The 48671-nt window shown below is 68.3% G+C and carries 39 protein-coding genes and 2 pseudogenes; 17 read left to right on the forward strand and 24 right to left on the reverse strand.

What is annotated here, in order from left to right; translation table 11 throughout:
* Positions 1–276: 276 nt before the first annotated feature.
* The 7 genes from ACFVS6_RS28505 to ACFVS6_RS28535 form a co-directional block, all read right to left on the reverse strand.
* Positions 277–1122 (reverse strand): hypothetical protein, encoded by an 846-nt coding sequence (locus tag ACFVS6_RS28505; protein ID WP_389708191.1) that lies wholly within the window; start codon positions 1120–1122, stop codon positions 277–279.
* A complete protein-coding gene (locus ACFVS6_RS28510; protein WP_389708193.1) occupies positions 1103–2002 on the reverse strand; it encodes an aldo/keto reductase in 900 nt (299 codons plus the stop codon). Before ACFVS6_RS28510 ends, ACFVS6_RS28505 begins: the two co-directional genes overlap by 20 nt.
* On the reverse strand, positions 1999–3189 hold the full coding sequence (locus ACFVS6_RS28515; protein WP_389708195.1) for a cupin domain-containing protein: 1191 nt from the start codon (positions 3187–3189) through the stop codon (positions 1999–2001). Before ACFVS6_RS28515 ends, ACFVS6_RS28510 begins: the two co-directional genes overlap by 4 nt.
* A gap of 20 nt (positions 3190–3209) precedes the next feature.
* The gene (locus ACFVS6_RS28520) at positions 3210–3347 is read right to left on the reverse strand and encodes a hypothetical protein (RefSeq protein WP_332758719.1); all 138 of its coding nucleotides are present in this window, start codon (positions 3345–3347) and stop codon (positions 3210–3212) included.
* A 249-nt stretch (positions 3348–3596) separates the two neighbouring features.
* A complete protein-coding gene (locus ACFVS6_RS28525; RefSeq protein WP_389708197.1) occupies positions 3597–3863 on the reverse strand; it encodes a hypothetical protein in 267 nt (88 codons plus the stop codon).
* A 5-nt stretch (positions 3864–3868) separates the two neighbouring features.
* Positions 3869–4498: a hypothetical protein gene (locus tag ACFVS6_RS28530; RefSeq protein WP_389708199.1), complete on the reverse strand. Its 630-nt coding sequence runs from the start codon at positions 4496–4498 to the stop codon at positions 3869–3871.
* An 80-nt stretch (positions 4499–4578) separates the two neighbouring features.
* Positions 4579–5820 carry a helix-turn-helix domain-containing protein gene (locus ACFVS6_RS28535; protein ID WP_389708201.1) on the reverse strand — a complete coding sequence of 414 codons (1242 nt, stop codon included), beginning with the start codon at positions 5818–5820 and terminating at the stop codon, positions 4579–4581.
* 788 nt (positions 5821–6608) lie between these two features.
* Here ACFVS6_RS28535 and ACFVS6_RS28540 point away from each other — a divergent pair.
* Entirely contained in the window at positions 6609–8423 is a 1815-nt protein-coding gene (locus tag ACFVS6_RS28540) for an Hsp70 family protein (protein WP_389708203.1), read from the forward strand.
* A 10-nt stretch (positions 8424–8433) separates the two neighbouring features.
* Complete coding sequence (locus tag ACFVS6_RS28545) at positions 8434–9159, forward strand: hypothetical protein (RefSeq protein ID WP_389708205.1); 726 nt, start codon at positions 8434–8436, stop codon at positions 9157–9159.
* Positions 9160–9651: 492 nt separating this feature from the next.
* Here the strand turns inward: ACFVS6_RS28545 and ACFVS6_RS28550 are convergent, their stop codons facing one another.
* Complete coding sequence (locus ACFVS6_RS28550; protein WP_281208430.1) at positions 9652–9825, reverse strand: hypothetical protein; 174 nt, start codon at positions 9823–9825, stop codon at positions 9652–9654.
* A 738-nt stretch (positions 9826–10563) separates the two neighbouring features.
* Positions 10564–10833: a hypothetical protein gene (locus ACFVS6_RS28555; protein ID WP_389708207.1), complete on the reverse strand. Its 270-nt coding sequence runs from the start codon at positions 10831–10833 to the stop codon at positions 10564–10566.
* Between the two features lie 178 nt (positions 10834–11011).
* Here ACFVS6_RS28555 and ACFVS6_RS28560 point away from each other — a divergent pair, with 178 nt between their 5' ends.
* From ACFVS6_RS28560 to ACFVS6_RS28570, 3 genes are all read left to right on the forward strand, one after another.
* Positions 11012–11257: a hypothetical protein gene (locus tag ACFVS6_RS28560; protein ID WP_389708209.1), complete on the forward strand. Its 246-nt coding sequence runs from the start codon at positions 11012–11014 to the stop codon at positions 11255–11257.
* Positions 11258–11317: 60 nt separating this feature from the next.
* Positions 11318–11677 carry a fructosamine kinase family protein gene (locus ACFVS6_RS28565; protein ID WP_389708267.1) on the forward strand — a complete coding sequence of 120 codons (360 nt, stop codon included), beginning with the start codon at positions 11318–11320 and terminating at the stop codon, positions 11675–11677.
* Positions 11678–11773: 96 nt separating this feature from the next.
* Positions 11774–12049, forward strand: coding sequence for a hypothetical protein (locus ACFVS6_RS28570; RefSeq protein ID WP_389708211.1), 276 nt, complete (start codon positions 11774–11776; stop codon positions 12047–12049).
* 12 nt (positions 12050–12061) lie between these two features.
* Here the strand turns inward: ACFVS6_RS28570 and ACFVS6_RS28575 are convergent, their stop codons facing one another.
* Positions 12062–13936 (reverse strand): hypothetical protein, encoded by a 1875-nt coding sequence (locus tag ACFVS6_RS28575; protein WP_389708213.1) that lies wholly within the window; start codon positions 13934–13936, stop codon positions 12062–12064.
* On the opposite strand from ACFVS6_RS28575, the gene ACFVS6_RS28580 reads away from it, so the two are divergent.
* The gene (locus tag ACFVS6_RS28580; RefSeq protein WP_389708215.1) at positions 13935–14330 is read left to right on the forward strand and encodes a hypothetical protein; all 396 of its coding nucleotides are present in this window, start codon (positions 13935–13937) and stop codon (positions 14328–14330) included. The genes ACFVS6_RS28575 and ACFVS6_RS28580 overlap by 2 nt on opposite strands.
* Positions 14331–15016: 686 nt before the next feature.
* Here the strand turns inward: ACFVS6_RS28580 and ACFVS6_RS28585 are convergent.
* From ACFVS6_RS28585 to ACFVS6_RS28605, 5 genes are all read right to left on the reverse strand, one after another.
* Positions 15017–16333, reverse strand: a complete 1317-nt coding sequence (locus ACFVS6_RS28585) for a hypothetical protein (RefSeq protein ID WP_389708217.1) — start codon at positions 16331–16333, stop codon at positions 15017–15019.
* Complete coding sequence (locus ACFVS6_RS28590; protein WP_389708219.1) at positions 16330–18321, reverse strand: polymorphic toxin-type HINT domain-containing protein; 1992 nt, start codon at positions 18319–18321, stop codon at positions 16330–16332. The genes ACFVS6_RS28585 and ACFVS6_RS28590 overlap by 4 nt, the downstream gene beginning before the upstream one ends.
* Positions 18322–18434: 113 nt before the next feature.
* Entirely contained in the window at positions 18435–19895 is a 1461-nt protein-coding gene (locus ACFVS6_RS28595; RefSeq protein ID WP_389708221.1) for a radical SAM protein, read from the reverse strand.
* A gap of 711 nt (positions 19896–20606) precedes the next feature.
* Positions 20607–21002 carry a hypothetical protein gene (locus ACFVS6_RS28600; protein WP_389708223.1) on the reverse strand — a complete coding sequence of 132 codons (396 nt, stop codon included), beginning with the start codon at positions 21000–21002 and terminating at the stop codon, positions 20607–20609.
* 274 nt (positions 21003–21276) lie between these two features.
* Positions 21277–21423 carry a hypothetical protein gene (locus ACFVS6_RS28605; RefSeq protein ID WP_389708225.1) on the reverse strand — a complete coding sequence of 49 codons (147 nt, stop codon included), beginning with the start codon at positions 21421–21423 and terminating at the stop codon, positions 21277–21279.
* Between the two features lie 227 nt (positions 21424–21650).
* On the opposite strand from ACFVS6_RS28605, the gene ACFVS6_RS28610 reads away from it, so the two are divergent.
* Together ACFVS6_RS28610 and ACFVS6_RS28615 are read left to right on the forward strand one after the other, a co-directional pair.
* Complete coding sequence (locus ACFVS6_RS28610) at positions 21651–22916, forward strand: XRE family transcriptional regulator (protein WP_389708227.1); 1266 nt, start codon at positions 21651–21653, stop codon at positions 22914–22916.
* Positions 22913–23446: a GNAT family N-acetyltransferase gene (locus ACFVS6_RS28615; RefSeq protein ID WP_389708229.1), complete on the forward strand. Its 534-nt coding sequence runs from the start codon at positions 22913–22915 to the stop codon at positions 23444–23446. The genes ACFVS6_RS28610 and ACFVS6_RS28615 overlap by 4 nt, the downstream gene beginning before the upstream one ends.
* Positions 23447–24250: 804 nt before the next feature.
* Here ACFVS6_RS28615 and ACFVS6_RS28620 read toward each other — a convergent pair.
* Complete coding sequence (locus ACFVS6_RS28620; protein ID WP_389708231.1) at positions 24251–25201, reverse strand: RNA-binding protein; 951 nt, start codon at positions 25199–25201, stop codon at positions 24251–24253.
* A 382-nt stretch (positions 25202–25583) separates the two neighbouring features.
* Positions 25584–26960, reverse strand: a complete 1377-nt coding sequence (locus ACFVS6_RS28625; protein ID WP_389708233.1) for a tetratricopeptide repeat protein — start codon at positions 26958–26960, stop codon at positions 25584–25586.
* A gap of 128 nt (positions 26961–27088) precedes the next feature.
* On the opposite strand from ACFVS6_RS28625, the gene ACFVS6_RS28630 reads away from it, so the two are divergent.
* On the forward strand, positions 27089–27556 hold the full coding sequence (locus ACFVS6_RS28630; RefSeq protein ID WP_389708235.1) for a hypothetical protein: 468 nt from the start codon (positions 27089–27091) through the stop codon (positions 27554–27556).
* A gap of 4 nt (positions 27557–27560) precedes the next feature.
* Here the strand turns inward: ACFVS6_RS28630 and ACFVS6_RS28635 are convergent.
* Positions 27561–28684, reverse strand: a pseudogene (locus tag ACFVS6_RS28635) (IS630 family transposase).
* 574 nt (positions 28685–29258) lie between these two features.
* Between ACFVS6_RS28635 and ACFVS6_RS28640 the strand changes: the two are divergent.
* Complete coding sequence (locus ACFVS6_RS28640) at positions 29259–30059, forward strand: alpha/beta fold hydrolase (RefSeq protein WP_389708237.1); 801 nt, start codon at positions 29259–29261, stop codon at positions 30057–30059.
* 308 nt (positions 30060–30367) lie between these two features.
* Here the strand turns inward: ACFVS6_RS28640 and ACFVS6_RS28645 are convergent, their stop codons facing one another.
* Positions 30368–32365 carry a hypothetical protein gene (locus tag ACFVS6_RS28645; protein ID WP_389708239.1) on the reverse strand — a complete coding sequence of 666 codons (1998 nt, stop codon included), beginning with the start codon at positions 32363–32365 and terminating at the stop codon, positions 30368–30370.
* Between the two features lie 239 nt (positions 32366–32604).
* Positions 32605–34614, reverse strand: coding sequence for a hypothetical protein (locus tag ACFVS6_RS28650; protein ID WP_389708241.1), 2010 nt, complete (start codon positions 34612–34614; stop codon positions 32605–32607).
* A gap of 509 nt (positions 34615–35123) precedes the next feature.
* Between ACFVS6_RS28650 and ACFVS6_RS28655 the strand changes: the two genes are divergently transcribed.
* The 7 genes from ACFVS6_RS28655 (at position 35124) to ACFVS6_RS28685 (ending at position 44475) form a co-directional block, all read left to right on the forward strand.
* Positions 35124–35738 (forward strand): YidB family protein, encoded by a 615-nt coding sequence (locus tag ACFVS6_RS28655; protein WP_389708243.1) that lies wholly within the window; start codon positions 35124–35126, stop codon positions 35736–35738.
* Between the two features lie 41 nt (positions 35739–35779).
* Positions 35780–36691 carry a flagellin gene (locus ACFVS6_RS28660; RefSeq protein WP_389708245.1) on the forward strand — a complete coding sequence of 304 codons (912 nt, stop codon included), beginning with the start codon at positions 35780–35782 and terminating at the stop codon, positions 36689–36691.
* Positions 36692–36856: 165 nt separating this feature from the next.
* Positions 36857–37219, forward strand: a complete 363-nt coding sequence (locus ACFVS6_RS28665; protein ID WP_389708247.1) for an STAS domain-containing protein — start codon at positions 36857–36859, stop codon at positions 37217–37219.
* Between the two features lie 981 nt (positions 37220–38200).
* Positions 38201–39505 carry an FG-GAP-like repeat-containing protein gene (locus ACFVS6_RS28670; RefSeq protein ID WP_389708249.1) on the forward strand — a complete coding sequence of 435 codons (1305 nt, stop codon included), beginning with the start codon at positions 38201–38203 and terminating at the stop codon, positions 39503–39505.
* A gap of 126 nt (positions 39506–39631) precedes the next feature.
* Complete coding sequence (locus ACFVS6_RS28675; RefSeq protein ID WP_389708251.1) at positions 39632–40804, forward strand: FG-GAP-like repeat-containing protein; 1173 nt, start codon at positions 39632–39634, stop codon at positions 40802–40804.
* A gap of 101 nt (positions 40805–40905) precedes the next feature.
* Entirely contained in the window at positions 40906–42267 is a 1362-nt protein-coding gene (locus ACFVS6_RS28680; RefSeq protein ID WP_389708253.1) for an FG-GAP-like repeat-containing protein, read from the forward strand.
* Positions 42268–42378: 111 nt separating this feature from the next.
* The gene (locus ACFVS6_RS28685; protein ID WP_389708255.1) at positions 42379–44475 is read left to right on the forward strand and encodes an FG-GAP repeat domain-containing protein; all 2097 of its coding nucleotides are present in this window, start codon (positions 42379–42381) and stop codon (positions 44473–44475) included.
* A gap of 312 nt (positions 44476–44787) precedes the next feature.
* Here the strand turns inward: ACFVS6_RS28685 and ACFVS6_RS28690 are convergent, their stop codons facing one another.
* The 4 genes and pseudogenes from ACFVS6_RS28690 to ACFVS6_RS28705 all read right to left on the reverse strand — a co-directional run.
* Complete coding sequence (locus ACFVS6_RS28690; protein ID WP_389708257.1) at positions 44788–45570, reverse strand: hypothetical protein; 783 nt, start codon at positions 45568–45570, stop codon at positions 44788–44790.
* Positions 45513–46043 carry a hypothetical protein gene (locus ACFVS6_RS28695; RefSeq protein ID WP_389708259.1) on the reverse strand — a complete coding sequence of 177 codons (531 nt, stop codon included), beginning with the start codon at positions 46041–46043 and terminating at the stop codon, positions 45513–45515. Before ACFVS6_RS28695 ends, ACFVS6_RS28690 begins: the two co-directional genes overlap by 58 nt.
* Positions 46044–47228: 1185 nt before the next feature.
* Positions 47229–48443 carry a HEAT repeat domain-containing protein gene (locus ACFVS6_RS28700; protein ID WP_389708261.1) on the reverse strand — a complete coding sequence of 405 codons (1215 nt, stop codon included), beginning with the start codon at positions 48441–48443 and terminating at the stop codon, positions 47229–47231.
* Positions 48444–48518: 75 nt separating this feature from the next.
* A pseudogene (locus ACFVS6_RS28705) lies at positions 48519–48671 on the reverse strand (AraC family transcriptional regulator); the annotation flags it as partial.

Raw genomic sequence — 48671 nt, forward strand, 5'->3', positions numbered from 1 at the left:
AAGACCGTACGGATCTGGGACCTCACCACCAGCCAAACCGTCGCAACGATCCTCGCCGATGCCCCACAAAGCATCGCGCTCACCACCACCGGCGACCTCGCCATCAGCTTCCACCACGACATCGCCCACTACCGCCGCCAGCCGCACAACTCCGCACGCAACTGACCAGAACCTCCTTTGGTGCTTGTACACCCGATCCACAGGCGTCCTCGGCACCGAAGGCGACGCAGGCCGCGCCGGATTTTCCGGTGCGGCCTGCGTGCGCGTGAGCTGGTGTCAGCGCTGTGGTGGAACGGGTGGTCGTCTCCCCGTCAGCACCTCCGCACGGTCCATCAGGGCATCGGCGATGTCGTCGTACTCACCGCGGGCGACGGACTGGAGCATCTCGCACAGCGCAGCCAGCTCACCGATTCGGCCCTCGGGAGTGTCGAGAACGTGGGTGAACTCGGCTCGGACCAGGGCCGCGACCGCGGGGACGCGCAGGCTGTAGGCGTGGAGGAGGCCGGCGTCGAAGCCGACGGGGACGCTGCCCCAGCGTTCCCAGTCCATGATCGTGAGCGGGGTGCCGGTGAGGTTGGCCCAGTGCAGGTCGCCGTGCCCGGTCACCCGCTCGACGCGGTCCGGGGCGTCGATGCCGAGGAAGAGCGGGAAGGAGCGGCGCATCCACAGTGTCCGGACCGCCTCCCGTTCCGTCGGCACCTCGGCGAGCACGTCCAGGGCCTGGTGCAACTCGTCCCACCACCCGTCGGTCAGGTCTGGGTCGGTGAGGAGTTCGGGTGTGTTCGGGGAGATGGCGGGCTGGGGGATGTAGGAGATCAGGTCGGCGTCGTAGGTCCAGCCGTCCTTGGTCCAGCCGACCGTGGCGTGCAGGCGAGGGCGCGGTACGGCGTCCGGGAGGTTCTCGGCACCGGTGATGCCCTCATGCGGTAAGCGGGTGGCAACGCGGTCGTCGGAGGTGGCTTCGACGCGGAGCCAGTGGTCAGTGCCCGCGCGGGAGCTGATGGTGCGGCCGTTCCAGCCCCACGCGTACGGCGGGCTGGTAGCGGTGGAGAGACGGTTCCCCGCTTCGGTATGCGCGGCCTCCATTCGCGTACGGGTGGCGTCATCGGGGGGCGAGTACATCGAGCACCTTCCTGAGTTCCCTGTCGGTCAGCGGGTCGTCCAGCGCCGATACGGCGGTGTCCCAGTGGTCGCGTGTGCTGGCCGAGACCAGTAGGACGTCCAGGCTCGGGCAGGAGCCGGCGGCGAGCAGGCACGCGGTAGCAGGGTGTGCGCCGGGCCGGATCAACTCAACCAGTTCGGGTGTGATCAGGTCCAGGAGTTCCCCGCCGTGCAGGGGAGCGGAGGCGAAGGTGAGCAGGCCTGCGGAGCGGGCTTGGACCAGGGGGCCGCGGCCGTCGAGAGCGCGGGTGATCGGCTGGGCCATGACCAGGCTGACCGGTTGCTGGACCGCGGTTAGGTGGTGGCCGTGGCCGCCTGCTTCGCTGGCAAGGGCGAGGAGTTCGGGGACGGTGAAGGCGTCCTCGGTGAACCCGGACCAGGTGGCGATCCCGTACCCGCCGATCAGGCCGGAGCCGACAAGGTCTTCGAGAGCCTCGAAGGCGCCACGGAGTTCCGCGTGCAGGCGGGCGCGGTCGCCGTGGCCGGTGGTCTCGGGGTTGTGGACGAAGACGATGTCGGCGCGGCCGAGAGCGGCGGCGGAGCGGCGTGTCTGCCAGTCGATGAAGTCCGGGTCGAGGCTGTGCCGGCCGCCGGCCTGCCCGGCGGACAGGACCCCGGCCTCGGCCGCCGCCTGGCCTTGGGCGCGGGTGTAGAAGCCGGTCTTCGTCGCCACCCTCACCGCCGGGAACGCGTCCAGCACCGGGCGGAGCTCCGCGTGGACGGCGCCTACGCCGTAGTTGGGGGCGGTGTCGATCCAGCCGGTCCCGCCCTCGCACGCGGTCCGCGCCGCCGTGGCGGCGGCGCGGACGCGGTGGGTACCGAGGGCTGCTTCGGCCGTCACCGGTCGGCCTCGGTGACGACGGCGGCCTGGCCCTCGACGAGGACGGTGAGCACTGCGGCGACGTCGACGACGGGCAGGCCCGCCTGCTCGGTGAGTTCGCCGATCGTGGCCGGCTGCCCGGTCGACAGCCGCGTGAGGAGGGGGCCCGCCGGAGCGGCGAAGTCCCATGCGGTCCCGGCCGCCGCGAGCGTCCACTCCCCCGTGTCGGGGCTCTGGTCGAGTCGGGCGCGAGCGCAGGTCAGCCGGACGGTCAGGTCGGGATCGGCGGGGACCTGGCCCAGGTGGGGCAGCGAGGCGTACGGGCGGCCGTGGTGGGTGGCGTCGAGGGAGCGGCCCCACCGGTCGGTGAACGCCGGGTCGTCCAGAACGGCGGCCATCGCCTCGCGGAGCGCGGTGACGTACGCGTTCTGGGCGGCCGGGGTATCGAAGCGGGGCACGTCGGTGCGGAAGCGGACGTCGCCCCGGAGCTGGTCAACAACCCAGGTCATGAAGTCGGCGCCGGTCTGGGTGGTGAGGCCGAAGGTCAGGTGGAGGGAGGGGGCGCCTTGGTCTGCGGTGACGGCGTGCCACCAGCCGCGGGGCAGGTAGAGGGTGTCCCCCTGGTTGAGAACGATGTCGGCGAGCGGCTCCCCTTCGGGGATCTGCGGAGTGTCGGTGTCGCGCCAGGTGGGGGCCTGTCGGGTGGGGCCATAGATCCGCCACCGCTTCGCGCCCTCGACCTGGCAGACCACGACGTCGTGGTCGTCCCAGTGGGTGCCGAAGCCCTCGGTCGCGGTCCACGACGCGTACGCGTTCACCTGCACCGGGGTGCGCAGGAATCGCTCAAGGCCTTCGGCGGCCGCCGTAATGGGCGGATGAAGTTCGTCGATCGAGTCGACGACGAGGGAGGCACCCTCGCGGATGCGCGTGTGGAGTTCGGCGGGCTGGATGCGGTGCCACACCGCGGCCCGGCGGGTGGTGACAGGTACCGCGTAGCGGTGCAGCGGAACCATCTCGCCGCCCTGCGAGAGCCGCAGGCGGGGCGGCTCCAGCCGGTGGGTGGCGATCACATGGTTGAGGGTGGACCAGGACACGAGTCCTGCGAAGTCGTCGGGCTTGCCCCGGACGACGAGGTGGGAGCGGAAATACGACTGGGCGAGGAAAAGGTCCCCGCCCAGCCGCTCCGCCCACGAAGGGGCGTCGAACATCAGAAGGTCAGCTCCTGCCGTTAGTCGTTGCCGTCCGAGCGGCCGGTGCCGCCTCCGTCGCCCTCGTGCTCGGCGCGGGTGCGAGCGGCGTTGATCCGCCGGGATGCGAGGAGCAGGCCGCTCCCCGGCTTCGGGTCGGGCGTGGGGCTGTGGGGCATGGATTCCTCCTGCTGCCGTGAGGCGGGCCGATTGCCTGCCTCGGGTGTGCGTCGGACAAGGCCCGGCGCGGTTCCGCCCGGAAGGGCGGACGTGGTGACCGCCGCCGCGAGCGGGTCGCGGGGCGGAAGTTCGGGTGGGCCGAGCCGGTGCTCCCGAAGGGGTGGGGCACCGGCCCGGCACGGGCCGCAGCAGTCCTGAGCGGCCGGTGGCTGCTGCGGGGGATCAGTTCGCCCGGCTCGGGCGGGGGCTCACAGGACGGACCGCTCGGCTGGTGGGACCAGGGCGCAGCCTCTTATGGCAAGGCGGCGCTCGGAGCGGTCCGCGAGGCGCACCCAGAGGTAGGCGTTGTCCGCGTCAACGCCGTTCCAGCCGCTGCCGACCTGGACGACTTCCCCCTCGTGGACGGCGGGGGTGCGGTAGTCGCCCGGAGGAAGGGATTCGGGTCCGCGCACCACGTCGCCCACCTGGTACGGCGCGGACACCGCGTCGGGGCGGCGTCCGGTTCGGTCGGCCACCGCGGTCATCCCTGTGCGCGGGCGGCGAGGGTGAGCTTGAGTACCTGCGCCAGATGTGGGCGTACGGCGCGGGCGGGCGGGACGGGGAGTTCGTCGTCCGGGGCGGTATCCCAGCGAATGCCGTACGAAGGGGGCATTGCCACCCAGTCCTGCGGTCCGGAGCGGACGTCGACCTGGGGGCAGTCGGCGAGGAGGGTGCCGGTGCCGGCTTCCACGAGCAGGGTCGCCGTGGTGTGCCCGGCCGTCAGGCAGGGGATGTGCAGGTTCGTCGCGTCGGCGCGGAGCATGACGCCCATGCCGATGGCGTGGCCGACGATCCGGGCGTCGAACTGCGTGCACGGGACGATGACTCCGGCGCCGGGCGCGGCCTCGAACGCCGCAGTGAGGTCACCGCTCTCCAGCGGCTCCACGGCCCCTGCGAGGGGGTGGGCGCCCGGGGTGACGCAGGGCCTCGCCGTGGGGTCGTCCTGACAGGTGCAGCCGGAGCCGGTGCGCTGGCGGTGGCCGATCGCGACGGGCCAGCCGAGCCGCCGGTAGGCGGCGGCGCTCTCGATGGTGTCGCGGCCGTGCAAGACGTGCAGGATGTCGCCCATGTCGCCCCCCGTGCCCGGTTGGGAACCGTAGGTGATGGTCACGGCATGAGGGTCCCGCTCAACCGGAAGGGCGACCCACAGGATTCCTGTAGGCCGCCCAACTGGCATATGCGTAACCGAGGTCAGGACACGAGTTCCATCCCCCGCACCAGCCCGGACAGGGCGGCGGCCTGCGACGGGACGCCCCGGCGGACCATGTCGCCGACCAGCTCCCGGGCCATCGGATGGGCGTGCACGTAGTGCGGGGCGCGCTGCGCCGCCGAGCGCAGGGTCACCACGGCTTCCCCGGAGCGGCCCATGCGGTGCATCGCCCGCGCCTCGTCGATCCGGTAGTGCGTGATGCGCTCCCGGCTCGGCATCGCCGTCACGTCGACGTCGCGGACGAACGAGAGCCCGGTGTCGGGGGCGTCGACTTCGACGCCGGCCTCGGTGGTGTGCACCAAGACGTTCGCCCGGGAGAACACGGTCTGCCACCGCAGATCGTGATGGCCCTCCGGAAGGCGCCCGGAGACCTCCAGAGCACGACCGGCCTGGCTCCAGGCCCCCTCCGCGTCGCCGGCGCGGGCGCAGGCGACGACCTGACGCAGCACCAGAGCGCCTTCCAGCACCAGGGCGTCGGTGTCCCCCGTCGCCGAGATCGCCTCCAGATCGCGCAGGGCGGCATCGGCGACCGCCTGGGTCTCGCGGGCCGAGCCCTGGTGGAGCAGGGCACCGCACCGGTCCCAGGCGACGGCGGCCTTCACGATCGGGTCATCCAGCTGGGTCGCGGCCCCGGCCGCGACCTCCGCCGCCACCCACGCCAGATCGGGCAGACCCGTCTGGTTCAGGGTCTGGCGGGCGTTGCGGGCCGCGTCGACCAGCAGGCGCAGGGCCTCGTCCCACTCGGCGGTGCCGCGCTCGTGCATCAGGATCGTGGTGTTCAGGTCCTCCAGCAGGGCAGGCAGGAGTCCGGCGACCGCGGGGAGGTTCGCGCCCTGGCGGTGCCGGTTGGTGGCGGCGGCCTGGTCCCGCACCCGTTGAACGTCGGCGGCCGGCGCGGACGGCACGAGACCGGGGTGGCCGGAGAGGATCAGTGAGGAGCGGCGCAGCGCGGCGCGGAGGGCGGGCACGTGTGGGACGGCGGAGCCCTGTTCGCGGCGGAGCCGGTAGGGCTGTCCCAGGAGCCAGACGACGTCGACCTCGCAGACCGTGGCCACGGCCGTGATCAGCGAGTAGCGGTCCAGTGGGAGGCGGCCGGCCTCGACGTCCTCGGCCCAGCGCTCCGAGCGGCCCACCAGACCGGCCATCTCCGCCTGCGTCAGGCCTGCCGCGATCCGGGCCACACGCACGCGCGCACCGATGCCGGTGTCGGGGGAATGGGTCATGACGGGCACCTCTCCGTTCTGGACTCCTCACCCGGACGGTACTCCCCGCAAGCGACCTGCGGATACGCCAACTGCCAAACCGGAGAGGCATCTACGGCCTTAGCGACGCGCGCCGCGGCCACCGGGCCGATTGCCCCGCACGCTAACCGTGTCGACTGAGCCCCCTCGCACCGAGCGCCCTGGTGCAACGCCTCGGCGGCTTACTGCTCGGACGACAGCGCTGCCCTCACTGTGGTGCGGGAATGCCCCATAAGTTTAGCGATACGGGCTTCGCTTATTCCTGAAGTTCGAGCCTCCAAAATCAGAGGATCCCGGGAGCGCATAATTTCCGCGTACCGAATAAGACGCTGTTCAATGCTTTCCCTGCCCTCATCATCGGCATCTTCGCCTGGTTCGACCGTTTCGCCTACTGGCGCCACTGCACACAGGAGGCCATCATCCGGCAAGGGCACAGAGCTATCGACCGCTTCGATATATTCCATTACTTCATACCGTCCGAATCTCAAGCCCCTGTACAGATCTGAACTGTACAGATCTGTACAGAGATACGGCTTCCGACAGGGTAACCCCTTCTCCCGTTAGGCTGTTTGGGTGACTTTTCGTCTGGGGCAAGGCGCCGAGATTCCCATTTTGGGCTGGCATCCGAGAGCGTACACGCCACGAGGCACCCCATGCGCGCTCAGGAAACCTCACCTTCAGGAGAAGAGTTGCACGTCCCGCGAGTGGTTGTAGGAATCGATTTCGGAACTTATGGATCTGGGCTCGCCATCCTTATCGGGAAAAACTCGATGGGGGTCGATGACGTGAAGCCGACACTAGTGACGGCGTGGCCGGGTCAGACTGTCGAATCGCCAAAGAATCTGACGGCTCTGCTCATTGATGGGGAGCAAGAAGTCGCGGGGTGGGGGTACGAGGCCAGGTTTCAGGCCCTCACCCGGAGACCCTCGGCCGGTGGGTTGCGGTACTTCACCGGATTCAAGATGGATCTGATGCACCGCCCTGCGCCCGCGGCCGAGCTGGAGGGGGAGAGGGCGCCGGACGAGGACGAAGGCGATGGGAGCAGGGAGCAGTACGCAAGCGAGCCCGTGGGCACAGAGCCTCAACGGGACCCTGGCGCAACCTCGCTCGCTGGATCTGAAGAAGGTCCGTACGAGGAGGAGGTGCGGTCGGAGGTCTCCGTCGACCTCAAGGATCTGCCCCCGCGGGAGCGGTCCGAGGCCCTGATCACCCTCTACCTCCAGCACCTCTACCGCAGGGCACTGGAGGAAGCACAGCGCTGGGGCTACGGTCCTGACGACATCCGGTGGTGCCTGACGGTGCCTGCCATCTGGACGGACGAGCAGAAGCAGGTCATGAGGGACTGCGCGATCCGTGCCGGACTGCCGGCCGAGGACGGCCGGCTGGTCCTGGCGATCGAGCCCGAGGCCGCTGCCCACTACGCCCGGACGAGCGGAGTCAACGTGCCCGGAGAACAGGGGATGGAGGACAGTGACCTCCAGACCCCGGGCTGCCGGTTCGTCGTCGTGGACTGCGGCGGCGGCACCATCGACCTGACCCAGTACGAGATCGACGCCGAGGGACGGATGGTGGAGACGGGCGTCCCCACCGGGGGGCCTTATGGGGCGGAAGAGATCAACCGGGCCTTCCGCGAGCGGCTCCTGGTCGACCGCTTCGGCAAGGCAGAGACCGTCGACAGCCTTGAAGCGAAATGTCCCGAGGCCTTCCTGGACCTCTGCGAGCAGTGGGAGCGGTCGAAGCTCGACTTCACGGCGGACCGGACGAGTCCCTTCTACTTGAACATCCCCACCGCGATCGACCGCACGCTGGGCACTACCGTGCGCAAGCGTCTGACTCGCAAGCAGGACGGCGTCAATGACCAGATCGTCGTCACCGTGAAGGAGGCGGTGGAACTCTTCGACACCGTGGTCCCTGAGATCTTGGACTTGATCGACGGCCAGCTCAAGGACGCGGAGAACCTGGCATCAGCGGGCAGCCCTCGTCCGCTCATCTTGCTCGTCGGTGGGTTCGCCGCCTCCAGGTTTCTCCAGAACGCAGTGACCAGCCACGTCGGTGGACGCGCCCGTGTCCTCGTTCCACCGGACCCGGCGGCCGCGGTCCTGCACGGGGCAGCGCTCTTCGCCTACGAACCGCGCATCCGCGCCCGGCGAAGCCGCCTCACCTACGGAGTCGCGATCAGCGCGGTCTTCGAGGAGGGCGTAGACCCGGAGGAGCTCGCATACGTCGACAGCTTCGGAACGAAGCGCTGCAGGAACCGGTTCTCGAAGGTCGTCACGCGCGGAGACCTCGTGGACACCGAGGAGGAGAGCCACCACACCTTCTGTCCTGTCGAACCGACAAATACAGGCCTCACCCTCGACCTGTACTCCTCCACCGCGAACAGCCCGCGCTACATCACCGATGGGGACTGTACGAAGATCGGCCGCATTCGGGTTGACCTGCGCAAGGTCATGGAGTTCGCCCACAAGGAACGTGACGTCAGCCTCTATCTCCGCTTCGGCGAGACACAGATCAAGGCGCGCGCCGTCGTCAAGAAGAGCGGCGAAGAGGTCTCCAGCACGCTCCGCTTCCTCTCCGACTACTGAGGCGTAGATCATGAACGAACGCTCACCTCGACTGCCGTTCGCGGCCGGCTTCAGCGACACCCCGGCCCAGGCTGAACCAGCCGAAGCCTTCTACTCCTCGGGGGATCCTCGCTACAGCGACATCGCCAGGCGGGTCACGCTCCTTGAGCGGGACAACCGCGCCCTCCTGAGCACCCTCAACGGGCTACAGCAGCGCCTTCTTGACCTCGAAGAGCATCTCCGTGCACGTGAGGTCAGCCGGCCCCAGGATACGTGGTCGCCCTCCGCCGCCAACGATCACCTCGCCATCGCCCGCGAGTACCTGACCTGCGTCGAACAGCACATTCACCCCTTCGCACGAGAGGCCACCATCAGGCTCGGAGCACAGCTGCGGCGCGAACCGCTCCATCGCAGGATCGCCGCGCTGACGCTCGCCCTGTTCGACGCCCAGACACCGACCCCCGGCAGTGTCCTGGTCGCAGCAGGTTTGCCACCTCACGACGCCCTCAACACCACCGCAACCCAGCTGTGCGAGAAAGCCAAGAAACTACGCCGGCGGGCAGAAGACACTGGTATGCCCTTCACATTCGACTTCGAGTACGTGCCCGGTGCACCGCTTGATGAGACCTGGCAGAAGCCCTGGGCGTCCTGCGAGGCCGACTTGCCCGTCCAGTTCGTTGTGGCGCCCGCCTATCTCGTAGCAGAGCGGGTGTACGCCCAGCAGCTCGTCCACACCGGTGTGCCCTACCTCGCATGACCCCCATACGCCAAGCCATTGCCCCATTGCTGGCCGCGGTAGAGCCTCTCATCGTTTCCCTCTGGCACCGATTTTGGCGGCGCGCAGCGGCCAGCCGCAGGGCGAACCGTGGGAGCCCGGTGGCCCGGGTGCGCCACAGTGGTCGGATGCGCCGCCGGACCCTGCCCTTGCTGATTGCCGTCCTGTTGGCTTCGTCGGGGTGCGTCTCCTCACCGGCACCCGCGAACTCTTCACCCTCACCCACCCCGCCCACGCCCTCGGCGAGCGCCAGACAGCCATGTAGAGGGCGGGCACCCTGAGCACACGGCGAACGCCCCCTGACGACAGGTGGGCAAGCCCGTGCGCGAGAGGCTTGCCCAGGCAGGCCTAAGGCTTGCCCACCCGGCATTCGCAAGGTGGGCAAGCCCTGGACCACCTTCGGGTCGAGGGCGGTCAAGGGGTTGACCGCCCTCGGGTCGCCGGAGCGTCGGCCGCGCGTGGAGGCCGGGCGGTTCAACGGGCCGCGATGAGGCCGAGGCACGCGACGACCAGGGCCACGGCCATCCCGGCCGCCGTGATCGGCGCGACGAGCGCCGGATGCCGGTGGGCGACGTACCCGACACCGCCCGCCAGGAGCAACGTGACGAGGACCAGGAGCAGCAGAACGGCCAGGGCGAGCGAGGACACGGGTGTTCCCTTCGTCGGGCATGCCGGGGCCCGGCATGCGGTGGGGAAGAGCGGGGACCAGCCGGACGGGTCGTCGCGGGTTGGTCGGACAGCAGAGTGCGACGGGCGGGGGTAAGCCCCGCAAGTCGCCGCGGCACGTCGGCACCTGATCACCCGGCGGGGGCTCATTCAATAGTTGGCGGACCCGGCTGCAGAACGCAGCGCGGCCCCGGCACACGTGGTGTGCCGGGGCTGTGGCGCGGTCCGGTCGTACTGCCCCAGAGCGCTCTGGGCACCGGTCCTGACCCGCACACCCATGTCGGCACGGACTGAACCCGACCCTACCCAGGCACAACCGTCCAGAGACCCGTCACACGACCACCTACGGACAACCGACAGGGACTCAGGGACTCAAGGACAGCCAAGAGATCACCCACGGGCCGCGACAGCAGGGACTCCAACACAGCCGGCAGGAAGGACCGAACACCAACCCCGAGAACCAGAGAACCCACCAACACCCACGAGCAGACCCAACACCCAGAAACCAACAACCAATCAACTACCCAAAAGAACCCAGAAAGAGAAAGTCCGGAATGTCACCACCCACAGAACGGCACCTGACCAGCCACAACGCGGAACATCACCGGAACCACCTTCCCCCCATGCTTCCCCCACTAGGTTCCCCCTCCATTTCCCCCTCTAGGTTCCCCCCATGTTTCCCCCCTTGCTTCCCCCTCCGCTCAGGAACAGGCCCGGGGTTCAAGCCGTGTCGCCACGCCACCTGAACAGACCGCCGGCGGCGTCATCGTCGTCGGGCGCGTAGTCGGCGCGGCCGCCCGGCCCGTACAGACCGAGATCAGCGATCAGGAGCACGCCTCCCGCCCGATCCGCCGCCGTCCAGCCGGTCACGTCGAGGAGCTGACCATCGAGGAGGCCTCCCACCAGTTCGGCGTACTCGCGCCCGACCGTCCGTCCCGCCTGCTCCCCCGGCTCCCACCCGTACACCCGCGACTCCGTCTCACGTTCCATCCCGCCACGCTCCCACCTCGGCCCGTACCCGTGGGGCCCGTTGAGAACAACGGGACCAGGACCGGTTCCTGAGCGACTCCTGGCGGACGCGGGGGATGCGGACGGGTCCGCCGCCGGGCAGGCCGCCCCGGCCGGTCCCACCGGATCAACCTCTTCGGGAGTCATCGGCCGGGACTGAATGATCCAGTCCTTCCTGCCCGGCACCCCGGCACCCGGGCACCCCGGCACCCCGGCACCCGAGATGCTCGGGTCGTACCCGAAGGAGACGCACGGGGCGTTCTTCCGCCAGATGGGGGAGATCACGGCGGCCGTCCACGCCGTCGCCGGGCCCTGGTTCGGCCCGGTCACCAGCCCGGGGCACAGGCGTTGGAGCGAGGCCGTCGTCACGTCCCTGCACCTGATCGCCCAGGACGTCGAGAGCTGAGGCCTGGACGCGGCCGACCTGCGCAAGGGCGCCGACGTCGCCCAGGCCGGCGCGCAGGTTCTGGACGAGGTCGCGGTGCCGCGGCTGCTGACCGGGGACCTGTGGACGGGGAACACGATGCTCGAGGCTGCCCCAGTGCCCACGATTTCCGGTGTCCTGGACATGGACCGTACCTGGTGGGGGGATCCGGAGGCGGACTGGACGATGCGGATGGCCCGGGCCAAGCAGGATGCCCGTCTGGCGTTCTTCGACTCCTACGGCCGCCCGGCCGAGACCGAGGCCGGCATGTGGCGGCGGCACGTGTACGCGGTGCGCCACCTTGGGGCGCTGCGTCTGGAGCGGCACCGGCTCGGCAACGACGCGGGCGTCCGGGATTCCTATCCGCTGGTGGCCGAGGAGTTGTCGGCGCTCACGTCCTGACGGCGACGGGCGCCTCCCTGCCCGGAAGGCGCCCGTCAGGTGGTTCGGTCACGAAGTTGTTAGGGCGCGGCCGAGGGCGGAGGCGACGGCCCGCGGGTGGACGAGGCCGGCGCGGACGAGGTGGGTCTGGTCGTCGGCGCAGTCGACGATGGTGAGGTGGTTGGCGGCGGGGCAGACACCGCCGTCCCTGACGACGGCGTCGAGGCCGGCTTCGGTGAGGAACTCTTCGACCTCGGCGAGGGCGATGGCCGGGCCGCGGTCGTCGGGCCCGACGTCGCCGGAGACGTTGACGGTCGTTGCGGCGAGGAGTCCGGGGACGGCTTGGGCGAGGTCGCCCAGGGGGCCGGGGGCGTGGGTGGTCAGGGCGGGTGAGAGGGCTCCTGTCTATTGCATCAGCTCGATATGAGGGTGCTCAGGCGCTGTCGGGCAGATGTAGAGCTGCTGCTCGACACAGTCGCCGATCTGCACCCTGGTCGGTTTCCGCCCGTCGCGCTGGCGGGCGTCGGTCGAGAACGCGGCGGCTTGGTCTTCGAGCGGTATCCAGCTTCGTCCTGCGCCCTCCCATTCCGAGCTGGCGATGGTCAACAACGGCTCCCTCTCGGTGCCACAGACCGAGCAGGGTCGCGGAGCCGGATCGGTGTAGCCCCACGATGGCCACCCACCGACCTTCCAACCCGGAGCAACCGACAGATGACTCGCGTAGTCCGCCTCCGAGTAAGGGCCCTGAGCCCCGTCCACCGCGGTATCGGCCGCCTGACGGGAAGTCCAATCCTGGATTCGCTCTCGTAGTTCCTTACTCAAGTCCGCTGGGCTCGGGTACTCCGTGACCTGCTCCGGAGCAACCACACACGGCTCCGGGACATATTCCTCGACCACCACCGGCGGTGCGGGAGGCGAGACAAGGATCTCCGTGACAGCGGCCGCGGACCGCCAGACCACCATGCTCTTGGGCATGTAGTGCTCCGGGGGATGGTCAAAGGGACACCACAGCACCTGAAGCAGATCAGCTCCGGCCCGGCCTGGTGGACGCAGCGCGGGAACGTCCCGCAGATACAACTGGGCCAAGGGCACCATGGCGACAGGTCCGTCCAGCCACGCGTCATCGAGCCATGTCTCCTCCGAGTGGAGCCGGTCCAGGACCGCCCGCTCCTCGGCCGTGTGCTGGGGAGACTGGGGATCCCCGTCGGGGAACGCCGCCGCGCTCGCTCGGACGCGCTGTTGCAGTCGTAGATCGGCCAATGCGACATCGCTCGTACTGTCGTGTGCGAGATCGCAGTACGGCCATGGCTCATCAGCAGGCCACAGCAGTGGACCACCGATCGAACTGTCCTGCCACGTGGGCATTCCGGGCCGGGGGTGCAGCCTGGTCGCGGTGCGGGCCAACGCACCCAGTTCAGGGAAAGCCGCCGCAATATCAAACGGTCGCGGCGGAGTAGTACGAACCATGCTCATGGAAACGATGCTGCCGGCAACCTCTGACAGCAACGCCCGCGACCACGACCTGCCAGGAACGGTCGGCAACAGATCGACGTACGACATACGCCCGGGGTGGCGGGCCGGGCACGGCAGATCCGAGTCCCAGGCCGCGACGAGGTGGGGGTCGACAGGCTCGTCGCGCTCGCCCGGACCGAAGAGGCCAGCCAGGGCGCCCAGGACGAGGAGGATCGGCATGATGAGGAGGGCGTGGCCGTAGTCGGTGAGGTTGGGGCTGTCGGGGAGGAGTTTGCCGGGGATGGCTTGGAGGAGTCCGCCGATGATGAAGCAGACGCCGTTGACGATGGCGGCGGAGCTGCCGACGAGGCGGCCGGGGACGGTGAAGCCGAGCATGTGGGCGCCGGCGAAGAGGCCGACGCAGAACACGGTCACCACGGAGACGCTGTTGGTCTCCTTGGGGAGGTAGATCAGCAGGGCGACGGCGGCCGCTTGGAGGAGGACGCCGATGACGGCGGGGATCCGGAGGTTGTTCCAGTGGTCGGAGAGCAAGTTGAACAGAGGTGCTCCGACGGCGAGGCCTAGCCCGGACATGGCTGTGAGGACGGCTGCGAGGGAGGTTTCGGCGCCGCGGGCTTCCATGATCCTGGGACCCCACAGCACGCCATGGCGAGCATGGATCCGAGGGGCGAACCTGGCATCGCCGGCTTCGAAGGCGCCCAGGTTCTCGCAGAGGCCCTCGGTCGACCAGTCCCCCGGGTTACGGTAGACGTGCTGCTCGATGTCGCGCTTGAGGCTCGGCCCCCAGGTACCGAAGAACGCGTCCATGAGCGGGCTCATCTCGTCGGCGAGCACCCAGAAGCGGCTGAGCATCCCCATGAACCCGGGCCTCGTTGCGAATGGGGTCGGCGAGATCGAGAGAACGGGCAAGTTCGGCGTACAGCCCGACCCGGCGCTCCCTACCGCACCCGCGAACAGCCGCGGGAAGGGGCCGAGCAAGGCACTGAGGACTTTCAACGCGGCCTGGCAGCGCTCACGCAATGGGTGGAGCGAGAAGGCGCCCACCGGCCGCGCCCACAGCGAGGAGATCAGGGTCGAAGGTGAGGTGGAGCCGGTGCTCGTGAAGCTGACCGTGTGGGTCTCCAGCACCAAGACCCGCCGCGACAAGCTCAACCAGGTCCAACTGGACGCGCTGCAGAAGCTCGGCGTGGACTGGGCCTGACCCGAATGCGATACCACTACATCCGGGGACTCGCGGGCCTCCTGCCATGCGGCACCGGCGACGGCACACTTGCGCAGCAGCGGCTTCACGCCGATCAGGTCCGTCGCCGTGGTCGTTTCCTTTCCTCTCCGGGTCGGGAGGCGTCGCCTCGGTGATCATGGCGGGCGTGGTGGCCCGTCCGGGTCGGCCGCGCTCGGGGTGTTCACGATGAGGGGACGTGCCATGGCAGTCGCTGCGTCCGGTACGTACGAGTCGACCGGCAGCGTGGGCTATGAGGCCTACCTCGAAACGGCGGGAGCGGCTGGCCCCGGAACAGCTGGCCGCCCTCGCCGAGCTGGGCGTCGAGTGGGCGGCAACCGGCCCCTGACACCGGAGTGGGCAAGCCCGCCCACAGGCATCCTGCATCGGGAACATCACGGTCCGCCACCACCGGCTTGACCGGGCGCAGCACACAGCCCTGGCCGAGCTCGGAGTGGACCGGGCGCGGCCGTCGTCGGCCTTCGCGTGACCGGAGCTCCGTGAACCGGTTCACGCGGCGCTCCGAGGTCACATCCAGTGGTGCGGTGGTGTTGCTCGTCCCGATTACGACGGGTGCGGGCAGGGGTTGCGGGGGCCCGCACCCGAGATGCCGCGCGCGCCCCTCCGGAGGGAGGGGCGCGCTGGGTATGGGGCTTGTGACTTGATGGTCAGGTCTTCTGTACCAGGGGTTCGATGGAGTGGATGAAGTGGTCCTCGCTGTAGTGGAACTGGCGGCCGAGAACCTGGTAGCGCGCGTATTGTTCTTCGGTGATCGGCAATCGCATCTCCTGTACGGTCCGCAGCAGCAGACGGAACGCGAGGTCAGGATCGACTCGACTGGTCGTTTGTTCCAATGCGTCCGTCACAACGTCAGCGGCCACGGGACGCCAGACAGGACTGATCTGCATGTCCACGGCGACGCTTGCCATTTCCCGGATCTCGCGAAGGACCGATCCAGCCAGGTCGGTGCGGACGGCTGCAGGAGTAAGGACAAACGTTGGCGCGACATTGGCAAGGCGTTGCTCACACACCCCCAAGATCTCTTCCAACCAATCGCGGCCTGTGAGGCCCATCTCGTCGATGTTGTGGCCCCGGTTCGTGGCTGCCAGCCACAATACGGTGATCACTTCGTCAGGCAGGTCGGATTCTGCGAGACGCCGAACGTCCTCCGTAACAAGGGCTGCCTCCGAGCCGGGAGGCCGATCGTAGCCCTCTTCCATCAATGCCCGCAGAACCGTTTCCTGAGGCGTGCGATGTTGCCAACCCGAGGTGAAGTACCTGGACAGTTGGGATAGTCCGAAGTCCTGGTAGAGGGCGTCCCTTGAGGTGTCGATCGCTCTCCATCTGATGGCGAGGCCGTCGTGGACAACTCCCGAGTGGAACCCAAGATTCAGGCCAAGGGCGAGCAGACTCAAATAGTCATCGTGGGCAACGGACACGGAATGCGTCTTGAGTACGCGCAGGAACAGTCGAAAGCCCACGTTGCTGTCCGCCTCTGTCACTACCCGTTCCAAGCCGTCGACGAGTTCCGGTGACGCAGAGGCGCGGAGAAGTGCAGGAGTCGCAGTGCGGAGTTCTTTCAATACAGCCTGATGCAGGCGCTCGTCCCGAACCGGATGAGTGAGGGGCGGTGAATACGTGGGCTCGTCCTGCTGGAGCCGCGCCACGGACACCTCCGAAAGCCGTTCCAACCAAACACGAGTTTCCATACCGTGGGTGACGGGATCGAAGGCGTGGCCGGCCGCCGCTGACCACACCATGCGTAGGACGCGTTCCGGCAGTCCTGACGCGAGCAACCGGCGGGCGTCCTCGCCCAATGCGATGGCGTTTTCCCCCTCAGATCCGTCCGCGAACTCCTCCGCCCATCTGAGCGCGGTTGCCAAGGTGGTGGCGGAGCCTGTGTGAGCGAGGCTCAGGCGCTCGGTCAGCCCGGTCAGCCCGAAGTCTTCGATGTACGTGAATTCCTCAGTTCCTTCTTTCATCATGGCGACCCCGTGGGAAACGCGGTCATGACAGCGTAACCGCCTCGACCCTTACCTGTGTGTTCCGGTATTCTCATCAACTTCACCGTGAATGTATTTCCAGCGTCCGTCACTGTCCTACCATCCGGATGGTAGGTCTTACCCAAAGATCGAACTCCGTGCCATGTGCCGCTAAACTCCAAGAGGAGTCCACCGGGCCGCGTTCTGGTTTGGCGCGTTACCATATAGTCTCTGACTGCCTTTTTGTCCAGAACCATCTGACCGTTCTCCAGAACGGTTCCGAATTTCTGCTTCATGGCCATGTCGACGGCCTGCTGGGCAACGTCTTGATTGGTCCATACCGAATTAGGGCCACGCTTCCTAATCGCATGAGCGAATGCCTCGGCCGGAGTCGGGTTCACATGCTCCTTAAGCGTGTGCATCTCGGCGCTGTAGTCTCTCAAAGCAGGGAGAAGCTCATCGTCCAGGTTCGTGCAATTGTGCACGAGAACGTCTGTGGTTCGTGGACCCCCCGTGCCCACGTAGAACGTGTGCAAGTTGTTGACAGTCAGGTCGTAGACCTGTCGCGCAGCGGTGTCGGGATGGTCCCGCACATACGTCACGGCAAGACGTCCCCCGTCGGGGCGAAAGAGCAGGTCACCGGGGCGCAGTTCCGATGCGGCGACCCAGCCGCGCCTGCTGGTGTGGATCTTGTGTCCGGGGGTGGTGTCCAGGGTGCTCCCGTCGGCCAGGGTGATGCTCACCAGATGGCTGCTCGCATGCTGGAATGTGTCGGTGACGGGTTCGGAGCGGCGTACTCCCGTGTCGGGATCGGTGGCCAGTACTTGGTCTCCGACCTGGAGCGAGTTGATGGGTCGGTGTGATCCATCGGCCATGAGCACTGGGGTGCCGGCGGCGAAGCTGTTTCTCTTGCACGAGGTGAATAGTGCCTCGGCGATGTTGGCCTCGTACTCGAGGGCTGCCAGGGCCTGGGGGTTGAGCCTGAGTGTCTTCAATGCTCCCATGGCGTCGGCGATGCCGATTCCGGTGCGCATGGCGGCGTCGAGGGCGGTGATGCCATCCGCGATGGGCCTGAGGATTTTGCCCGAGAACAGGAGTCCTACGTCCAGGGCTGCCCAGGCGCAGCCGCCCCAGCTACCGCGTTCGAATCCGGAGGAGAATTTCTCAGTGCACTTGATCCAGTGGCCGAAGAGGATGTCCACCGGGTCGACGCCCGCTTGGTACTCGCCAATCGTGATGGTGCGTGTGACCTCTTGGGAGAGTTCTTCCGTCTCGTATTCACCCATGTAGACCGTGTCAGACGCGGGGCACGTGGCTGTGGTCGGGTCCAGGACCGTTGCGGTGCACCGGTACAGGTCGACGTACGCCTTGTACCGGATCTTCAAGGTCATCGTGCAGTCGCCCTTGTAGAAGAGCGCGTTCATGAAGCCTTCGCAGCCAGCCGTCTTCCTGAGGGTCTCGGGCTCTCCGATCTCCTCGGTACGGTTGATGACGTGGAACATTTTGCCGATGGACTGACCGGCTCCGTCGGGGACGGTGCCGGTGTCGATCTGCTTCGCCTTGGCCGCCTTTTCGGCCCGGTCGGCTGCCTCTTGTGCTTCCTTGGCGTACTTGTCGGCGTCCTTCGCGGCTTGTTCGGCTTCGGTGGCGGCGGTGGCGGCGCGGTCGGCGGCCGCGCGGGCTGCCGTCGCGTCGGCTTCGGCTTGGGCGGCGGCCGCACGGGCGGCCGAGGCATCGAGCGCCGCTTGGTCGGCGGAGTCTCGTGCGTCCTTGGCGTAGCCCTCGGATCTGCCGGCCGCCGCGTTCGCCGCGACGGCGTCGGCTGTCGCTTGTCGGCCGATCTCGGTGGTGCGGGCCAGAGATGCCGCTGCCTGGGCCGCCGAACCGGCGGCCGCTGCCGCGTATTCGAGGGCCTCCTTGGCGTAGCCGCGGGCCTGTGAGGCGTATCCAGCGGCGTTCGCCGAGTGCTGGTATGCGGCCTTGGTGTCCACGTCTGCCGTGTCCGCGAGGGCTGTGGCGGAGGCGGCCTCTTCCTGGGCATTCTTTGCGTGGGCCTCGGCGACCGCCTTTTGCTGGTCTGCGATCGTCTTCGACGCCTGGCCTGTCAGGAGCAGCAGGCCTGCGGTTGAGTCGGTGGTCGCGTACGGCGAGCCGAGCTGGATGGCGTCGTTCGCCGGTCGGGCGACCTGTGCTGCCGACTTTCCGGCGTCGGACGCGGCTTGGGCGGTGATGTATGCGAAGCCGGCCGCCTTGGCGGACGCGGCTCGTGCCTTGACGGCTTCCTGGCTGGCCTTGTCGGCCTGGGTCCTGGCGGTCTTGGCCTTGCCGTCCGCTTCGTCCGCCCGCGCGACGGCGCTGCGGGCCTCCGTGGCGGCGTGCTGGGAGGCGGCCGGACGACCTGGACAGCGCCGAGCGCCTTGCCTGGGTGGACCGGCAACTCGCCCCGCTGCTGCCCTTCGTCCGAAACGGCTGGATTGAGGTCCAGCACTGCCCCGACGAGCGCAGCGATGCCCACCTGGGACGAGCTGAGCGTTGAGGAACGCGAAGTCCTGGTCTGCGCGGCCGAGGCGAGCGGCATGCTCACCGGGGCGTTCGGCATCTGGGAGGAAAGGTGGTCCCTGAGGTCCAGCCGGAGGTCGTCTCTCAGCAGGCAGGGCTGGAGGCCCCCGCCGTGGTCGATGCGCAGCGACCAGAAGCCCTCCACGCACTGCTTCCGAACGGGGCAGGTTCCGCACTGGCCAACGTGGTGACGTCCCAGGTCTCGGTGGATGACGTCGATCTTGATGCCGTCCACGTTGAATACGCGGCGCCCCTGGCCGACGCCGGCCTCTTCGATCCGCTCGTCCGTTGTGAGGGTGCGCAGGTGCCTGATCACGTCGTCTGCGGCGACTGCGGTACCGGCGATCCCCTCGTTGAAGTCGGTGTTCACGAGTTCGATGAACTGGACGGGCATCCGGCGGTTGAGCGCGAAGTCGAGGATGCCTCGGACCTCGTGGGCGTTCGTCGTGAGGAGGAGGCAGTTCAGCCCGACCTCCTTGAAGACCTCCCGGGCGGCCTCGATGCCGTCGAGGACGAGGGCGATCTCGAAGCGGGTCTGCGCGATGGTCCGGAAGGTCTCGTCGGAGAAGTAGTGGAGGGAGACCTTGACCTTGTCCAGCCGGGTCTTGGTGAGCCACGCCTGAGCCCTGCGCACATGAGTGCCGTTGGTGATCAGTGTGTACGAGCCGTCCGGGCCGAGCGGAGGCAGTCCGGACAGCACCGGACGGGCCATCGGGGATGTGAGGGGTTCGCCGCCGGTGAAGTAGAAGCGGTCCATGCCCCTGTCTGCCAGGGCCCCGATGATCGTCAGGTAGTCCGAGGCCGCCAGCTCGCGGGAGCGCGGCTGCTTCGTGCGGTCCTTCTTCGTGAGCGGGGGCGGCGTGTCGCCCTCGTTGTGGCAGAAGAGACAGGCCAGGTCGCACCTGGGTGTGAGGGAGATCCGGGTCTGCCCTCGAAGGGCATTGAAGTTCCGCAGGGCAGTCCAGTCGACTACCGGTGGGTCGTAAGGGGAGAGCGTGATCGTCACAGCAACCTCCGCACTTGTGGCTTGCCCACCCGTTTGGGGCGGGAGTAGATGGGGCCCGGCTACTCGGGAGCGACCACGCATGCAGCCGGGCCCAGCTCCCTTCCTGGCCTGGGGGGGGGAAGGCCAGAAGCTCTCGGGAGCGCGTCCGGCGCGGGTAACGGCTGATCGCCGCGCGGGAGATCTTGGGGTTCTTGATCCAGGAGGCACACAGGAGGACCCCGAGGATGAAGCTGGTGAGAAGGATGATCAGTCGGTCACCACATCTCCGGGGTCTCCGATAGGTCCGCCTGCGGTCGGGGAGCGATGGTGCGGGAAGGACGGCGGCGGGCGGCACGGTCGTCTACGGGGACCCCGGAGAGGGAGCACCGGTCGATGAGCGTGTAGCCCGTGTGGTCAGCTATGCGACCTCTGGTCACGACGGCGAGCCGACCACAGCCAGTCCCGGGGCATCTCAACGCGTAGAGCCGTTGAGTATCCGGGTCACGGAACACCTGGTGCGGGTATCCGAGATCGGCTACCGAGGGTGTGATGAGGTCGATCAGAGCCATGGCTTCCGTCTGGGATTGGAGCCTCGCCCGGCCGGGGAGATGGATGGGGTGATCACGGCCGGGGCGAGGGGCTTTCGGTGCTGACCGATTCGGTCGCCGACTACCGGACCGGCCCGGGTCTGCCCCCATCCCGGACCCCTTTCTGACGTCCGGGACAGGGAATCTATGCGGCGACGCGCGCCAGGGGGCGGTAGACCTTGCCGTGCATGGCCATTACCCAGGGGGCATGGGTTCGGAAGATCAGCACCCGCTCGGATCGTCCGCTCGGGGCCCTCATGTCGTCCACCCGGTGGTACCCGCCGTCCAGCGGGATCAGGTCTCCGACACGGACATCGGTGGGCGGGCACTCGATCGCCTCGAAACCGATCGGGGCTTTCGGCCTCCCCGGCCCCGGGCCGTTGGTCCCACCGCGGCCTCGCTTACCGGCCTCACTCGCGGAGCGGTCCTTCACGCAGACGCTCTCCATGGCGGCCCACACGCAGCCCTCGCTGGTCTCCAGCTCCAGGACTCCCCGATGGACCATCTTCACCAAGCCCCGCTCGCCGCGCTCGGTGTCCAAGACCCGATCGCCTTTGTGGAAGCGGGGCTCCCTTTCGCGCTGGCTCAACCCTTTCACCTTCTTACCGGCGGCTCGTGGTTCCCGATGACTCGGACCGGCCGGTCACTGACGATGACCTTCGTCTGGTCCTCGCTCGCGCAGTGGCAGAGGCGGGCTTCGGTGGTCCAGCTCGTACTTCCCGGCGGACGTACCAGGGTCAGCATCGGGCCGTTCACCTCGTCCACCCGTCCGACTCGGCTCAGTGCGTCCACAACCACGTCTCCTTCCATGAAGGTCACCTCGTGTTCCAGTTGGTGAGAATGTGGGCCAGGTGCTCCATGTCGCGGGCGGTCATGCTGGTGAAGCGCCAGCGCCCGGGGAAGTTGGGGTCCTCGAACAGGGCGACGCTCGGCAGGTCGTTCGCGGCGAGAGCGGCCTTCAAGTCAGCAGCAGCCCGTTGCCCGTTCCTCAGGTCCTCGTCCATCGCCATGGTTTTCGCTTCCCACCTCCGTTGATCGCCTCTGGCCTTGTGAGGAACAGATTGGACCGCTGACTGCCTTAGCGACAGGAAGAGTTGATGGCGAAGCCGATGGCCTCGACCGGAAAACTTTGCGCTTCGACTACCAGACCTCTGGCTTCCTACGTGGTGACCTGACTACTTTGAGCAACATGGGAGAGAACGCCGAACTGAGGGCGGCACTGGCCAAACTCGGCTTCAAGCAGGAAGAGTTAGCAGGTGAGATGAACACCGCGCTCCAACGGCTGACCGGCAAGACCGGTAGTTTCTCGGACCGCACGGTAAGGAACCTGCTGGACGGCTCCACTCGCCGCCCCACCGGCAAGACGCGGATTGCCTTGGAGTCCGTTTTCGGACGCTCGATCGCGGAACTAGGGTTTAGACCACCTAGCTCCGAAGCACTTCGGGAGGACTCCGTGCTCCGTCGCCGCTTTGTCACCGCAACCACCTCCATCGTCGCCTCCAGCGCGATCCCGACCGGATCCTCCCCCTCCCCCAAACGGATCGGGACGCAAGACGTCGAGCGGCTACAGGAGCGGTTCGCAGAGATCATCGCCAGCGATCACCGCCATGGCGGCCAGCGAGACATCGAGGTCAAGGCCGCCGGCATGTCCGGTGAGGCTCTGGCCCTCCAGGAATCGCGAAGCGCCAGTCAGCGCGTCCGCAGCCATCTGTACGCCTCCGCTGCCGCCTTCCGTAGCAGCGCCATGTGGGCCGCGATCGACGGCCGCAGGTACGACGCCGCAATCGCCCACATGCAGGCGGCCCAACACCTTGCCGAGATGTCCGGTGACGCGGCGATCAAGTTCCGAATCTGGAGCCACGCCGGCACCATGTACCGGCACATGGGCCGCCACACCGACGCGGCCGCCGCGAACCAGGTCGCCAGGAACCTGGACCTCAACCGGCGTGACCCCATGTTCGCCTCGCTCGGGCTCGCGCGCCAAGGCGCCATCCACGGTGCCGCTGGGGACAAGAACGCGACACGCAGGGCCTTCCATGACGCCCAGGTCGCGATGGACCGGGCCGACCCGTTGGCCTACCGTCCGGTCTGGATGAACGCCTTCTTCGACCAGGCGGAGCTTCACTCCCTCGCCCTGTCCGCCTACCTGGAGCTGGGTGATCACGCCCGAGCCGAGTACCACGCCCATCAGTGCCTGGCGAGCCTGCGCCCGCACATGGCGCGCTCGAAGGCCATCTCCACGTCTCGACTCGCAAGAGCGCAGTTGGAGCAGGGCGATCTGGAGCCCGCGATCAAGACCGCGATGTCGGTGTCCCGTGACGCGGCGATGCAGCACCCTCGGGTGGCCGGGATGCTCCACGTCTTCGGGAAGCGGCTCCAGGCCCTCGCCCCTGCCAGCGCCGAAGCCGCCACCTGGTCTCAGTACGCACTCGACACACGGAAGGCCGGCCTATGACGGGCACGATCACTCTCCAGCGGTATACCGAGCTGGGGGCCGTGAAGAATACGTTCCTGGACCTGTGGGCGGAGGTCCGTGCACCACTGCTGCACCTCCCGAACTACGCCGTCAGCACCGTCTCGGATCGCCTCGATCGGCATGCCACTGACGAGGGGTTCGAGGTCGTGATCGGCTACGACGGAGACGAGCCGGTTGGCTACGCCTACGGCAACCATGCTGGCCCTCAGGACAGGTACTGGACTCGGATCACACCGTTCCCTGATGATCTGTCACTCCGCGGAAGCGGCTTTGCCCTCAAGGAGCTGGGTGTCCGTCCGGCCTGGCGAGGAACCGGCGCGGCCAAGCGCATCCACGATCACCTACTCGCCGGACGCGAGGAGAAGTACGTGAGCCTGATGGTGAACCCGGAGGCCGGTGATGGGAAAGTCCAGCGCCTCTACGAGTCGTGGAACTACACCGCTCTCGGAACGAGCCAGCCGTCCCCAGACTCCCCCGTCCTCTTGGCCATGGTTCGAAGCACTGACTGACCCGACAGCTTTACCAGGTCCGACACGGCCCGCGCAGCGGACCAACACGCTCAGGCACGCCGAGTCCTCGAACTGCAGGCAGCTGACGACCCAGCCGGAGGAGGCGCTGCACCTGGCGGAGGAGTACGAAGTGTCACGAACGCCTTGTCGAATACGCCGATGTCGGCCGACAGCGTCGAGGCCGCCACCGTGATCGACAGATCGGTGTCAGCCGCCAACCGGTGACGTGTGACGGACGACGCCGGTGCAGGACCCGTTGATGTGCACAAGACTGCAGGAGAAGCGAGCACAGTCGGAGGCATCGATGCGTGCACGTGGATGAGGGGGTTCCGTGGAGCCGGCTGAGGAGCGTTCAGGGACAGAGAGTCCGGACAAGGTGAGGCGGCTGCAGGGCGTCGCTGCCGTGATGGTGGTCGAGCTCCAGCGTGCGGATGGGAAGGCGACTGCCGTGTGCGGCGCCGCAGGGGGATTCCTGACAGCCGTCGTGGCGTTATTCGCCGCCCTTGAAGACGCGCCGCGGTGCTCGGTCGTCGCGCTGTTGGTAGCGTCGGTCTTGCTGGCAGTCGCGGTGGGCGTGGCGCTGTGGGCTCTTCGTCCGGTGCTTCCGCAGGTCGGTTCGCCAGAAGCATTGCTCGGAATGCGGCGGGGGTCCGATATCGGGCCCGTGATCGCGTCGATCGGCGGGTTGACTGTCGTGGAGCAGCTGCGTCTGGAGGAGGCCCGGTTGGCTGTGAGCACGACGCCTGGCTTGTTTGGACAACTTCAGTGCCCACCGTCGGCTTGCCCGACCGGCCCGAATTCGGGTCACCATCGGGCGCGCAGCATGCCGTCGCGGTCAGGCAGGACGGCGACGAACAGTGGGTGGCGTTCGTCGGGGTACATGGACAGGGCACAGGCCGCCCGCGCGTCGGCCACCAGGGCGGTGAGCTCCTGGTACTCGGTGTCGTCGACGACCGCGTGGCGGATCGTTCCGTCCTGCTCCTCCCACACGAACTCCACGGAGTCCTCCGAGGGGAGCGCGGCGAGGACCGCGCCGACATCGGAGGTCAGGTCGGGCCAGACGGTCAGCTGAGCCCTCGGGCCGAGACAGGCGCGCACCGCGTCGAGGTTCTCCGTCGTGAGGCGGTGCCAGCGTGCGGCGTTGCGCACGTAGGTCTCCTCCAGGAGCACCGTCTGCCGTGAGGCCACTTCCGTGCGCAGGCGCGCCCAGAAGCCCTCGTCGGCCGGCTCCGTCGGTTCCGGTTCGTCGAACTCTGCCGCGTAGGGGGAGGCCGTCAGCGGTTCCGGGAACAGGCCGAGTGCACGCGTACGGGCCACGGCGTCCGCGCAGGGCCGGTCGCTGCCCACGTACACGTACTGGTCCCACCCGACGTGCACGGTGAACAGGTCCCCCACCTCCAGCCGGCACCATGCGCCCTGGTCACGGAGCATGGCTCGAACAAGCTCCAGAGCGACCGAAAGGGAGACCTCGGCCCCGTCGTGGTAGCCGGCGAGGTCGGGAGGGAAGAGCCCGCCGAGGCCGTGTCCTTCGACCGGCGGCTCCACGCCGAAGTGGACCAAGCCTGTGACACCGGGCTCACGGATCTCCAGCCGGTCGATACCCGAGGCCTCCGCGAAGGCGGCGATCGCTGCCAGGTACGCCGCTTCGACCGGCCCGTGGTCACTGTCCGTGTCTTCGGCGCCGGCGTAGTGGCCGCGCTCGTCGCGGTCGGCAGGGTCGTACTTGGTGATCCGGTGGACGAAGGCCGGGGGCACGCTGCTCCTTGGGCGGGGCGGAAGAAGTGCAAGCGTAGTTTCCGGCCCCGCGCCGGTATGTCGCGGGTTGCTCCTTCGGCCCGCATCGGAAAGGGGTGCCGGGATCGACACGCTGTAGGCCGGTCGATCCCAAGGCCGACGGCGTGCCACCCGGCGCGGGACAGACCCCGTCGGGTGACGTGGCGCCGAGCAGGAAACGGTGAGGGATCTCTGCGTCCTCAACCAGGGTGAGGACGCCGATCCACAGCAGGCTCCCCGTGTCGCCTGCGCACCGCGTACACGAAGGTGGGGAGGGGATCGGTGGGGGAAACAGCCCAAGACTTGCTGAAGGTGTCGACGATTCCCGAAGGCAGCAGGAGGCGGTTCCGCTCGCCAAGCTGCGTTAGAAGGGGGGCTCCAGGGAGTACCCGTTCTCAGCCAGAGTCACAGGCTCGGGCTTGGGTTTGGCAGCTCGCTGCTCAGCCGCCGTCGGGTGGATGGCGATCGCCTCGGCCGCATGCCCTTGCCGGATCAAGACCTCGCACAGTTCCTCACGTGCCTCGATCGTGCCGAGGGCTCGCAGTTCAGCGGCGGCGGCGTCGAACTGGCCGGCCGTGCTGAGAAGGTCGGCTTTGACGATGCGGGGGTCGGTCCAGGGGCGCGGGTCGGCTTCGGTCAGGGCGATCGCCTCGTCGACACGACCAAGGCCGGCGAGGGCCAGGGCTCGCCACCCGTGCTGGAACTCCTCGTGGTCATGGTGGGGTACGACACTGGTGTGCTCCACCAGTTGCATCAGTTCCTCGGGGCGCCCGAGAAGCTGGTAGGCGAGTGGTACCAGAAGGTTGGAGCAGTCGTACCAGCCGAAGCCTGGTTCGGCCACGGCGATCGCGTCATCCAGGCGGCCGTCCTGAAGCAAGGCCGAGGAGAGCCAGGCGCGGTACCCGACCCAGTCGTCGGCGGCGATGGCTTCGCGCATCACGGTCTCGGCTTCCTCGGCCCGGCCGTGGTCGCGAAGGGCACCGGCGTAGATGTCCAGGACGGTGTGCGTGTTCTGCCCGGTGGCCAGCTCACGCAGCTCGTCGAGGCGACCATGACGGGCCAGAAGCCTGGCGTAGGCAGTGAGAGTGTTCTGCGTAAGGTACTGGTCCGCGGCTATGTCCTGACCGAGTATCCGGATCGCTTCGTCGGTACGGCCCGCGCGCTCCAGCACCTGGGCCTGGAGTTCCTGCGCGTTGGAGAAGGGGTGGTTCCAGCGGCTCTCTCCCCGTGCGTGGCGCGCACTGTCGGCGTGCGGAGCGATTAGCTCCAGCACCCGCTCGTCACGGTTCTGTCCTTCGGTGATCTCAACGAGGACGGACAGGGTCCACCACCCGTCGATGTTCGGGGCGAGCAGATCGACGGCCTCGTCGATTCGCCCTGCCTTGGCCAGCAACCCGGCAAAGTCATGGCACTTGGATTTCGAGGTTTCACCAGTGGCGTCCGTGCGCACCAGTTCCAGCGCTTCCTGCGGCCGTCCCGACCGGAGCATGATGTCGGCCTTCGCCCACAGGGCAGTCGGCCACCCGGTCGCGACGAATGGCTCCATCACCTCCAGCGCCCGCCCGAACTCCCCTGCCCGGCAGAGCTCCTCGACCGCGCCTTCAGCGCAGGACCACTCCCCGCGTTCTGCCGCCGCCTGGATCACCAGTTCCAGGTGGCCGTGCTCCAACAGCAAGTCCACGCGTCTCGGGGCGAGCCCGCCAAAGTTGCTCGCCTGCCAGACGAGATCATCCGTGTGCATGAACGGGAGCGTAGGTGCACCCGCTGACATCCAGGCCCCCAGCCGGTCGGCTCGCCTAGTGCTGTGACCGGGAAGGTTCACCGGGATCAGTACCCTGAGCCCGGCTGCGGTGGACGAGGAGGTCGGGCATGACGCGGGGACTGTCGGTGGACGAGGCCGTGGGACTGCTTGAGGGCGAACTGGGGTCAGGGCAGCGAGCGCTTGACGAACTGGTCACGGAAGACCTCTGGCTTGCCTTCCTCCGATTCGGCCGACGGCTGTTCGATGTCCCGGACACACCCGACGCTGACGGTCTTCTGTTCCAGTACGGGACCCACGCGTTCGACGGTCCTCCGGCATTCACGCTGGACCTCACCCGACAGTTCGAGATCTCCGAGAGCAACGGTGATCACGACCATTACGTGCAGGTCCACTGCGAGCTCAGATACGGGCTCGCACCCGCCCTGGAGGTCCTCGGAAGCTTCGACTCGTGGTTCTTCCACGATGCCGGAGACGATCTCGAAGAGTGGGCTCAAGGACTGACCGAGCGAACAGCCTGGGCAACGATCCACAGACTCAAGCCGAACAAGATCAGGGTGTATCAGGAGCAGGTGTAGTCGTTCAGGCCACCATCGTGGTGGGACGCCCTCCCCAGCGGACACCCTTCTCGCTGCGGATGCGGGCTCGTTCACGTCGTTGGGCTGCGAGGACGCCGGGGTGGCGAGCGTTTCGGTTGCGCCAGCGCAGGTAGGCGTGGAGGGCCCGGGTTTGAACCGTGTGGTTGGGATGGTTCGAGTTGGCCAGGGTGAACTGCCGCAGCGGTCCGAAGGGGGCCTCGATGGGGTTGGCCCAGGAGGCGTAGGTCGGGGTGAAGCACAGCTCAACCTTGTTCTTGGCCGCCCGCCTTTTCATCCGCGAGTTCGTGTGGGCGGAGAGGTTGTCGAGAATCACGTAGATCGGGGCGCCGTCCGGGCGGGCGGGCGGCCCGAATGGTTCGCAAGGCTGCCCAGGTGTGGTCGATGCCTTTGCGGCGCCGGTTGATCCCCCACATCTGGTCGTCGCCGACGGAGTAGCAGCCGTGGAAGTAGGTGATCCCGTGGGTTCGGCGGAACGTCGCCGGCAGTCGATCTGGCCTGCCCTGTTCTGCCCAGCAAGAGCCGGCGGTCGGGCGGATGCCCAGCGGTCCGAACTCGTCGAACGCGAACGTGCGGTCAGGCCGCTGGTTGATCGCGTACTCGATTCGGGCGAGCTTTGTGTCGAAGTCGGGGTCCGGGGACTCCTTCCAGGTCTTCGTGCTGGAAGGAGATCCCGCGGCGGGACAGTAAGCACCGCAGAGCCTCGCGGCCGATCCGGACGGGCCGGGCAATGTCCCGCCGCAGGTGATCGGCGAGCTTGCGGATGGACCAGCGGGTGAAGGGCATGCCCAGGACGGTCGGGCGGGTAGTGGCCGTCTGGACGACGAAGTCCTCGTCGTCACGATCGAGAAGGCGGGGACGGCCTCCCGCCCATCGAGGGTTAAGGCATGCAAGCCCGATCTCGTTGAACTTGTGGATCAGGTCGCGGACAGTGTCCTCGTCCGCCTGGACCAGACGGGCTATGACCGGGACCGTGCTTCCGCTGGCCGAGGCCAGCAGCATCATCGCCCGCCGGAACCGCACCGAGGTGCCACTGCCCCGCCGCACGATGTACTGAAGTTTCCGCCCCTCATGCTCCGTCAGCCTGCGAATCCGGACCGGTTGCGCCATCCCGCCTCCCCACTGGTCCGGGAAGCATTTCCAACCAGCACGACGAGCAACCCGGCGAACCTTCCCGGTCACAGCACTAGACCCACCGGTACGCACACAGCGAGCAACCAATCAGGCACGCTGCCTCCCCCTCGCTCTTCGCGTGACGGCACCCGCTCGGGAAGCCACTGCATGCCGGCCCCTGCCTCCCTGGGGACGCGCCACAGAAGCCCGATGGTTCTCCCACCGACTCTCTCCCCCGCCCGGCATGCCTACCCGCAGCCACCCGGGAGCAGGGGGGGTGTGCCACAAGGTACGCGCTTGGACGGTTCGGCCCGTCGGCCGGAGACGGACCGGCAGCGCCGGACTCACCCGTTCCCATGGCGACATCGGGTTGCCATGTGGTGGTTCGACCAGGTGGCGGGCACATGATCTTGTCCGTCCGCACAGGTCACCGCGGCAGTTGGCGGACGTACCGTACTGCCAGGTCCTTGATCACATGGGTCGCCCCGCCGACCCGGTGCCCGGTCGTGCCGAGGGCATCAACCCGACGGCGTGCCCACGAGGCCCGAACGACTTCAACAGCGGGGGAAGCATGTTCAAGGTAATCAGCTCCGACGGAACCGCGATCGCCTTCGAGCGACACGGCGACACGGGCCCGACACTGATTCTTGTCGGCGGCACCTTGATGACCCGGGCCCGGCACGCACCGCTGGCCTCCCTGCTCGCACGTGACTTCACGGTCATCAACTACGACCGCAGGGGCCGCGGTGACAGCGGTGACAGCGATGTCTATGACGTGCAGCGCGAGATCGACGACCTGGACGCGCTGATCGAGCTGGCGGGCGGACCGGTGCGGCTCTTCGGGATGTCCTCCGGAGCGGTCCTGGCCCTGGAGGCCGTGGCCAGGGGCAGCGCTGTCTCCGCCCTGGCCCTGTACGAACCACCGTTCATCGTCGACCGGACCCGCCCACCGCTGCCCGCCGATTACGTCACCCGCGTGAAAGCGCTCATCGCGCGAGGAGACACCACCGAGGCGCTCACCTACTTCCTGACCACGGGCCTGGCCATGCCGCGCGAAGCCGTCGCCGCGATGCGGGACACCCCCGTCTGGGCGGCGTGGGAGGCGACCGCCCCAACCCTGCCCTACGACGGCCAGTTGATGAGGGACACCATGACCGGCCGGCCACTGCCCACCGACCGGTGGCAGTCCGTGAAGGTGTCCGTTCTGGTCGGCCACGGCAGCGCGGGCGAGACCTACATGACCAACGGGGCGAAAGAACTCGCCTCCCACGGGGACAACTACACCCTGCGCGCCCTGCCCGGCCAGAACCACAACGTCGACCCACACGTCCTCGCGCCCGTGCTCACCACGTTCTTCACCGCGGCGCGGTAAAGCCTTCTCAGGAACGACCTCGCCGGCACAAGCCAGAAATCGTCATTCGACAAGGCGGCCCTCGACCAGACCCGCCGGGCGGACCAATCCGGGGGCATCGCGGTGAACAGCACCGAGTACGGGTTCTCAAACCGAGACCGAAGGCACTCCTCGAAGTACTCCTTGAACCGCTTCGGGTCACCGGTGATCCCGGCCTTCTGCACGCAATGACCGGCGCCCTCCGGCTCCGCTCTCACCTCCGGTCCTGGTCGTCCGCCCAGCGGCCGGCTCCCGATCCCCGCCGCGGGGGTCGGGAGCCGGGTCGGGTGTCAGCGGTGCCACATGACGTACAGCTTGTCCTGGTGCACGGCGGCGGCGGGTTCGCCGAGGATGCTGGTGCCTGTGGGGCTGAGGGTGGTGGTGTCGTTCCAGGCGGGGTTCTCGGCGGCGCAGAGTTCGCCGGCGCCGCCGCGGTGGAAGAGCCAGTTGGAGCCCTGGTAGTGGGCTCCAGCCAGTCCGGCGGTGGCCTTGTATCGGTCGATGATCTGGTCGCGTCCGGCGCCGGCGAGGCTGCCGAGATACACCTCGTTCTTCTCGCCGCGGATCATCCGCCACAGTTCGGCGTAGGAGGAGACGAGGCCGATGGGGCTGCGTGAGGTCCAGTCGGTGGAGTCCTCCCACCAGTCCCAGTCCCCGTCGGCGCTCCGGCAGCAGCCGTGCCAGATGTTGTCGTCGGTGCCGACCGTGGACATCCACAGCCGGTTGTCGTAGGCGGCGAGTGCGGGCGCCAGGGTGGTTTCGAGGTTGTGCTGGTGAACGAGATAGCCCCAGGTGTCCTGGCCGGGCTGGAGGTCGGCGAGGTGGACGCTGTTGTCGCGGCCGGTGATCGCCGCGTACAGGCGTCCGTCGAAGACGGCCAGGGCCGGGGCGCAGTAGCTCCAGCCGTCGCTGATCTGCCGGGGATCGCTCCAGACGCCGTCGGTGAGCCGGGTCCACATCACCCGTTCGCTGCCGGGGTCGACGTACGCGGCGTACAGGGATCCGTCGAAGGAGGCGAGGGCGGGCGCGCTGGCCGTCTGCCAGGGCAGGTTGATGGCCTTGCCCCACTTGCCGCCCGTCCGGACGGCGTATTCGAGGGTGCCGGTGGGGAAGGGAACGGGGGCGCCGGTGTAGTTGATCTTCAGGGTGTGGTGGCCGTCGCCGTTGAAGTGGAACTCGGCGCTGCCCTGCCTGTCCATGATGGCCAGGTCACGCTGGTCCAGGACGATGATCCGGGAGCTGGACAGGTCGTCCTTGTTGCGCAGGGCCTCCATCAGGAACGCGCCGAGCTTGATGGCCTCGCCGGCCAGCCCGAGCAGGTCCGCGCCCGGCATCACGCCGGTCGCCAGTTCCCAGGTCGGGCTGCTGAAAATGTAGGTGCACAGATCATTGAGCTGCTTCTGCAGGGCGTCGTACCACTCACTGCTGGACTGGTCGGACTCCCAGCAGTACACGGCCAGTACCACCGAGCCGGTGGTACTGCCCCAGAACACCGTCCGGTCCCCGGAAGGAAAGGTGAGCGTCTGGCCCTTCTTGACCCCTCCGAAGACCTGGGAGGTGTACGACCTCCCGGATGTCTTGTCGCTGCCCGATGAGGAGCACCAGTAGATCTCGTCCTTGCCGCCGCCCTGGTCGCCGACGGCCTCCACGACGTAGAAGGACTCCAGCTCCAGCCGCGCGGCGAACTCCCGCAGCCCGTCCGGCCCGGCCTGCGCGGCGCGCGACTGCGCGGTCGGGTCCTCCGCCGCCTCGCCCGCGCTCCTGCCCGACCGCGCGGAGGCCGGACGGGCGAAGACGCTGGCTCCGAACCCGGCGTCCCGCATCCCCGCCAGGAACTCGGCACTGTCCAGGTTCCCGCCCGCGGCCAGCGCCTCGGGATCAATCACCGACATGTTCGGCTGCGCAAGCGCCTCCGAGGCCACCGGCGCGAACCCGCTCGCCAGATCCGACAGACTGAACCCGGACCCCGCCGGCCGGCCGCTGATCGACGCCGGCACCACCGCCACCCCGGTACCGAGCTTGTCCACCGACTCCCGGTACACCCGACCCCACGCCCGGATCTCCTCCTCCGACAACGCGGCCCCCAGCACACCCAGGAGCCGCTCCTCCAGATCGGTGGCCGGCTGCCCCTGCCGCAACCGGTCCGCGGCATGCAGCGCCGCACCGATCACCACGTTCCCGTGCTCGACACCCGCCAGCGCCCGCCCGGCCCTCGTCGTCGCCCGCGTCCCGGTCAGCAGCCCCTTCAGTCGTTCCAGCCTCTGCTGCTCGGTCGTCCCGTCCGCCATGTACGCGTCCCGCCTGCTCGTTCCCGAAACCGATGCCGCCCCGACCGGGGCCACACGCAGGCAGGACTACGCAACCAACACCCCCACAAAACACCATCCGCACTTGTCCGCCACAAAACGTCCTGAAACCTCCCCAACAGGCACGATCCCCTGCCGAACAGGCCGATCAACGAACCGGAATCAGAACCGCAAGACGTCGCGACCGATCGTGGGAAACATCCGGGGGTCAGTCGCGGCGGTCACCTGGCGCCCGGGCCCCGGTAGGTGAGGTAAATGCCGTGACGGTTGACCGCGGGGTTGCCGTCCCAGTAGGCCAGGCTGGGGGTGTCCGCGCTCCACGCTCCGGCGATCTGGGTGAAGGCACTCCAGGTGGTGCCGTCGTAGGTGGCCCAATACAGGCCCTGGTCGCCTTCGGGACCGCGGACGGCGCACCAGATCTTCCCGTCCTTGACGGCCAGGCCCACACCGGCGCCGGGAGCCGTCTTGCGGTCCCCGGGAAGGGGCGAGGACAGGTTGCTCCACTTGGTGCCGTCGAAGGTCATCGAGGTAAGCGCTCCGTCCTGTTGTGGGGACGAGTCGCCGTGTTTGGCCGGGTAGACGCAGTAGAGCTTGCCGTTGAACGCCACGAGTGCCGGGCTGCCGACGGCTTTGAAGGGGCCACCGAGCGGGGTGAAGGGGCTCCAGTTGGTGCCGTCGGGAGCGCTGGCGTGCATCAGCCGGCCGGTGCTGCCGTCGGCGACCACGCAGTGCAGCGCGTTGTTGAAGGAGCACAGGGCGGGCCCGTGGCTGGAGGTCAGGTCGGGGAAGGTGTTCGGGGTGGCGCCATTGTGGGCGACGACCCCCCAGTGGACGGCGCGGTCGGTGCCCTTGCCCCTGAACGCGTAGATGGTGTTCTGCCCGTGCCGGGCCAACGCGGGGCGGGCGCCGCAGCCGGCTGCGAGTTGCCACCAGCCGCCGATGCCCGAGTTGTCGTGCTGACGCCCGTGAAGCGCCTGCCGGCTGCTGTCCTCGGTGGCCAGGAAATGGAGATTGAAAGCGGCGGCCTGGGCGGGTCCGAAGGGGCTGTTCAGGCCGATGGTCTGGGTGGCGCTCCACTGGCCGTCGTCCCACATCCCGATCTTCTTGTACACGACCTGCGTGGTGGCCGTCGGCTGGCGCAGCGGCCCGGTCTGGGCAGTGAAGGTCAGTCGGTAGTGGCCGTTGCCGGTGAAGTCCAGAACGGTGTCCCTACCGTTCAGGGCCTGAAGGCCGGCACGGGTGTAGGCCACGCTGCGCTCGGCCACCAGGTCGTCGTCGTTGGAGAGCCATCCCAGGACCCAGTCCAACAGGGCCGCGACGACCGCGATGACGGCCGCGAGGGCCGCTTCCTGCTTCTCGCCGTCCTTGATGATGCTCACCGCGGCCGTGGCGCAGGCATCAGCAACGTCACGCAGTCGGGCGCGCAGTTCGCCGAAGACGTCGCCCTGGTCCTTCTCCCAGCACTGGATGTTGGTCATCAGGTGATGGCCGACCTCTCCGTGGAAGAGGTGCGCCCCGGCGGGGAAGGGCCTGCTCTCGCCGCTGTCGACGTCGCCGAACTGGGGTGAGGCGTAGGTGCTGCGGGCGTTGCTGTCGGCGCCGGCGGCGCACATCCAGTAGATCTCGTCCGAGCTGTTCCACTGGTCGTCGGTGGAGCGCACGCAGGTGAAGCTCTTCAGTGTCAGCGTGGTGGGCAGGACCAGCGAGTCGGCGACCTCCTGGGCGGGGGGCGCGGTCAGTACCGTGGCGCCGGACCCGGTGGCCGCCATCGCCTCCAGGAACACTTCGTCGTCCACCGGCTGTCCCTCGGACAGGGTGGTGACGTCGACGATGTTCACGTTCGGCTGCGCGAGGATGCCGGGCAGCAGGGCGGTCAGGTCGCGGCCCAGGTCGGCGAGCGTGTAGGGGTCGGCAGTGGTGAGGCGTGCGATCTCGGTGGGGAAGACCTGGTCCACGCCCGTGGGCGCGGCCTCCTGGAACGCCTGGCCGGCCGCGGTGATCTCCTCGTCGGAGATCACCCCGCGCAGCATGTGGAGCAGGCTCTCCTCCAGTTCGGTCAGTTCCAGGCCCCGCTCCTTGCGGGCCGCGGCGTGCAAGGTCACCCCGGCCAGAAGGTTGGCCGGCCGGCGCAGCCGCAGCCGGTCCACCGACCGCGAGACCTTCGGATCACCACTCAGGCCGGCCTTCAACCGGGCAAGACGGTCCTCGAAGTTGATGTCGAGCTGCGTCATCCGTCACTCCTTCGGGTCACAAGGGCCGAAGGTCAGCCCGCGAAAGAAACGTAACGAAGAGTGACGAACAGGTCATTCGAACATCCGAGAACGGCCGGATCCCGACACCAGCCATGACAACCGCACCCGCGCCCGATGGTCGGTGTGTCGCGCTGTTGCTTCGCCTCGGGGGTTGGGGGCTCACAGCGGGTGCAATGTCCCTGGCCTCCCCGTCGGAAGCCGCGTCGAGGAGTCGGATCGCCTGCGTTGCGGCCGGGAGCGATGGAGGGAGAAGAACGTGCCTGCCCGTCTCTGTGGGCGGGGCCGATGTTGATGGGCGCGAGCACGGGTGGCTGCCGCTCGCACGACGGGTGCGTCGCCGTACGCCGGCCGAGCGGTTCAGCCGACCTGTCTCCGCGCCTTCGACAATGCGGATGGCGCGACCGGCATGGCCGGATCACGCTCTGTCGTCGAATTCTCGCATTCGGTAGCGTTCCAGGCGTTGGCAAGATCATTACCGAGGGAGTTCGATGAGCGAGACCACGGTGGCCCCTGTGCTGGGACAGCTGCTGACGGCCCTGTCGGCCGGGCCCGGAACATCGGCCAAGTTCGAGTCCTGGATCGGCCACGGCGCCAACGAACCACTGTCTGCGGAAGAAGTGGCCGCCGCCGCCCCCGCCGGCATGCTCAGGCAACTGGCGGAGCTGGCACAGGTCAGCGAAGCGGAAGCCGCAGCCGCTCTGGCTGTGGAGATCCCCGCTCTGGTGGACGCGATTCCGGCCGAGACCGTCGAGGCGTTCCGCAAGGCATCGAAGATCGCTTACCTGACCCCCGAGGAGGAAGCGGCCGCCGAGCAGATCGTGGCCGAGACGCGGGCTCTTGCGGCAGCCCTGCCACAAAGCGGTTCCTGGCTGGGCTCCGGCCCCAACGAACCTCTCACCGAGGAGCAGGTGGTCCAGGCACTCGGCGAGGAAAAGATCGCCGAGGCCGCCGCGGCGCGAGGTCAGGACAGGGCCGAGGTCATCGCGGAGCTGACGCGGACCCTGCCGGTGTTCATCGACGCGATCTCCCCGTACGGCTGGGTCGATGTCGATGTCCTGCGATTCGTCCTGGCACAGGACGACGTGAACGTGACGCCCGCGTAGCGCTTCCCGAACCTCCACGACCACCGACTGGGACTGATCACATGCTGACGCTCAACACCAACATCATGTCGCTCACCACGCAGAACTACCTCAACATCACCGGCTCCACCATGGGAGTGGCTGCCGAGCGGCTCGCCTCCGGCAAACGCATCAACTCCTCGAAGGACGACGCGGCGGGCCTGGCCATCTCCGACCGCATGACCACCCAGATCAACGGATCCGTCCAGGCATCGCGCAACAGCAACGACGCCATCGCCCTCGCACAGACCACCGACGGCGCGCTGAAGGAAGTCACCAACAACCTCCAGCGCATCCGCATGCTGACCGTCCAGGCCGCCAACGGCATCCACGCCGTCACCGACCGCACTGCCATTCAGCAGGAGGTCGCCCAGCGGCTGGAGGCCATCGACACCATCTCGCAGCAGACCCAGTTCAACGGGATCAAGGTGCTGGCGAAGAACACCAGCATGAACTTCCAGACCGGCGCCAACGACGGCGACATCATCGCCGTCGCCATGAAGATGCTCAACGTCAACACGCTCGGCCTGGAGTCCTACGATGTTTCCAAAACGCTCGCCTTCACCGACGCGACCGAACCCACACGGATCAACTACACCGACCAGGACGGCAGGCCCGCGGCCACCGGCAAGAACGACGCGGTGACGGCCGGTACCTTCCTGATCGACCCGCTCTCCCAGATCGACGCGGCGCTGGTCGAGGTCACCGGCCTGCGCTCGATCCTCGGCGCCGTCCAAAACCGCTTCGAGTCCAGCATCCGCACCCAGGACACCGGCGTGGTCAACCGCAGCGCCGCACACGAGCGCACCGACTACGCCCTCGAAACCGCGAACCACACCCAGGCCAGCATCCTCCAACAGGCCGGCATCGCCGTCCTCGCCCAGGTCAACGCCCAGCCCAAGAACATCCTCCCCCTGCTCCAGCAACTGGGCTGACTCCACTCTTCCCCATGCGCCCCCGCCCTCGACCACACTCCGAGCAAGTGGTTTTCCCGCCCGATGCCCTCGGACGACGGGCCCCGGCCCCGGCATGATGCCCGGGGCCGGTCTTCCGTCAGCGGTAGACGGTCGACCCACACCCACGACGCGATGATCGACCGGATGCCCCAGAACATCACCCCGGCCGGCCACAGCCGGAATCCCGACGACGCCCTGAACCGCCTGCGCCGTGCCTTCGGGCTCGCCCTGGCCCCCGACTCCTCCGGGCTGACCATGCTCCTGCACCTGCGCCGACGCTGCCTTCGCGAAGGTGGAACCCTCGTACTGGCCAACGCGCAGGCCCAGGTCCTCACGGTCCTCGACCTCATCGGCACCCACGACGCCTTCCGGTGGCTGGTTGCGCATACCGGCACCAGTCGCCCCTGTCCCTGCCGGCACCCCGGTGAACCCGCAGCCTGGGCGGGGTCGCCGCATCCCACCCGCGTGCGGCCGTGCTGGGCCCAGGTGTCGTTCCGCGCAAGGTGATCGGCCCGTATCCGCGCGTGAGGAGCTGGCCGCGGCCGAGCTGAAGGGGGCGCGCCCCCTGCCGAAGATCCCTGCGTCACGAGGAGTTCGTCGGCTGGTCGCTGCTATGGGCCGAAGCACCCATGGTGGTTCCATTCCGGGAATCGTTGCTGCCCCCGCACAACAGCGCCGAGGGGGCGGTGGCGGGGCCGGTGGACGGAACAGTCCACGGCCCATTGTGTCCGGACTGAACCCCTTCCACCCTGCCTGAGCGGCGGCGAGAGTAGTTCCCGTCAGCAGGGAACACCGCCCCGGCAGACCGGACCACACAGCATCACCGCGGGATGCAGAGCGGTTCCGGGCACCGGCAACACGTCAGAAGAGGACCGTCTTCATGCTTCGCTTCCGTCTCGCCCAGGCCTCCACGGTCTCCAGTCCCGTCACCGCCCTCGCACCGGTCTCCCCAGTGGCCATCGCGCAGACCACAGGCTGATCCTGACCTCACGCCACGGGGACCAGGTCCTCGCCCATCGGCTCACAACTGCTCCTGCAGGACTGCCGCTAGCAGGCCGCCGCCACCTCGGTTGAGCCCTCGCACCGAGCCCGTGTGCCCAGCCATCGGCCCGACTTCCGCGGCACCCCGTTCCCCCATGCCAGAGGCATGCCCCGCCATGCCTGAAATCGCATCCGCCATACCCGGTACGACCGTCACGCCCGGCATCGCCCGTCCCGCCCCGTCGTGGGCACGCAGGCCACGGTCTGGTCCTGACCACAGCCCCTTTACCCGGTCCCGGCGTGCCGGCACTGGTGACCACCTCTGATGCAAGCGCGTCGCCGCAGCACCCCTGCCGTCGCCTCGCGCGGCCCGCCTCCGACCGCTGTTCCTGCAGGGCAGCCGTCACATCCCGCCGCATCACCAGCAGCCTCGGGCCGGCCACCGTCGGCAGTCAGTCCTGACGCGCCCTCACTCTTCTCGCCCCACAGCAATCCAAGGATCCCGCCATGTCCAAGCGTGCCCTCACCCTCGCCGCGGTCGCTGCCGCCGCCGTCGTCGCCTCCTTGGTCGCCATCCCGAGCGCGCAGGCCGCCGGACGCCCCGACTTCCAGCTTCCCGCACCGTGCGGTGAGACATGGACCGCGACCACCTACTCAAGCCACTCGCCCGCATACTCGGTGGACCTGAACCACTATCCGGGCGACGACACCGGCCGCCCGGTCGTAGCGAGCGCGGCAGGCACCGTGACCGTCGCCGACTCCGGGGGCGGCTGGGCAGGTACTCATGTCCGCATCGACCATGGCGGCGGCTGGACCACCCACTACGCCCACCTGTCCAGTACGGCGGTGACCTCAGGCTCCACCGTCGCCGCAGGTCAGATGATCGGCCGAGTCGGCAGCACCGGCAACTCGGACGGTGCGCATCTGCACTTCGAGCAGACTCTCAACGGTGTCGGGCAGCCCGCCGTCTTCGACGGAAGCACCTATACGTACTCCACCAGCAACCTCACGAGCAGCAACTGCCGATCCCCCGAGCCGGCGTCACCCGCCCCCGTCTCGGCGGTCGGTGACCTGACCGGGGACGGCAGGCCCGACCTGCTGGCCCGTGCAAGCACAGGGGCAAAGACCCTGTGGGTCTACCCCGGCCTGGGCAACGGCAGGTTCGGCACCCGCATCGACAACGGCGGCTGGGCCTCAATCGACCAGATCACCGGAGTGGGTGACGTTACCGGCGATGCCCGTTCCGACGTCCTGGCCGTGGAGAAGTCCACCGGCAAGCTGTGGGTGTACCCGGGGCAGACCAACGGCCACCTCGGTGCCCGCGTCGACAACGGGGCCGGCTGGAACGACATGCGCATCGCCGGTACGCAGGACTTGAACGGCGACGGCAAGGGTGACCTGTTGGCCGTCGAGACCGCGACGGGCAAGCTGTTCCTCTACCCGGGCCAGTCGGACGGCCACTTCGGCGGTGGCGTCCAGATCGGGACCAACTGGGACTCGATGAGCGTGGCTGCCGGAGCGGGGGACCTGACCGGCGACGGCAAGAACGACGTGGCAGCGGTCGAGGAAGCCACCGGCAAGCTGTTCGTCTATCCGGGCCTGGGCAACGGGACGCTCGGATCGCGCATCGAGGCGGGCACCGGCTGGGACGTGATGTCCGGCGTCACCGGAGCCGGCGACTACACGGGTGACGGCAAGGACGACATCGTGGCCCGCCAGAACGACGGAAAGCTCTACGTCTATCCGGGTATCGGCGCCGGAAAGCTCGGCGCCCGCATCGACAACGGCGCCGGTTGGAACTTCGACAACTGACCGCGACCGACCGGCGGTCGACCGCGCGATCCGTCGACCGGAACAGCGCTCCCGCCGGGCCGGTCCGCCCTCCCATACCCGGGACGGGCCTCCTTCCCTCACTTCACACCCACAGGAGAGTTCTCCGTGCTCAACCGCGCCCTGAAGGCCGCCGTCACCACCGCATCCCTGTCCCTGGTTCTCTCGCCGCTGCTCACCGCCGGCTCCGCGCAGGCCGCTTCGGTGGCCACCTGGGACAAGGTCGCGCAGTGCGAGGCCACCGGAAACTGGCAGATCATCGACGCCAGCGGAAGCTACTTCGGCGGTCTGCAAATCTCGCTCCCCACGTGGAACGCCTTCGGAGGCAAGGAGTACGCCTCCTATCCGCACCAGGCAACCAAGCAGCAGCAGATCCTGATAGGCGAGAAGATCCTCGCCGGTCAGGGATGGCGGGCCTGGCCCAACTGCGGCGGCCCCCTGGCGAACGACCACGCCGATCCCTACCCGCCCACCCCGCCCGCCCCCGTGGGCATGGTCCAGCTCACCGCGGCCGACTTCACCGGTGACGGCAAGGCGGACCTGGTCGGTGTCGAGTCAGCCACCGGAAAACTGTGGCTGTACCCGGGCAACGGCGCTGGCGGTCTCGGTTCCCGTATACAGATCGGATCGGGCTGGGGCGGTATGAGCAAGCTGTCGGCCGCCGACTTCACCGGTGACGGCAAGGCCGACCTGTTGGCCGTGGAGAACTCCTCCGGAGCCTTGTACGCGTACCCCGGCACCGGCGCCGCCAACGGGACGAACACCCTGGGTGCCCGTACGCAGATCGGCGGCGGCTGGGGCTCGATGCGCGACCTCACGGCCCTCGACGTCAACAAGGACGCCAAGCCCGACCTGCTGGCCATCGACACCAATGGAGCGCTGTGGTCCTACCAGGGCACCGGCTCCCTGGCCGGCATGAACACCCTGGGTGCCCGCACGCAGATCGGTTCCGGCTGGGCCGGCCTGACCGAACTGGCCGTCCCTGGCGACCTGAACACCGACGGCAAGCCCGACCTCCTCGCCATCGACGCGACCGGCGCCCTCTGGAAGTACCCCACCACCGGCTCCCTGGCCGGCATGAACACCCTCGGCGCCCGGACCCAGGTCGGATCCAACTGGGACAGCATGCGCCAGCTGGTCGGCGCCGACTTCAACGGCGACGGCAAGGGTGACCTCGATGCCGTCGAGGCCCCCACCGGGTCGACCGGCGCCTTCTTCTTCTACCCCGGCAACGGCAGCGGCGGCTTCGGCAACCGCGCCCAGATCGGCTCCGGCTGGTAGCCGCGCCACCGCAGCCGCACCGCTCACAGAACTCCGCGTCACCCGCACCACGCAGACCCCTTTCGCCGCGGTGCCCCGCATCGCCACCCCGAGGAGACCTCGTGTCCGTCATCACCCGTGTCCTGAAGACCACCGCCATCGCGACCCTCGTGGCCGCAGCGGCCGTCACGGCGGTGGACGCCGCCCCCCAAGCCACCTCCCCGGCCGCCCTGTCCGCCTCACCGGTCGCCGCGACCAGCTCTTCGGTCAACGGCAGCATCACGCGCTCCGAGGTCGTCTCCCGAGCGCAGTACTGGGTGGACCAGCAGGTCCCGTACAGCCAGGGCGCGGTGGCTCCGGACTCGCTGGGGCGCAACTACCGCACGGACTGCTCCGGGCTGGTCTCCCTGGCTTGGCATCTCGGGACCAGCCTGACCACCTACTCGCTGCCGCAGGTCTCCACCAAGCTGTCCGGCCTGGACGACCTCCAGCCCGGTGACGCGCTGAACAACATCGACGCCCACGTCGTGCTCTTCACGGGCTGGACCGACGCGAGTCACACCGTGGCCAACATCATCGAGCAGCCCAAGCCGGGCCTCACCGCCCGGAAGAACACCTACACCCGCAGCTACATCAACAGCGCAGGCTTCAAGCCCTACCGCTACAACAAGATCATCGAAGGCACACCGACGGCCCCCGACGCCGGTATGACCGACTTGACCGGCGGCAACTTCGGCGGCAGCACCGCCGCCGACGTCATCGCCGTCGAGTCCGCGAGCGGCAAGCTCTTCTACTACCCGGGCACCAGCGGCGGGCAGCTCGGGGCACGTGTCCAAGTCGGCAGCAACTGGGGCTCCATGAGCGAACTGTCCTCCGGCAAGTTCACCTCCGACGCCCACCGCGACATAGCGGCCGTCGACGCCGACGGCAAGCTGTGGATCTACCCTGGCAACGGCGACGGCACCTTTGGTAACCGGATCCAGGCCGGCACCGGCTGGGACTCCATGCACGACCTGGCGGGCGCCGACGTCAACAAGGACGGCAAGACCGACCTGCTCGCGGTGGGCTCCGACGGCAAGCTGTTCGCCTACCCGGGCAACGGCAACGGCGGATTCAACGACCGTGTCCAGATCGGCTCCGGCTGGAACGCCATGAACGACATCGTCAGCCCCGGTGACCTCGACAACGACGGCAAGGACGACATCGTCGCCCGTGAGGTCTCGACCGGAAACCTCTACGCCTACCCGGGCACCGGCACGTTCAACGGCATGAACACCCTGGGCACCCGCGTCCAGATCGGCTCCGGCTGGAACGCCATGACCAACCTGGTGAGCGGCGACTTCAACAACGACGGCATCGGCGACGTGGACGCGGTCGAGGCCTCCAACGGCGATACCGGCAAGTTCTACAGCTACCCGGGCACCGGCACGCTCAACGGCATGAACACCCTGGGCACCCGCGTCCAGATCGGCTCCGGCTGGTAACCCGCCCCACCCAGCACGGGCCCAGGTCCGCCGGGCCGCTCCCGCACCTCGTGCGGGAGCGGCCCGGGGCTTCTTCCTCCCTCCGCACTTCCCGAAAGGACGAGCGCCACCATGGCCCTCCGCCCCCGAACCCGCACAGCCGCACTCGGCGCCGTGATCGCGGCGGCCCTGGCGCTCGCCTGCCTGGGCACCACCCCGGCCAGCGCCGCCACCGTCCCCGACGGTGCGATCGCCACCCCCAACAAGGTCGTGCCCCTCAGCACCACCGGCATGGGCCTCCAGTCGGACAACGGCCGCGAGGCGGAGAGGATCGCGGCCTTCGAAGCCGCGCACCCTGCGCTCAAGCGGGCCAAAGCGGCCGACGTACTCGCCGACACCGCAGGAATCAGCACCGGCCGGGGCCTGTGCCACCCGTCCAACATCACCGGCGCCCAGGGCTTCTGCTGGAACACCGCCGATGACGCCACCGGCGCCTGGACGCCTCAGGGCCTCACCGGTTCCGGGGAGTCCTCACAGTCGGCGGCCCTCGTGGGGGGTCGCAAGGTGCTCATCACCGGCTGGTACGGAGCCTCCGGCAGCGAGCGCATCACCCTGGCCGATGTCACGGACCCCGCCGACGTCACCTACCGGCACGTCCAACTCGCCGCCCTCAACGGCGCCGGGGACAACTACGTCCCCATCCTCGGGGGCCACGCCAACGCCGTCGTCTGGGCAGGCAGCAAACTGTACGTCGCCTCCATCGGCAGCGGCTTCGACGTCTTCGACCTCAACGACATCTGGAAGATGGACGTCACCACCGGCACGGCCTTCGGCCTCGGCACCGACGGCAAGGCTCGGGGCGCGGGCCATGCCTACGTACTGCCCCGCCAGGGCAGTTACGCGTACACCGGTCAGGGCACCGGCTGCGGAAGCTACGCCGGCGTCCCCCAGCGCCCCTGCATCACCGCCGGCTCGCTGGACCTGACCGGTGCCCAGCCCGCCCTGATCACCGCCGAGGGCGATCCCGCCGCGGTCCAGAATACCTTCGGGAAGGCGTCCGCCCCCGTCGTGCGTTGGCCCATCGACCCCGCCACCGGAGTACTCAAGGCCGACGGCTCCGGCCGCGTGAAGGCCTCGGAGGCCTTCGCCTCGCCTATCGGCGGCACGCAGGGCGTCTCCATGAACAACGGCCGGCTCGTCCTCGCGGGTGCCTGCCCGGAGTTCGTACCCGCGGCGAACCAGCCGGACCAGAACAACATCCGCCAGTACGCCGGCTGCCTCTACGACGCACGCCCGGGCAATCCCGTACGCCTCGTCACGCACACCGCGGTGAATCCGGAGAACCTCTCCTACTGGCCGGGGACCGACCAGCTCTGGATCGTCAGCGAGGCTCCCGGTGACCGCAGCGTCGTCAACACCCCTTGGCCCAAGCCTCCGGCGGGGATGGGACGGCTGGCCGCGGCGGACTTCACGGGGGACGGGAAGCCGGACCTCACCGGTGTCGAGAGCGGGACGGGGAACCTCTGGCTGTACCCCGGCAACGGGGCCGGCGGCCTCGCCGACCGGATCCGCATCGGCGCCGGCTGGGACGCGTTGAGCGAGCTGACGGCCGCAGACTTCACGGGGGACGGGAAGCCGGACCTGCTGGCGGTGGACGCCTCGGGCAGCCTGTACCTGTACCCGGGCACGGGAAACGCGGCCGGCATGAGCACCCTGGGCGCCCGTACGCAGATCGGTTCCGGGTGGGGCTCGATGCGGGAGTTGACCGCACTGGACGCGAACAAGAACGGCAAGGCGGATCTGGTGGCCCTGGACACGGCCGGTTCGCTGTGGGTCTACCCGGGCACCGGTTCCCTGAACGGCACCGGCACGCTGGGGACGCGCAGCCAGATCGGTTCGGGCTGGGGCACGATGACCGAGCTGACGGTCCCCGGTGACCTCGACGCGGACGGCAAGCACGACCTGGTGGCCGTGGACGCCGCAGGAGTGCTGTGGAAGTACCCCTCCACGGGCACCCTGAACGGGATGGACACCCTCGGCTCACGCACCCAGTTCGGTACGAACTGGGACAGCATGCGGCAGCTCGTCGGCGCGGACTTCAACGGCGACGGCAAAGGCGACTTGGACGCCGTCCAGGCCCCAGCAGGTATGGTCGGCGCCCTGTACTTCTACCCCGGCAACGGCAACGGCGGCCTCGGCGACCGCACCCAGATCGGCACCAACTGGTAGCCGGCCGCACGATCCGCGCGGCGAACTCGCCGTCCCCAAGGCCTTCCCCCGAATCCATCATGGGGTGCGGCAGGGGTTCTCGTGTCACCTGCCCTCCGGTAAACCCACGACGTGCACCAACCTTCATCCGGCTTGGCCCGGCCCTTTGGCAGGGGGCCGGGCCAAGCCGTCGTCGCGGCCGATCGGTGGTCCGGTTCACACGGTCTGCGTCTTCCCACGTGGCACGATCGCGATCCCCATCGCAGGGCTGACAGGAACTGCCGCTGCGGTGCCGAAAACGGACGGGTGGTCACCTCCTCTTCCTCGCACTGATCAGTACGGCTGGTTCTCCGTCATCGCCGAGGTACCTGTCAGACGCAGCATCTTTCCCTTGTCGCTGATCTCTGTGGACCCTCTGTGACCGTCCGCTGTCCAGTTCAGCAGGCCGTTCCAACGGCAATCCCGCGTCTTGGCCTTGACGATAAGGGCGAACCGCACCATCTCCTCGTCGGTCACCACGAACGGGAACGCGGTGACAGGCGCTCGTTCTGGATCGCCACCCATGTCTCCGTCGGCGGGAACGATGGTGGTGACCGGCGAGTCCAAGTCCACGGAGATCATCTTGGACGTAACCAGCCCGCCGCCCCGGTAGTGAAAGTAGGGGCCCACCAGAGCGTCCTGGCATTCCTTCTGGATCTCCAGGCTGTCGATGGTGATGGTCTTCGGTGTCGAGCTCTGGAGAGTGAAGAAGATGACCTGGCGGCCTGCGGGAACCGCCTCCTCGTTTGTCTGCCACTGCCGGATGGTTTCGGTGATGAAGTCTCGTTCTCCGACCGGCAGCGTCTTGTTCGGCGCGATCCAGCCTTGAGTCGGCGACTGTCGGTCCACCTCTGTCGGTACCAGTTGCAGCGTGGTCTTCTCCGGCTGGTCGATGCCGAAGAGACGCTTGATGAATTCCTCAAGGGGCGTTGTGACCGCGGTAATGATCAGAGCAGTCGCAACAGCGCCAACGAGGGCCAGCACCTTCGGCCTCAGCAAACGGGCCCGCCGGCCATCGGTCACCGCGTGATGAGGTGGCCGCGGAGCAGGTTCCTCGTCGGGCTCCGTGCTGGACATGCCCGGCAGGTTAGGCGAGAAGCAAGCAGACAAGGGCAGGACAACTGCGACACGCCAGGCTCAGTCCCACACACGGCCCAAGGCGGTTGGCTCGCGCGGTAGGCCGTGCACACCGGCGCCCGACCGCCCACGCCGGCAATGTCGGTGGAGCCGGGCCAAAGTGGAGCCGGGCCAAAGTGGCTCGGGTGGCCGGCATGGGACGTGGGCGCGGCCTCCTGGAACGCCTGGCCGGCCACCGTGATCTCCTCGTCGGAGATCACCCCGCGCAGCATGTGGAGCAGGCTCTCCTCCAGTTCGGTCAGTTCCAGGCGCCGCTCCTTGCGGGCCGCGGCGTGCAAGGTCACCCCGGCCAGAAGGTTGGCCGGGCGGCGCAGCCGCAGCCGGTCCACCGACCGCGAGACCTTCGGATCACCACTCAACCCTGCCTTCAACCGGGCAAGACGGTCCTCGAAATCGCTGTCGAGCTGCGTCATGCGGGCTCCTCCGATGGTGGAGGGCCGCAAGCCGACCCCCGGAAGGGAACGTAACGAGACATACAGGAACATTCAGCGGAACTGGGCATAACGGCCGGTTTTCACGGCCCATAGACCAGTCGACCCGCACGTACACCCGTAACACGGCCAGCACCGCACACCCGCAGACGTGACGGATGCACGTAGGGGTCGACGGGCCCACCCGGGCCACTTCCCGCACGGACACCCGTAACACGACCAGCACCGCACAACCGCAGACGTGACAGGTGCGCGTGGGGGTCGACGGGCCGCAACACGGCTCGCGTCGGAACGGCTACGCGTGCGGATCCTGCGAGAGCCGGCGCCGGTACGACCTCTGTCGACAGGCCGGCGAACAGTGGCGGGCATCGGCACGCCCGAAGGTCACCTCAACACCGCAGCCCGCGCACGGCTTTCCTGAACCCTGTCCGCCGTTACGGATCCGCGTACGGGATGTGCGGCACGCCGCCGAACACAACACGTGCGTCATCAAGCGCTCCGCTCGACGGACGACCACCTGACCACAGACCACACACGGCGCCGGGTCCATCACCTCACCACGCCCCACCAGGCCCCACCACTCCGCCCCGGAAGACCGCCGGGACGACGCCGGCCGGGACAGACCCGTCACCGGATCCGGAGCCCCCGCCACGTAGCAGGCCTCACAGATCACCAACCACCCCGCCCACCACCGCCGCCTACCCAGCCTCACCGTCCCCTCGACCAAGAACCCCGCCGGCAACGGCGGCCGACCACACATCACACACAAACCCGTACGCACACCCGTCACACTCCCACCACCGCCAAGCCCCCCACCGACCACCACACTGCCAGGCGACACCACCCCAAACCGCCAACTCCACCAGAACAGAGAAGCGTGACAGCCGGCCGGCCGCCGGGGAATGAACCTCCGTGCATCCCCCGGCGGCCGGCTTTCGTCAGCCCTCCGGGCAGTGCCGGCAGGTCACATCACGGCCCGTGCGCAGCAGGACCCGCAGGCCGGGCCGAACTGTGTGAGTGCGCCTGAGTCAGGGGGGATCGCCCCGCCAGACGTACCGGCCGCCGTCCGGTCCGACGGGCTCGTAGTCGCAGCGGCCCCCGTGCCGTAGACCCCGTGGTCCGACATCAGCAGCGCCCCTCCCTCGACCTGACGCGGCGTCCAGCCAGTCACGTCCAGCAAAAGGTCTCGTGGAGGTCCGAGCCGAGCGGCATGGGATGGCGTTCCGCGGCAGTCAGGGCCATGATCTTCAGCAAATCCCGGCCTCTTGGAGTGAGCTCGGTGAACACCGGGCTGGTGTCAGCGGGGTCGAACAGTTCTTCCGCCAGGTTCTCGGTGCGGACCGTCGGCGGGCGGGGCACGCATTCGGTCGTCTCGATCCGAGGCAGGGCGCGGACAATCTCCAGAAGGATTGCGTCCGGGTTCTGGGCAGCTCTCATCAGGTGGAGCAGGCTGCGGACGGTGTAGCCGTGCAGGTCGCCGTCGTGGTGGGCGGTGGCGGGCTCGGGGGCCGGCTCGGCGCCGAAGGCCGCCAGTTCGGCGGCGATGCGCTCCGCGGGCGGCAGACCGGGCGCGGAGGCCGGGTGGGCGATCAGCAAGCGGGTCAGGGCGGTGGCGGCGGCCCAGCGCGGCAAGGGGTGCTCGTGGTCGAGGTGGTGGCGGAGTTGGCCGTTCGAGTCGTGGTCGGCGAGCAGTCCGACCGTCACCAGGACCGTGGCGATGCAGATCGGGTCCCGCTCGTCGTCGAGGCAGGCCTGCAGCGGGGGCAGGGTGGTGGTGGCCTCCTCGGGGAACCAGCCGAGCAGGTATGCGGTCTTGGTGCGGATGTCCGGGTCCCGGTCGCCGAGCAGTTCGAGGAGGACGGGAAGCTGGGCGCGGACCGCGTCGTAGGAGCGCAGTGCGCCCTCGCGGGCGTCCATGGGATGTCCCGCCGCGCAGTAGGCCCGTGCCTCACGCAAGTCGTCCAGCCGGTCCTGATCGGATTCGGCGGCGATCTGCTCGTCGTACCAGCGCAGGGTTTCCTCGGGGCTGATGGCCGCGGCGCGCCAGGCGGCGGTGTCGATGCCGAGCGGGAGGTCGTACTCGTCGTGCCAATCGATGGCCAGACGGGTCAGCAGCAGCAGTGCGTCGGCCCGAGCGCCGACCGGGCCCGCGACAGCGATCCGCGCCAGGAACGGCACGGCGTACGGAGAGGCCGAGTACCGGGTGCCCTGATGGAAAATGTTGCCGAACAGACTGCCGAAGGCGCTCTCCGGGGCCTCCTCGTCCGGCCCGCACACCATCCGGAGCAGGCCGGGCACATCCGCGGCGCTGCCGTAGGCGTGCCCCAGGGCCGTCCAATCGATGTCGTCCAGCCCTGCCAGGAGATCGTCGGATCGCTTCATGATCCCGTATGCTCGCAGGCACCGCTGACACCACGCCCACAGACGAGCTGTCTCCTGGAGCTCAGCGGACGGGGCTCACCGTGTCGCCGCTTTGGTCTCCGTCCCGGCCTCGTCCGTCCGGAAGGTGCGCCGATAGGCGGCGGGCGTCGTGCGCACTGCCTCGTGGAAGCGCCGACGCAGGTTGACGGCCGAGGAGAGGCCGACCCGGTGCGCGATCGTTTCCACGGG

Source organism: Streptomyces sp. NPDC057939 (assembly GCF_042887545.1).
GTDB lineage: Bacteria > Actinomycetota > Actinomycetes > Streptomycetales > Streptomycetaceae > Streptomyces.

Coding starts and splice junctions, on each gene's coding strand:
- ACFVS6_RS28505 (WP_389708191.1), bottom strand. CDS start 1,122: ATGTACTCGCCCCCCGATGACGCCACCCGTACGCGAATGGAGGCCGCG.
- ACFVS6_RS28515 (WP_389708195.1), bottom strand. CDS start 3,189: ATGTTCGACGCCCCTTCGTGGGCGGAGCGGCTGGGCGGGGACCTTTTC.
- ACFVS6_RS28520 (WP_332758719.1), bottom strand. CDS start 3,347: ATGCCCCACAGCCCCACGCCCGACCCGAAGCCGGGGAGCGGCCTGCTC.
- ACFVS6_RS28535 (WP_389708201.1), bottom strand. CDS start 5,820: ATGACCCATTCCCCCGACACCGGCATCGGTGCGCGCGTGCGTGTGGCC.
- ACFVS6_RS28540 (WP_389708203.1), top strand. CDS start 6,609: ATGGGGGTCGATGACGTGAAGCCGACACTAGTGACGGCGTGGCCGGGT.
- ACFVS6_RS28545 (WP_389708205.1), top strand. CDS start 8,434: ATGAACGAACGCTCACCTCGACTGCCGTTCGCGGCCGGCTTCAGCGAC.
- ACFVS6_RS28555 (WP_389708207.1), bottom strand. CDS start 10,833: ATGGAACGTGAGACGGAGTCGCGGGTGTACGGGTGGGAGCCGGGGGAG.
- ACFVS6_RS28560 (WP_389708209.1), top strand. CDS start 11,012: ATGATCCAGTCCTTCCTGCCCGGCACCCCGGCACCCGGGCACCCCGGC.
- ACFVS6_RS28580 (WP_389708215.1), top strand. CDS start 13,935: ATGAGCGGGCTCATCTCGTCGGCGAGCACCCAGAAGCGGCTGAGCATC.
- ACFVS6_RS28575 (WP_389708213.1), bottom strand. CDS start 13,936: ATGGACGCGTTCTTCGGTACCTGGGGGCCGAGCCTCAAGCGCGACATC.
- ACFVS6_RS28585 (WP_389708217.1), bottom strand. CDS start 16,333: ATGATGAAAGAAGGAACTGAGGAATTCACGTACATCGAAGACTTCGGG.
- ACFVS6_RS28610 (WP_389708227.1), top strand. CDS start 21,651: ATGGGAGAGAACGCCGAACTGAGGGCGGCACTGGCCAAACTCGGCTTC.
- ACFVS6_RS28615 (WP_389708229.1), top strand. CDS start 22,913: ATGACGGGCACGATCACTCTCCAGCGGTATACCGAGCTGGGGGCCGTG.
- ACFVS6_RS28625 (WP_389708233.1), bottom strand. CDS start 26,960: ATGCACACGGATGATCTCGTCTGGCAGGCGAGCAACTTTGGCGGGCTC.
- ACFVS6_RS28630 (WP_389708235.1), top strand. CDS start 27,089: ATGACGCGGGGACTGTCGGTGGACGAGGCCGTGGGACTGCTTGAGGGC.
- ACFVS6_RS28640 (WP_389708237.1), top strand. CDS start 29,259: ATGTTCAAGGTAATCAGCTCCGACGGAACCGCGATCGCCTTCGAGCGA.
- ACFVS6_RS28645 (WP_389708239.1), bottom strand. CDS start 32,365: ATGGCGGACGGGACGACCGAGCAGCAGAGGCTGGAACGACTGAAGGGG.
- ACFVS6_RS28650 (WP_389708241.1), bottom strand. CDS start 34,614: ATGACGCAGCTCGACATCAACTTCGAGGACCGTCTTGCCCGGTTGAAG.
- ACFVS6_RS28655 (WP_389708243.1), top strand. CDS start 35,124: ATGAGCGAGACCACGGTGGCCCCTGTGCTGGGACAGCTGCTGACGGCC.
- ACFVS6_RS28660 (WP_389708245.1), top strand. CDS start 35,780: ATGCTGACGCTCAACACCAACATCATGTCGCTCACCACGCAGAACTAC.
- ACFVS6_RS28665 (WP_389708247.1), top strand. CDS start 36,857: ATGCCCCAGAACATCACCCCGGCCGGCCACAGCCGGAATCCCGACGAC.
- ACFVS6_RS28670 (WP_389708249.1), top strand. CDS start 38,201: ATGTCCAAGCGTGCCCTCACCCTCGCCGCGGTCGCTGCCGCCGCCGTC.
- ACFVS6_RS28685 (WP_389708255.1), top strand. CDS start 42,379: ATGGCCCTCCGCCCCCGAACCCGCACAGCCGCACTCGGCGCCGTGATC.
- ACFVS6_RS28690 (WP_389708257.1), bottom strand. CDS start 45,570: ATGTCCAGCACGGAGCCCGACGAGGAACCTGCTCCGCGGCCACCTCAT.
- ACFVS6_RS28695 (WP_389708259.1), bottom strand. CDS start 46,043: ATGACGCAGCTCGACAGCGATTTCGAGGACCGTCTTGCCCGGTTGAAG.
- ACFVS6_RS28700 (WP_389708261.1), bottom strand. CDS start 48,443: ATGAAGCGATCCGACGATCTCCTGGCAGGGCTGGACGACATCGATTGG.